Source organism: Microbacterium sp. MMO-20 (assembly GCF_037147735.1).
In the GTDB taxonomy this organism is placed as follows: Bacteria; Actinomycetota; Actinomycetes; order Actinomycetales; family Microbacteriaceae; genus Microbacterium.
This window is the reverse complement of sequence record NZ_JBBCUU010000013.1, coordinates 1-48,559: the sequence shown is the minus strand read 5'-3', so window position 1 is coordinate 48,559 and position 48,559 is coordinate 1. Positions and strand designations below refer to the sequence as shown.

The 48,559-nt window shown below is 65.2% G+C and carries 36 protein-coding genes; 22 read left to right on the top strand and 14 right to left on the bottom strand.

Going from position 1 to position 48,559, the window contains the following annotated elements; all coding sequences use genetic code 11:
* Window positions 1-699 (top strand): hypothetical protein (locus tag WFI52_RS13575; protein ID WP_336627461.1); only part of this gene is annotated, 699 nt, incomplete at its 5' end.
* Window positions 699-1,352: an MAE_28990/MAE_18760 family HEPN-like nuclease gene (locus WFI52_RS13570; protein WP_336627462.1), complete on the top strand. Its 654-nt coding sequence runs from the start codon at window positions 699-701 to the stop codon at window positions 1,350-1,352. The genes WFI52_RS13575 and WFI52_RS13570, both read left to right, overlap by 1 nt.
* Here the strand turns inward: WFI52_RS13570 and WFI52_RS13565 are convergent.
* From WFI52_RS13565 to pglX, 5 genes are read right to left on the bottom strand one after another with little or no spacing between them, the layout of a single operon-like run.
* The gene (locus tag WFI52_RS13565) at window positions 1,335-3,416 is read right to left on the bottom strand and encodes a DEAD/DEAH box helicase (protein WP_336627463.1); all 2,082 of its coding nucleotides are present in this window, start codon (window positions 3,414-3,416) and stop codon (window positions 1,335-1,337) included. The two genes, WFI52_RS13570 and WFI52_RS13565, sit on opposite strands and share 18 nt — an antisense overlap.
* The gene (brxD, locus tag WFI52_RS13560) at window positions 3,409-4,710 is read right to left on the bottom strand and encodes a BREX system ATP-binding protein BrxD (protein WP_336637423.1); all 1,302 of its coding nucleotides are present in this window, start codon (window positions 4,708-4,710) and stop codon (window positions 3,409-3,411) included. Before brxD ends, WFI52_RS13565 begins: the two co-directional genes overlap by 8 nt.
* A gap of 5 nt (window positions 4,711-4,715) precedes the next feature.
* Entirely contained in the window at window positions 4,716-7,376 is a 2,661-nt protein-coding gene (gene pglZ / locus WFI52_RS13555) for a BREX-2 system phosphatase PglZ (RefSeq protein WP_336637421.1), read from the bottom strand.
* 3 nt (window positions 7,377-7,379) lie between these two features.
* Complete coding sequence (locus WFI52_RS13550; RefSeq protein WP_336627466.1) at window positions 7,380-11,021, bottom strand: hypothetical protein; 3,642 nt, start codon at window positions 11,019-11,021, stop codon at window positions 7,380-7,382.
* On the bottom strand, window positions 11,018-13,888 hold the full coding sequence (pglX, locus tag WFI52_RS13545) for a BREX-2 system adenine-specific DNA-methyltransferase PglX (protein ID WP_336637422.1): 2,871 nt from the start codon (window positions 13,886-13,888) through the stop codon (window positions 11,018-11,020). Before pglX ends, WFI52_RS13550 begins: the two co-directional genes overlap by 4 nt.
* Before the next feature lie 13 nt (window positions 13,889-13,901).
* Here pglX and WFI52_RS13540 point away from each other — a divergent pair, with 13 nt between their 5' ends.
* From WFI52_RS13540 to WFI52_RS13525, 4 genes are read left to right on the top strand one after another with little or no spacing between them, the layout of a single operon-like run.
* Window positions 13,902-15,311, top strand: a complete 1,410-nt coding sequence (locus tag WFI52_RS13540) for a tyrosine-type recombinase/integrase (RefSeq protein WP_336627468.1) — start codon at window positions 13,902-13,904, stop codon at window positions 15,309-15,311.
* The gene (locus WFI52_RS13535; protein WP_336627469.1) at window positions 15,308-17,122 is read left to right on the top strand and encodes a hypothetical protein; all 1,815 of its coding nucleotides are present in this window, start codon (window positions 15,308-15,310) and stop codon (window positions 17,120-17,122) included. The genes WFI52_RS13540 and WFI52_RS13535 overlap by 4 nt, the downstream gene beginning before the upstream one ends.
* Complete coding sequence (locus tag WFI52_RS13530) at window positions 17,119-19,224, top strand: hypothetical protein (protein WP_336627470.1); 2,106 nt, start codon at window positions 17,119-17,121, stop codon at window positions 19,222-19,224. Before WFI52_RS13535 ends, WFI52_RS13530 begins: the two co-directional genes overlap by 4 nt.
* On the top strand, window positions 19,217-19,630 hold the full coding sequence (locus WFI52_RS13525; RefSeq protein WP_336627471.1) for a hypothetical protein: 414 nt from the start codon (window positions 19,217-19,219) through the stop codon (window positions 19,628-19,630). The genes WFI52_RS13530 and WFI52_RS13525 overlap by 8 nt, the downstream gene beginning before the upstream one ends.
* 78 nt (window positions 19,631-19,708) lie before the next feature.
* Here WFI52_RS13525 and WFI52_RS13520 read toward each other — a convergent pair whose 3' ends face one another.
* Together WFI52_RS13520 and WFI52_RS13515 are read right to left on the bottom strand one after the other, a co-directional pair.
* Window positions 19,709-19,834 carry a hypothetical protein gene (locus tag WFI52_RS13520; protein ID WP_336627472.1) on the bottom strand — a complete coding sequence of 42 codons (126 nt, stop codon included), beginning with the start codon at window positions 19,832-19,834 and terminating at the stop codon, window positions 19,709-19,711.
* A gap of 154 nt (window positions 19,835-19,988) precedes the next feature.
* On the bottom strand, window positions 19,989-20,498 hold the full coding sequence (locus WFI52_RS13515; RefSeq protein ID WP_336627473.1) for a hypothetical protein: 510 nt from the start codon (window positions 20,496-20,498) through the stop codon (window positions 19,989-19,991).
* Between the two features lie 212 nt (window positions 20,499-20,710).
* Here WFI52_RS13515 and WFI52_RS13510 point away from each other — a divergent pair, with 212 nt between their 5' ends.
* The 9 genes from WFI52_RS13510 to WFI52_RS13470 all read left to right on the top strand — a co-directional run bounded on the left by WFI52_RS13510 (window position 20,711) and on the right by WFI52_RS13470 (window position 33,314).
* Entirely contained in the window at window positions 20,711-20,995 is a 285-nt protein-coding gene (locus WFI52_RS13510) for a helix-turn-helix domain-containing protein (RefSeq protein ID WP_336627474.1), read from the top strand.
* Window positions 20,996-21,072: 77 nt separating this feature from the next.
* Window positions 21,073-21,468 (top strand): hypothetical protein, encoded by a 396-nt coding sequence (locus tag WFI52_RS13505; protein ID WP_336627475.1) that lies wholly within the window; start codon window positions 21,073-21,075, stop codon window positions 21,466-21,468.
* Window positions 21,469-21,500: 32 nt separating this feature from the next.
* Entirely contained in the window at window positions 21,501-21,932 is a 432-nt protein-coding gene (locus tag WFI52_RS13500) for a hypothetical protein (protein ID WP_336627476.1), read from the top strand.
* Window positions 21,933-21,980: 48 nt separating this feature from the next.
* Window positions 21,981-22,163 carry a helix-turn-helix domain-containing protein gene (locus WFI52_RS13495; protein WP_336627477.1) on the top strand — a complete coding sequence of 61 codons (183 nt, stop codon included), beginning with the start codon at window positions 21,981-21,983 and terminating at the stop codon, window positions 22,161-22,163.
* Between the two features lie 70 nt (window positions 22,164-22,233).
* The gene (locus WFI52_RS13490; RefSeq protein ID WP_336627478.1) at window positions 22,234-25,833 is read left to right on the top strand and encodes a helicase-related protein; all 3,600 of its coding nucleotides are present in this window, start codon (window positions 22,234-22,236) and stop codon (window positions 25,831-25,833) included.
* Window positions 25,830-28,661: a DUF1156 domain-containing protein gene (locus WFI52_RS13485; protein WP_336627479.1), complete on the top strand. Its 2,832-nt coding sequence runs from the start codon at window positions 25,830-25,832 to the stop codon at window positions 28,659-28,661. Before WFI52_RS13490 ends, WFI52_RS13485 begins: the two co-directional genes overlap by 4 nt.
* A 5-nt stretch (window positions 28,662-28,666) precedes the next feature.
* The gene (locus tag WFI52_RS13480) at window positions 28,667-32,059 is read left to right on the top strand and encodes a DUF499 domain-containing protein (RefSeq protein WP_336627480.1); all 3,393 of its coding nucleotides are present in this window, start codon (window positions 28,667-28,669) and stop codon (window positions 32,057-32,059) included.
* 190 nt (window positions 32,060-32,249) lie between these two features.
* The gene (locus tag WFI52_RS13475) at window positions 32,250-32,582 is read left to right on the top strand and encodes a Pycsar system effector family protein (RefSeq protein ID WP_336627481.1); all 333 of its coding nucleotides are present in this window, start codon (window positions 32,250-32,252) and stop codon (window positions 32,580-32,582) included.
* Window positions 32,583-32,615: 33 nt separating this feature from the next.
* Window positions 32,616-33,314 carry a hypothetical protein gene (locus WFI52_RS13470; RefSeq protein ID WP_336627482.1) on the top strand — a complete coding sequence of 233 codons (699 nt, stop codon included), beginning with the start codon at window positions 32,616-32,618 and terminating at the stop codon, window positions 33,312-33,314.
* A gap of 590 nt (window positions 33,315-33,904) precedes the next feature.
* On the opposite strand, the gene WFI52_RS13465 is transcribed toward WFI52_RS13470, so the two are convergent.
* Window positions 33,905-35,055, bottom strand: a protein-coding gene (locus WFI52_RS13465) for an IS3-like element ISAar43 family transposase (RefSeq protein WP_336627483.1) whose coding sequence is annotated in 2 segments (ribosomal slippage) — window positions 33,905-34,785 and window positions 34,785-35,055 — 1,152 coding nt in all. Because the reading frame shifts where the segments join, the coding sequence is not laid out codon by codon here.
* A 278-nt stretch (window positions 35,056-35,333) separates the two neighbouring features.
* Window positions 35,334-39,362 carry a protein kinase domain-containing protein gene (locus WFI52_RS13460; RefSeq protein ID WP_336627484.1) on the bottom strand — a complete coding sequence of 1,343 codons (4,029 nt, stop codon included), beginning with the start codon at window positions 39,360-39,362 and terminating at the stop codon, window positions 35,334-35,336.
* A gap of 199 nt (window positions 39,363-39,561) precedes the next feature.
* Here WFI52_RS13460 and istA point away from each other — a divergent pair, with 199 nt between their 5' ends.
* From istA to WFI52_RS13440, 4 genes are all read left to right on the top strand, one after another.
* Window positions 39,562-40,941, top strand: coding sequence for an IS21 family transposase (gene istA / locus WFI52_RS13455; protein ID WP_442927773.1), 1,380 nt, complete (start codon window positions 39,562-39,564; stop codon window positions 40,939-40,941).
* Window positions 40,938-41,741, top strand: a complete 804-nt coding sequence (gene istB, locus WFI52_RS13450; RefSeq protein WP_336627486.1) for an IS21-like element helper ATPase IstB — start codon at window positions 40,938-40,940, stop codon at window positions 41,739-41,741. Before istA ends, istB begins: the two co-directional genes overlap by 4 nt.
* Window positions 41,742-41,858: 117 nt before the next feature.
* Window positions 41,859-42,104, top strand: coding sequence for a hypothetical protein (locus WFI52_RS13445; RefSeq protein ID WP_336627487.1), 246 nt, complete (start codon window positions 41,859-41,861; stop codon window positions 42,102-42,104).
* A complete protein-coding gene (locus tag WFI52_RS13440; protein ID WP_336637420.1) occupies window positions 42,101-43,117 on the top strand; it encodes a zeta toxin family protein in 1,017 nt (338 codons plus the stop codon). Before WFI52_RS13445 ends, WFI52_RS13440 begins: the two co-directional genes overlap by 4 nt.
* A 187-nt stretch (window positions 43,118-43,304) precedes the next feature.
* Here WFI52_RS13440 and WFI52_RS13435 read toward each other — a convergent pair whose 3' ends face one another.
* From WFI52_RS13435 to WFI52_RS13415, 5 genes are read right to left on the bottom strand one after another with little or no spacing between them, the layout of a single operon-like run.
* On the bottom strand, window positions 43,305-43,568 hold the full coding sequence (locus WFI52_RS13435) for a hypothetical protein (RefSeq protein WP_336627488.1): 264 nt from the start codon (window positions 43,566-43,568) through the stop codon (window positions 43,305-43,307).
* Window positions 43,565-44,458, bottom strand: coding sequence for a hypothetical protein (locus WFI52_RS13430; protein ID WP_336627489.1), 894 nt, complete (start codon window positions 44,456-44,458; stop codon window positions 43,565-43,567). The genes WFI52_RS13435 and WFI52_RS13430 overlap by 4 nt, the downstream gene beginning before the upstream one ends.
* A gap of 5 nt (window positions 44,459-44,463) precedes the next feature.
* On the bottom strand, window positions 44,464-44,934 hold the full coding sequence (locus WFI52_RS13425) for a hypothetical protein (protein ID WP_336627490.1): 471 nt from the start codon (window positions 44,932-44,934) through the stop codon (window positions 44,464-44,466).
* The gene (locus WFI52_RS13420) at window positions 44,931-45,221 is read right to left on the bottom strand and encodes a glutaredoxin domain-containing protein (protein ID WP_336627491.1); all 291 of its coding nucleotides are present in this window, start codon (window positions 45,219-45,221) and stop codon (window positions 44,931-44,933) included. Before WFI52_RS13420 ends, WFI52_RS13425 begins: the two co-directional genes overlap by 4 nt.
* Window positions 45,211-45,441 carry a helix-turn-helix transcriptional regulator gene (locus WFI52_RS13415; RefSeq protein WP_210007852.1) on the bottom strand — a complete coding sequence of 77 codons (231 nt, stop codon included), beginning with the start codon at window positions 45,439-45,441 and terminating at the stop codon, window positions 45,211-45,213. Before WFI52_RS13415 ends, WFI52_RS13420 begins: the two co-directional genes overlap by 11 nt.
* A gap of 124 nt (window positions 45,442-45,565) precedes the next feature.
* On the opposite strand from WFI52_RS13415, the gene WFI52_RS13410 reads away from it, so the two are divergent.
* From WFI52_RS13410 to WFI52_RS13400, 3 genes are all read left to right on the top strand, one after another.
* Complete coding sequence (locus tag WFI52_RS13410; RefSeq protein WP_336627492.1) at window positions 45,566-46,153, top strand: hypothetical protein; 588 nt, start codon at window positions 45,566-45,568, stop codon at window positions 46,151-46,153.
* Entirely contained in the window at window positions 46,146-47,255 is a 1,110-nt protein-coding gene (locus WFI52_RS13405; protein ID WP_336627493.1) for a tyrosine-type recombinase/integrase, read from the top strand. The genes WFI52_RS13410 and WFI52_RS13405 overlap by 8 nt, the downstream gene beginning before the upstream one ends.
* Before the next feature lie 215 nt (window positions 47,256-47,470).
* On the top strand, window positions 47,471-48,559 hold a 1,089-nt coding region (locus tag WFI52_RS13400; RefSeq protein ID WP_336637419.1), incomplete at its 3' end, for a pentapeptide repeat-containing protein.

Below are 48,559 nucleotides of genomic sequence, written 5' to 3'. Positions count from 1 at the left end.
GACGTGGATAAGCCAGAGCCCCGGCTGGCAGAACACGCACGCCCGCCCGCCGAAACAACTCAACGAAAAGCGAAACGCGGCTCAACCGAATCGCGACGGTGGATCAGGGCTCAGCTCTCGAATCAGGAGATGAGAAACGCTCAGCTCGTGGGCGTCAACCCGGAGTTCGTTGAATGGCTTCGCGACCTCGCAGACCGCGAGTCTTTTGTCTCATTGCTGCGTCTCCCGGAACGGGACAAGGAGCGTATGTACGACGAAGAGCTCGTCCTCCGCTTCCTCTTTATTCATGCGAAGCATGACGACGAGATTTCGCGCATCCGCAACTTCCAAGACGAGCTCGAGGATTTCGCCCTGACGCTTGCACTCGAGTTCCGTGACGATCAGAGGGCGGAACTCACGCGGGTGTTTGAAACCACGTTTGACCTGCTCCAGCAAGCAGACGAGGATGTGCTTCGGCGCTGGGACTCGAGCAAACAAATGTTCGTGGGCGGGTTTCTCAACACCTCCTTCGAGGCGATCGGCATGGGACTTGGGTTCCACATCGCCAACGGCAACAAGTACCGGACCGACATCAAGGAAGCCGCGAGCGAACTCTGGGCGCAACCTGACATGACGCGAAAGTTCGCTACCGGAAAGTCGACAGAAGCGAGGCTTCGGTTGATGGTCCCCAAGGGACGCGCCATCTTGCTGCAGCACTGATGACGAAGCTCAGATCGCTCACCGAGTTCGATGACGCCGTGTCGGACGAGACAGCGTGGCGAAAGCAGGAGCTCAGCATGGCGCGCAAGTCGGTTAGCGCCTCGTCAGGTGTAGCTCTGCAATCCAGCCTCCGCGCTGGCGTCCTCCTTCTCTACGCGCATTGGGAGGGCTGGATCAAGAACACCTCGCGCCTCTACCTTCGCTTCGTCAACACCAAGAAACTTCGGTATGACGAGCTCAGTGTGGCGTTTCTCGGGAATGCGCTGAAGACGCGATTGTCGGGCATGGAAGTTGCGCACTCGGCGACGACACACAACGAGTTCGCTTTGTTCCTTAGGGAAGGTATGGGGGATCGCGCCCGGGTCTCGGAGGATCTCGTTCGAACTGAGAGCAATCTATCGTCAAGGGTGTTGGCTGACATTGTCCACCGACTCGGCTTACCGCTCGAAGTTGAGTTCTCAACGCGGTTCAACATGATCGACACAGAACTGGTCGATCGCCGGAACACCATTGCGCATGGTCAATACCTCGACATCACAACAGGTGACTTTCTGCAGCTCCACTCCGACGTGATTGCGATGCTCGAGAGATTTACGGATGAACTGCTCAACGCCGCGGCAACCGGCGCCTACCGATCAGTTCGGACTGAGTAGCTCGACGCGAGCCGAAGCGGTCGCTTTGGCCCCAACATGGTCGGCGAATCGCTCGGCGAGCGTGGCCACTGCGAGCGGCGCCGGCAGTGAAACCGAGAATTTCAATCCATCGACTGCCTGGGGCGCGATCTCGGGCAACGCATCTCCCACGCTCACGCACTCGAGCACGTCGTCGTCTACGGCCGCCCCGAACCTGATGGTCTCGTTGTCCGCCGTCGCGGACTCCGCCACCTCATTCGGCAACGCCGCGAGCAGCGTCGCATGTGCCTTCATTCCACCGAACGCCCAGAGCACCGAGGACTTCTCGCCGCGTTCCAGCACCAAGCCATCGTCGACGACCTGATCATGTCGAAGCGTCCGGACCTCTGAGAGCCGTGCTATCGCACGCTGCGACAAACTGACCGGGGGATTAGCCCCCAGCAGTACGTCGCGCCGCGCGCGAACCATCTCAAACGACTCGGGCAGAGGTTCAGATCCCCACCGCACCCGACCCTTCGTGAGGTCCTCCCGCACAACGACCACATGACGATCCCAGTCGATGGATTCGACGATCCACGCTCGACCAGCGAGCAGCAGCGGCTTCCTGCCTTCGATCACCTGCGTGGTGAGAGACAGCGGCGCGATCGATCCGATCTCGCGGCATCCTTCGATCACTTTCATCTCAAGGTCTGCGATGAACGTCGACAGGAGTTCGAGGAAGTGTCGTCGCCCGAACTCCTTCTCGGCACGCGGACCGATGAATAGCCACGGTCCATCTGCCGCGAGAAACTCTTGCTCGATGAGGTAGTCGAGCACTTCGTCGGCGCCGTCCATGACGCGCGACCCTGCCCACCACTCATGCCACGATGCCCGCGCAAACCGTCCCTCTTGTAGTGCGAGCGCCAAGAGTTGCTGAGCGGCGATGTGCCGAGGGGACGGCGGAGGCACGACCGGCTCGACGAACCCAGTCCCCCACAGGTGCAGCATCCCGGCCGCGCGGAGCAGCGTGTCGTTGTCGGTCGCGAGGAAGAGCGCGTTTCTCACGGATCCGGCACGCCGCCCGGTGCGTCCAAGCCTCTGCAGGAAGGACGAGACAGAACGCGGCGAGTCGAGCTGGATCATCCGGTCGAGGTCCCCGATGTCGATACCGAGTTCCAGGGTGGAGGTCGCGACGATCACACAGTCTCGACCTTCAGCAAACGCACGCTCGCTGCGCCGGCGCTCGTCGACAGACAGCGACGAGTGTGACACGTACGTCTCCACTCGATTGCTCCGCAAGGCGAAGGCGAGTTCTTCAGCCTGCGATCGCGACTCACAGAACACCAGCCGCTTCTCGCCGAGGAACATCTGCGACAGCACAACTGCAGCGTTGTCCACCGAGCCCACAAAGTCGAGCATCACATCGGGCTCGACCGCTACGCCGCCTTCACCGATGACCACTCGTGCCGGGGCGCCCGCATCCGCGTTCGATCCCTGCAGCCACCGAAGCACGTCATCCGGATTTCCGAGGGTGGCCGAGAGGCCGATCCGCTGAATGCGCTGTCCGCACAGTCGTTGCAGTCGCTCGAACACCGCGACGAGGTGCCAACCGCGGTCGGATGCTGCGAATGCATGCACCTCGTCGGCGATCAGTGCACGCACGGAGCGGAAAAGCAGGTGGTGCTCCACGCGCCGTGAGACGAGCATCGCCTCAAGCGACTCGGGTGTCGTCAGCAGGATGTCGGGTGGATCGCTCAGAATTCGACGACGCTCGCCGTCACTCACGTCTCCGTGCCAGAGCGCGACTCGTCGCCCGAGCCACGCGGTGTACTCCTCAAGCCGAGGCAGCAGGTTGTTCAGCAGGGCCTTGAGCGGCGCGACGTAGATGACGCTGAGCCCCTGCCATTCCTCGTCAGCCATTCTCGACAACACGGGGAATGTGGCCGCCTCGGTCTTGCCACCCGCAGTCGGCGCGATGAGTAGGCAATCGGCGCCGGATCGCACTGGCTCGATCGATGCTTTCTGGAGCGGTCGAAGGTCGTACCATCCGAGCGTGTTAGCCACGTGGTACTCGAGCGCTCCCGTGAGTTCGGCGTTCTCAGACATCGAGGTGGATGCTGTCGATACCACCGACCGCGGCCCGCTCGTCGGCGTTGAGCTCACTGTCTGCAAAGACGACCCCCGACGCCGCGGGCGGCACGAAGTCGGGGAACTGCTCGACTTTGTCGAGGGTGTCCACAAGCTTGCGCAGATAGAGCCGTGGCGCGACGCCGACCTTTCCGCCGAGACGCCCGGCGATGGTGTCCGCGAGCCCTGCGAGATACTTGTCGGTCACCAGGTCATCGATCCGATCGATGGCCGGGCTGCCGCTCGCATAGATGTCTCGAACCCGGTCTCCAAGCTCCACGAGGCTCTCGCGCCGGAATCCGAGCAACCGCACCTGGGGCGCCCGGGGATTGTCCCATCGAGGGTCCCCGCTGAAGTCGACACCGATCCGAGCCGCCAGAGGAGGTAGCCGCTGCACTCCCTGCGTGCCGTCGAAGAACGCCGGCGTTCCAGTGATCAGAACGTAGAGACCCGGGAATCGGCCGGCGTCCACCTCGTCGAGGAGTTGCCGCAGCGCATTGAGCGACTTCTCTCGCACGTCACTGCGCACGCGCTGCAGCGTCTCGACTTCGTCGAGGACGAGAACGAGCCCTCGATAGTCGGCGTCGCGCAGCACGGCCAGCAGGCCTTGCATGAAGCCGAACGCACCGAAGTGGTCGAGGTCTCCGCGGATGCCGGCTCCGCGACGGATGGTGGCCGACACGTGGGGCTGTCCACCGAGCCACGCGATCAGTCCGTCAGCCGTCTCGATATCCCCTCGAACAGTAGCCGCGTGATAGGCGCGTAGGGCCGCAGCGAAAGCCGGCGCCGTCCGCGAGACGACAGCCAGGCGCTGTTCCAGCAACTGCTGAGTCCGCTCGGCGAGCGCATCGCGATCGGCGGCGTTCGCTCCGGCGTCGACGGCGTCCTCTTCGAGAACGCGCAACCACTCGTCGATCACCTCGCGGAATGCGCTCGGCGCTGTCGACTCCGTCGCGAGGTTCTCTGTGACCCGTCGAAAGATGGTCTCGAGCTTGTGCAGGGGCGTCTCGGTCTCCGAGATCTGCACTTCGGCCGTGGCGAACCCTCGCTGCTTGGCGGTCTCGATCAACCATCGGGCGAAGAACGTCTTTCCGGCGCCGTATTCACCGCGAACAGCCTTGAAGACAGCACCGCCTTCGGAGACCCCATCCAGCTCGTCGACAAGAGCGGATTCGAATCGATCAAGCCCTACAGCCATCACGTCCAGACCTCGCTGAGGCACCGTCCCACGCCGGAGTGCATCGATGATCTCGCGCCTTCGCCGCGCGCTCACCGCGCTCACGGCCGAGCTCCGAGCTCGAACTGCTCACGGAGCAAGCTCTCGTCGAGCGTCACCGTGACCTGGTCTGGGTCGAGATCTACGACCGCATACCCATCAACGTTCAGTAGCCGTCGCAGCGAGGCGAGCACGCCCGGCAGCGACGACGCCGCGACGCCGGCTGCGACCGCAACGGTGTCGCGGTGTGCGCGCCCTGCGCCCGCCACGAGGGATGCCACGATCGCGCGAACCGTCTGGTCGTCGATCGGATGGCGACTCGCGCGCGCCTGCCGTTCGCGGTACGTTTCGCTCCGCACGAGTTGCTCTTCGACCGGCACGGCCGGCGCGGCGAGCGGCGTCTCGGCCGGGATGTCCTCGAACAGAGCTGGCGTGTCTGCTGCAACTGCGCGAATCCGCCGCTTTGTCGGCGCCGAGGTCATAACCGGCATGACGGGGTCGGCGCGCACGGGCTCGTTCCACCACACGGGTTCCTGCGGGGGTGCCTCCACCCAGCCATCCGGCGCGGTAGCTCCCTTGGGCTGAGCGACGATGACCGGGATGGCGATCTCTGCGAGTGCCGCCCCCCCGTGATACCCCGCGCGCTTTGCTGCGAATCGCACACCTTCGGACACCGCGAGGATGCTTGCGCCTCCCGGCGCAAGTACGCGAGGACCGCTCACGAGCACCTCGTCGGACTGCGCCGGGCCCGTCGAAGGATCACGGAAGCGGGCTGCGGCTCCGGGTGCGCTGCGCAGTTCGCTCCCGCGCTCGACCACGTGTCCATGGTCGGAGGTGAGGATGATGACCCGGCCCGACTCGCGTGCCGCGTCAAGCAGCGCCGGCAAGTTCGAGATCTGGTTCACGTGCCACCGCAGTGCGTCGACCTCGGCGGTCGCGAGTGCGTCGTCGATGGTGTTGAGGACGACACCGACGATCCTGCGGTCGAGATCCGCGATCGCGGTCGTGACTGCGGATGGGAGCGCGTGACCTGCGTCAGACCGAAGGTCGTCCTTGTGGAACGCGACTCCGCCGACTGTAGCCGCGAATCGGGCCTTCTCGGTCTGCTGGTTTCCTGCGAGCAGCTCCCCCGCGAACAACGACGTGCGGGAGTACTCGGTGATCGTCGGCAACACCGCAACCGCCGATCCGCGTCGCAGAGTGTCGCGTCGGACGAGTTCCGTCCAGCCACGATCGGCGAACTCGTCTGCCAGCTCGGTCGCGGTCGCGAAACTCATCCCGTCGAGCACGATCAGGAGCACCGGAGCCTGTCCGCTCAGCGGCACGACCGTATGCGTGAGAGGCGACTCCGCACCGGGCACGGACGAATCTACGGCGATGCCTCCCGTAAGCAACCTGGCTGCATCCTGGTCCTGCGCTTGTCGCGCACTCTGCACCGCATCCGCGAGCCGCCCATACGCGTGCGCCAGCCTCGCATCGTTGTCACCATCCCAGATGTCGCCCAGTGCGCGCTCGACCCATGCACCGTCCGACGAGTATCGAAGCAGAGCATCAACGAAGTTCGCGGGAGCCGTACGCTGCGTGCTCAGCCACCTCACGAGGCGCACCGCCATCGCCGACGTCTGCAGCGGACGTGAGATGGTCGAAGCGGCGTGGTGCCTCTTGAGAGCTGCGAACGCATGCTCGACGCTCGCCGCTTCGCCCGTCCCTTGGACGTCCACGGCCATCTCGATCGCCTCCCCGAGGGCGACGACACGAGCGCGCAGTCCCGAGAGAAGGTAATCGGATGCCGCGGCTCCATCGGCCCAGGCGATCTCGGCACACAGGGCTTCCGCCTGATCGAGGATCTCGCGCCCATGAACATCGTCGATAAGCCGGCGCATCAGCCTGCGCGACGCGTCGCCGAACCGCTGCGCCGCGTCGGGCGAGGCCCCGGTTCCGATGTAGGACTCGATTCGCGCGCGCGCCGCAATCGTCGATGGATCCCGCGTCTTAGTGCCAGACGCCCACAACTCACCGCAGACCAGCCCGACAGCTGCGACCGACACGTGCCCCCCGGCGAGAGCAGAGCGAAGAGCCAGTGCGAAGTCCGGGCCCATGTGCGTGAACACCGCGCGTACGAGCGAGGCCCTCACTTCCGGATCGAGGACCCGGAGGCGTGCACGCACGCCGAGATCGTCGAGCGGAGCCAGACAGGTGACGAGGTCGAGGTCGTCGAGACGCCCGAGTCCGAGGATCGCCATGATGAGGGACTTCACCGCGTGGTCTGGCGTCAGCGTCGCCCCGGGAGCGGGAGGGTACCCGCGTTCGGGACGAACAGACAGCAGCAGGCTCGGCATCCATGGTCCGAGCTCGCTCACATGGCGGGGCACCACCTGATCGCGCACACCGAAGAGCCCGGGAACCATGCTCCATTCGTCGAGCTCGCTCACTCGTTGACGATGCGCGTCGAGCATCACTGCAGACCCGAGCTCACGCTCGGTAAGCGAGGTCAGAATAACGACGACCTCGTCCGGAGCTGCGCCGCGCATCGAGTCCAGAGCCGCAAGACCCGAGACGCCTTCAACGACTTTGACCGACGTGTCGCGCACTGTCATCTGGGGCGGCCCCGACCAGGTCGGTTGGGCACGCACGAGAAGTGTCCGTGCTTGGCGGCGTGCGGACGACAGCCAAGCGTCCACGTGCTGACGAAGGGCGGCTTCAGAGACAGTTGGAGCGCCCATGGGTCACTCGATTCGCCAGGTAATGGTCACTTCGGCCCCGGGCCCCGCCTTGTCGCCGATCTCCGCTCGGAGCTCAGCCAAGACCTTATCGAGGTCTGTCAGCGGCGCGTGGCGCGTCCCCGATGTCTCGCTCGCAGCGGAGACGCCAGGGCCCGTGTCGACAGGCGCCGGCTCAACCGACGTCGGCGTGACCACCGAGGACGTAGTGGGACCCGGCATCGGCTGCACCACAAGGGCCCGCGCGCGCGTCGCGACGTCCTTCAGGCGTGGCTCGAGTGGCACTACCGATTCGTCGACGGCCGCTGCGCCGCGCAGCTCCACAATCGCCGCATCGAATGAGGTGTCGGCGCGTGTCTGCGCGGCGGCGATGATCCCCCAATCGAGCGTGCGAAGCTCGCGCGCCAGCCGCTCCGCCGTTGCGTACGTGCGCCCGAAGGCGCTGAGCTCGATTGGTAGGTCAAATGTGGCGAGGGCCTCGATGCGAGACTTATCGTTGCCTGCTTGCCGTATGGTGGCTACCAGATCATTGAGACGTCGGGCGGTCGCTGCGCGGCCGATCTCTGCAGACGACTCAATGCCCAGTATCTCGCCATGCTCATCGAGCTGGGCGAGGAGATCGGCGACCGCACTCGTCTCGAGCGTCGTCTTGATGGCATTGCCGAATCGGGCGACAGCGCGCGGCGTCAGGTTTGTCTCCGGAGCTACGCCGAAGATTCGACCGGCTCGAGTCTTCGCGATTTCCCAGTCATCGATGTCGGGCAGGTTCGCCTTGCGTACGGCCGCACCGTCAGGCAAGGACTGCAACGACGGCTGTCCTACACCAACAAAATCCCAGTTCCCCAGTGCAGCCCAGGTGAGCAGTACGGCGTTCTCCATCGCCGCGGTCATTCCCCAGTAGCTGAGCTTTGCGCGCAGCGATCCAACGGTGATCCCTGCCCCCAGCTCGCCCTCCCAACGGGCGAAGTCCGAATTCCACCCGAAGTGCGCGGCATCGACCACGACGACGTTCTCGTTCAACGCGCCAAGGCGCAGCGGCGCGACGATATCGCGCGCGAGCTTCTGCTCAGCGGCGCCGAGGCCCTGTCGGCGACCGCCTGCTTCGATCGTTCCCGCCACGAGATCCATCGCGTCGCTCAGGCGGCGAAGCGTGACCTCCTCGACGCCGAGGTCGGGGTGGTTCGGAAACTCATGCTTCCAGGCTGTGTCGAGCGCATGCTTCAGCCCGGTGAGGAGCGTGCCCGTGGGCGGCGGTGCGATGGTGAGTCCCTCGACAAGCGGCGAGAAGATCTGGTTGCCGGCGAGTTCGGCGTCGACATTGCCCTCGTCGGGCGCATTGACCCCATATGCCTGACGTAAAGCTGTCGTCAGCCCATCACGAAGGGTGCGCTGCCTCGTCTCAAGTGTCTGTTTCGCCGGCCCGCGGTCGGCAAGCGGGAGGTGGTCAGAGTTGGCATCGAACCTGGTGCCGGTGAGCAGGTAGTCGAGGAGCACGAGCTTGCCCAGGTCGTCCTGGCGTACTTCGGAGAGGAAGTTCGGAATCCACGCGATCGTGTTCGCAGTCCGCCCCTGATCGCGCAGTTTCTGCAGTCGGACGACGTCGTACGCAGGCGAGTAGCTTCCGCTGTCGTAGGGGAAGTCGATGATCACTCGCCACTGATCGTCGCTGTGGATCAAATCGCTATCGAGCACCTCGGCTTCGTCACGGACGTTGCCGAACTTGACCGTCACGGAGCGCTTCTGTCCACGCCAGACGTGGTTGAGTGGCAGCCCGACGAGGCTGACGGATGCCGCGGGCAGCCCCAACTCGTCGGTAATGAGCCGCCGCACCAACTCTCGCCTCGTCTGCAGGTTGTCTTCCGTGCTGACGCGTTCCAGGATCGAGTCGTAGTCAACGCCACTCAGCGTGGCGGTGATGATGGGGTCGTGGCCGTCACCGATGCTGATCTCACCGAACTCGGTCGCCCACTGTCGCACGGTCGCCAGCACCTGGCCCGCCTCGTCGCCGGGGATGAAGGCTGAGATCGTGCCCCAGTTGAGCGCCGCCAACTTCGCGGCCGTGAGGTTCGACAGAGACTTCGCTTGCGGTGCGAGAGCAGCGATGAGCACGGTCTTCGCCAACCTGTCCTCGGTGGCAAACGGGTGGTCGCGATCGAGATCTGTCGCCTGCGCTTCGCTGAGGGAATGCTTGCGCAAGAGGTACGGCCGCATCTTCTCTCGATAGAACTTCGCGGAGACCGCGAAATGGCGCTTCATCTCCTCGCTGAGAGGCTGTGACCCGCCCAGCACGATGGGCGCATACAGGTCGCCGACCGGAATCACATCACGCACCCGGAGAGCATCACGACCGTCGGCGAGCAACTCGGCCATCAGCTTCAGCGCGGTGCGCTCGCGCTGCATCAGCGTCGACAGCGCAACCATCGTGTCGACGAGCGCGGGGCTGAAGGGATAGACGTCAGCGAAGTCCTTCTCGTCGGAGTTCGCGTCGTCGGAGAGCAGGTATCCCCAGGCCGCGTAGTCCTGTCGGACCTCGGCGAGAGCTGTGCCGAGAGTGAGCTCAGCCTCGCGATCGACAGGTCGAAGCAGACGCTGCTTCACGATCTTAGGGAGGTCGGCCGCCTGCAGTCGAATCTTGTCGAAGCGGTCTTCCCAGTAGGCGAAAAGCTGCCCTTGAGCGACGCGCTGAGCACCCGCGACGTGCGTTCCGAGGAAGTCACGCAGGTCGCGCTGCCGCGCGAGGAAGGAGGTGATCGGAATCGGCAGATTTGCGGCGGCGTTCTCAGCGAGCTGGACGACCTTTTCGATCTCGTTCTGCACCCACGCTTGATCGGCGAGGTGCTGACCGAGCCAGAGCACGATCTCGTCGATGAGGAAGACGAGTCCCTGATATCCGAGACTCTTGGCGTGCGCGGTCAGGGCCCGCAGCCCGTCCGACATCGGAAGCCACTCACCGGAACGGACTGATGCGGAGAAGTAGGCCGAGACGAGATCGCCAACGAGGCGGTCGCGGTCGTCGTTGCCTGGTCCGGCGTTGGCTGCAGCATCGAAGCTCTCCGCATCCCACGCGGTGCCGAGGTCACCCCATGCCGCATCACCACCGCCGAGTCCGTCGAAGAACGCGTCGTCCCCCATGCGTTCGCGCAGGGTGTGCGCATCGGCGAGCAGTCCGTCGCTCACGTGCAGGATCGGAGCGGCCGCTTCGGGGTGCTTCGATGCGATCGCCGCAAGGTACCCACCGAACAGAGCGTCTTCGAAGGACTTTGCTCCGAGAAGGTTGTAATCCACAACGAGCAGGCGCCGCTCAAGGATGTCCTGCCGCGCCGCAACAACAGCCTCTAGCCCCGGGATCTGCCGCGCCGGAATGTGCCCCGACAACAGCAGATGCAGAACCGCCATGTAGTGCGACTTACCCGCACCGAACGATCCATCTAGGAACGCCCCCCGCGACGACTGTCGGCTGAGTGAGCCAGCGACGAGGTCGAGCCCTTCACCGACGGCTTCAGCGATCGCGTTGGTCACGACGTAGTCACGAATCGTTTGCTCGTGCCGTGCAACGCCTTCGTCCAGCTTGATGACGAAGTCCGCCGCCTCGACTCGTTCTGGCAGGTCGATGAGGTCACGGAGCGGCGAGTTGAGGGTGAAGGTCATGACTTCTTCCTTCCACGAGTCGCGGGCGCCGGGCGCCAGGCGAGAACGGTGTCGGCCCCCATATCGAGGCGGCCGAGCAGAGCGGTGGTGGCAGCCGACACGGCGGATGCCGGGCTCACGCCCGACCGCGCGTCGATGTCGCCATACCACTGGTCGAGCCACGGTTGCAGTTCGATCAGCGCGCCGACAAGCGGAACGACCTGCTCGTCCGGAGCGCCCGCACGCGACAACTCACCGGCGAGGCGCGCGATGGCCTGCCCCCGCTGTGAGTGGTCCCAACCCGCCCATCCGTAAAGCTCGGTTGCGTCATCGGGAAGCCGAGCCCCAGGGAACGAGAGGAACCGTTCCTTCGGCACATCGAGCTTTGCCCGCGCGGTCCAGTAGGTCGGCTTCAGAAAGTCACCTTGGGCGTACTTGGGCGGTACCGGGACGTCGACTCGCTCACCCCGGTCTTCGGCGCGCTGCAGATCCCATGTGCGCTCCCACGCTCGGAACTTCTCAATCCCCGCGGGCTTGTAGCGCAGGGGCGCAAACGGCGGCACCGCCTCCGGCGAGAGAAGCTTGCCGATCTCCGTCGTCAGATCGAAGTCTTGTGACCCGGCGTGGATCGTCATCAACTCCCGGACTCGCTCGTCGCGACGGAGTTCGTCGGCGACCTGAGCCGCGGACCGCACGAGCGGCCGCCCCGAGCCGTCAACCCAGATCTCCGCGGACTCTAGGCGGCCCAGCAGCTCAGCGCGAACCGCATCCGCCACCATTCGATCCCACCCGGGGGTCTCCCACTTCCGCTTGAAGTCAGGGGTCTCCAACAATCGGATGGCCGGATCCTTCTCAATTTCGGCGAGCCGCGCCTCAATGAGCTCTACGTATGCAGTGTCTTCAAGTTGGGGCACATCCGTCGTCGTCACCTCTGCGAACTCGTCGAACCAACGAGTGACCAATTCTCCGGACGCCACCTTCCGGGCGAGTGCGATCTCAACCGGTCGCTGGCCAACGACGACACCGCGCGTGACGGCGCCGGCCCTCCTCGGCGCGAGCTCGGTCAGTCCATATGCCGCGTAAGCCGCCCAATCCAGCTCCTCCTGCAGGGCGATCATCAGGCCGCGGTTGGCTGACCACTTTTCATGGGCGTCGCGGAGAGCAGCTGAGACATCTGGCATTGTCATCGCGCTCGGAATAAGCGCCGCCGACTCCCGTGCGAGCTCGTCGATTCGCAAGGCGTAAGGACGCAGGCTGACCTCGGGGAGAGGGAACTCCTGCAGCTTGGTGGCGGTGAACTCGTAGAAGTCACGCCACTTCTCATCCTTGCTACTGCCCCCACCAGGGCCGCCCTTATTGTGGCTGACCTGCTTGAGCCAGAAGCAAGCGGTGGAGGAATTGAGCACGCCGAGCAGGTCGAAGTGATCGTCCTCGGTGGCGTCCGCCGGGAGCTTGATCACCGGCGCCGTTCTTCCAAACACATGGAGGCCACGGTCCAGCGCAAAGTGATTATGAGTGGCGACAAAAGCAAAGGCAATCGTCAGCGGGGATCGAAGCTTTGACTTTGCGAGCATTCCGTACTCAAACCACTCGAGCCCGCGTTGTACACGTGTCTTTCCGAACATCACGTACCCGGACACGATCTGCTTGAACGGCCACATCCAGCGCGACTCACGCGCTTCGGTTGTTACGTGCAGTGCCTCGTCATATGGCCAGAAGCGCCTTGTCCCATGCAGTGAATAGTCGCGCACCGCTTCGCCAGCCACGATCGGCATAGTCGCATCGGCGTACCACGAGGGAACTTCGAATGCCTCTTCCTCGCCGACGACGGCCATGATGCCCACCTCGGAAGCGGCTTCGCTAAGCCGCCGACTCGAGGCAGCGTCGATGCGATCCTTAAGTTCGCCGGCGCCACCCCCCGACAGAGACCAGGGAGAGACGGCATAAGTCTCCCGCGGAACGTCCGTAACGGTCACGTAGTTTCCGTCGTATCCCGGCTCATCAACATGCTCGGCGATATCCGTCCATACCAAGCCCCGGGCTGGCACGGCAGGCTGGCCCGGCTCCCCGCGCACACCGAGAACTGCGCGAACCCCGTCCGACATAGGCTTCCGGGGCCGTCCGACGAGGATGACCGTCGGCGTCCCGTGGCCCGGAATGTAGGCACCTGACGTATCAATGATGTGGCTGAGGTCCACATAGGACGGGCGAGTGCTACCGGTGTATTTGCCCGACAGGAACTGCTCGATGAGCTTCTTGCCGAACTCTCGCTTCATGAACGAATTCGAAGTGATCTGCCCGACGTGGCCGGCGCCGCCAGCGGCATCTGGTTGCTTCGCGAGGCGGAAAAGCAGCTCCATGAACGGAACTGAGAGCGCGTACTTGCCGTGGCAGGTGCTGTACAGCGCACGGTAGGTGTCGCGCAGACGTGCGTCCGGTGGCTGAATGTAAGGCGGGTTCGCGACAACGACGTGATACTGACCCGGCGCGAGGATGTTCGCGTGTTCCTGGAGGTCTTCGGTCTGGTACGCGAAGTACTCGCCGTCGCCCATATCGAGTTTCGCCTCGGGGCTTTGTCCACCCAGCAGAGAGTCACCGATTGCAAGGTGATAGCGGAAGGCGGGCGCCGCGACCAGAGTGGTGATCCCCGCCGCCTTGATCGCGGCGACAGTGAGACGGAAGCGCGCGATCGCGATGGCAAACGGGTTGAGGTCGACGCCGTGGATCGAGTCAAGCGCGCGCTGCGCGCGGTCCCCTTTGTCGAGACCTGGTGCGGACATGCTCCATTCGGACATCAGCCGCTCGAACGCACCGAGCAAGAAGTGCCCTGAGCCGCACGCGGTTATGTGTAGGTTCGGGCAGTGTCTCAACCACCCGCCCGACCGCACCCCCCGGAGCACGATGTACCTGCGTTTCGTCGACCACCAGCTCACCGCCACACCCGACCTCGACGAGCGCACCAGAGAGGCGTACTCGCGCGGTCGGTCACTTCCCGAAGGGATGCCGGTTCTGCTCGATGAGCATTGGCGCCCGGTCGAACCCTGGCTGACGTACTTTCGCCTCATCGCGTCGTCCGCAGACCAAGCCACTCTTCGCGCCTACGCCTACGACGCGCGGCGATTCGCCTCGTTCCTCGACGGGCGGCGGACCGACGTCATCCACGCATCAAGTGACGACATCGTCGCCTACCGCGATTGGCGCTTGAGCGGCTCCGAACGACCCGTTGCGCCGGCGACCTGGCAACGCGAGGTGGTCGTCATCCGCGGGATCTACCAGCTGCTCTCGCAGACCGGGCAGATTCGGCGCGAGCCGTGGATCACGATCGGACGATCGTCGCCTCTCCGGACAAACTGGCGGAGCGAGCCCGACATTCGCCCACTGACGCAGTCGCAGTGGCTCACCTTCCGCGACATCGGCCTCGGCGGCCGGACTGCCGCCGGGGAACTCGATCCGAGCTGGCGAGGTAGCACGAGCTTGCGTTCGCAGGCAGGCGCCCAGCTGGCCCTCACTACCGGAATGCGGCTCGGCGAGTTCTCGACACTGCTGAATACAGAGGTGCCGAAGTCCAGCACAGGCATCTCGGTTCTTCTCGAAGCGTGCGCGAAGTACCAGAAGCGCCGGCGCGTCCACGTTCCTCTCATGACGCTCAAGGCGGTGGACCTTTATCGCCAGACGGAGCGCCGAGCGATCGTCCGCGCGTCAGCCGCATCCCTCTGGCGCCGCCGTTCGGAGCTCTTCGTCGTCGACGAACTCGACGCCTCGGCAGGAATCGTTCGAGGGCGCGTCGATGGACGGAGATCGAGGTGGAGGCTGCATCAGTTCCCGCCACACTTGCGACGGATCGCCGTCGTCGAGCGGGATCAGGGGCTTGAGGCTCTCGGCTTGTTCGTTGGCCGGGGCGGGTTGCCGATCAGCCGACGGGCGTGGCACGCGACGTTCGAGGCAGCGAGCCATCGAACGCTGCACCTCGCGCAGGATCAGATGGGCGGTCGGCGTGCGCGGATCACTCCGCATGATCTCCGCCACACGTTCGCGGTTGTGCTCCTCAAATCACTGACCGATGTCGCCCTCGCCCGCGAGGCGGAGCGACGGGCGGGCAACGTTGGCCCGGCCACGCTGTCCGAGCACATCTCCATCAATCCGCGCCTCACGGTGCAACGTCTGCTCGGCCACTCGAACCCCGCAACGACCATGGTGTACCTGCGCTACATCGAGGACACCGACGCGCTCATCCAGGACGTGTTCGAGAGCTGGAGCGACGAGGCCGTGACCTTCGCAGATGCAGTCCTCGGTGATCGGAATGCCGCGTGACCACGGTTGACCTTTCCCCACGCCAGATTTCACTCCTGGTTTCGTCTGGGAATCTGAATGGCGCCCTCGCCCCGCTCGATTTCGAGCACGCAATCCTCGCAGCAGAGTTCGCTGACGCTCTGATCAGCCTGCGGCGAACCGGCGGCCTATCCGACGGCACGGCCTACCAGTACCGCCGCGCCCTCATCAATCTGCTGCGTGGCCTGTCCGATCGGCTCCCGCGAACCGCGAGCCTTGCCACACCCGGCGCCAGCGTCGTCGACGCATTCCATATGTGGGAATCCGCGTTGGCGGGCGCCTATCCACCCGAGAGCGGGATCCCATACAAGTACGGCACGCAGATCCGCGCACTTGTCCGCATGCACGCCGCCAGCGGCCGCGACGTCAGCGAACATACGCTGCGGTGGGCTCAGGCACGAGGCTTGCACCAGGTCGCAGACTCCACACCGTTGGATGAGTTTTCGAACGCGGAACGCCTCGCGATCCGGGACGCCTGCCGCGCTCGAATCCGCGACCTCGAGACTCGCGTCGCGGTAAGCCGGCGGCTACTCGCCATCGGCGAGGATCCTCGCGTCAACGGCTGGCGCCGCACCGCCGACGTCTTGTGGGGTGTTCGTCACCTCGGACGCCGATCCGGGGCCTCGATCGAGGGCGACATCCTGGAGGCATGCGCGGCGGGAGTGCTCGACGATCTGGACGCTGACTTCGCGCACGAGCGGGCGGTCAACCAGGTCGACGCCGGTCGAATCACACGGCGACTTCTGCACTTCCTCTATCCGACCAGCGAAGACCTCGTCGCATTCCGCTCGCTGCTGCAACTTGAGACCGGCGCGGCGCCAGAAGAATGGTCAGGCGTGCTCCTGCCGGACATCGAACACTCCACCGGCGCCCTTCACGTGAAGCTCCACAAGGCGCGGGCACATCGGACCCGGACGGTGCGCTGCACAGTCACGAGGTCGGGCGACGGCAAGGGTTGGCGCGCAGGAGATCTCGTCCTCCGCCTCATCGCTGCCACCGAACTCGCTCGAGCCGAAGCAATGGAGGCCGGTGCGCCCGACGCGCAGGCCTTGTTCCTCACCGTGCATCGCACAACGTCAAGGCACCTCGTCGTACGCCGCGAGTCATTCTCGCGTCTGCCGTTTACGTCACTGCTGACGTCGATCTCGCCGGAGATCTCGCAGCCCTACGACTCCCGCCGACTGCGCAAGACAGTGAAGAGCGTTCGCGCGGCGGTACTCCGCAGCGCGAATGCTGCGGCCGGTGACGACCACAGCGTCGCCGTCTATCAACGCCACTACGCACAGTCCACGACGGTGCATGTTCTCGCCGGTAGCGCCGTCAACGCGGCCCAGCATCAAGTGTTCGACCGGCTTCGTGGGCCTGTCTTCGTCCACGCCGAGGCCAGCACAATCGACCAGGCTGCAGGAGACCTGGCCGTGGCCGCCGCCGCGGAACTGACCTCCACCAGCACCGACCGCGCAATCGGCGTGACCGGATGCACGTCACCCTACGGATCGCCTTTCACACCTGCCGGGCGTCTCTGCGAGCATCGACCATCCATGTGCTTCGCGTGCCCGAACGCCATTGTGTTCGCCGACCACCTGCCGCGTATCCTCGCGTACCGCGAGATTCTCCGTGGCCACGAGGGCGAGATGACCCCGGCACAGTTCGCCGCGACGCATGGCCAGCAACTCGTCAACATCGAACGCATCCTCAGCGAGTTCTCCCCGGCAGAGATCGAGAATGCGCAGCTCGCACATCAGGCTGCGTCGGTCCACGTGCCGCTCACCCAGAGAGGAATCCACCTGTGAGCGTGGACCGCATACATCCCGCCGAGCCCGCCGCCACCCTCGCCAGCGCCCACTGGTCCGCCGACACCCCCGTCATCTCCCATCATCGACTCGAGCACGACTACGCCATCCCGATCTTCGGGGATGAGCGCCGCTGGGACCTCGGCGCCTTGGGTTGGAATCCCGCCGCCGGCCGACACAGCGTGGTCCTGACGTTCGACTCGTTCAGCGGCGCGTGGAACCTCCGCGCTCGGGAACTCGCAATGGCGCTTCTCAACCCTGTGCATCCGGTCCTACGCGATCAGATGCTCTACCTTCAGGCCACGCACGCGCATCCCAAGACGATCCGGTCGAAGCTCGAAGGCTTGAAGCACTTCGCCACGTGGCACGCCGCGAACCTTCCCGACCTTCCGATCACCGACCTCCACCAGGCACACCTCGATCACTTCCTCACAGACAGCAAAGCGGTCGGGATCCACTTCAGAACGCGGCAGACAATCGATGCGATCCGTGAACTTCACACCTATGAAGCCGTGCTCACCGGCGGCGGCATTCCGTTCCGTCCATGGGGTGACGCGACAACGATCGCCCTCAGCGGGCGAAAGTCGAGCACCGAGCTGAGTACACCTGTGATCCCACCGCAGGTCTGGTGGCCGCTGCTGCGCGCGTGTTGGCAGTACATCGACGTGTTCTCGCACGACATCTTCGACGCCGCAGCCGAGTGGGCAGCTCTTGACCGCCCCCAGGATCAACGCGTGAAAGTCGAGCAGCCGGAGCAAGCTATCGCGGCATGGATGACCACGGATGGGAACGCGGTACCACTGCACCGCATGACCTATGGACGGTTCCGCGAAGGGGAGATCCACTGGACGCTCCTGTCGCTGCTCGCGTCCGACGGGCACAGCAAGCAACTGTTCGCTGAACTCACTCGACCCGATGTCGTCCACCGACGCCAGCGCGTCGTCGACGCGATCGCTGCTGGAACGCTGGTGACCGCGCGCGGGGGTCTCCAGACCCGCGCGACCGCGGTGGAACGCGCCGATGGATCGATCGGACCGTGGATCGACGGATTCGACCCGGCAACAATCCGTGCGCAGCTGAAGATCCTCCGCAACTCCTGCTACGTCTTCTGCGCAGCACTCACCATGATGCGCGACTCCGAACTGATGAGCATTAAGAAGGGCGCCCTCACAACCTCATATGGGGCACCCGCCGTCAGATCCCAGCTTCGGAAGGGCAGGCGCGGAACACACCACCGCAACTGGTGGATCATCGAGCCCGTCGCGCAGGCGATCGCGGTCGCCGAGCGGCTCGCGCTCGGCGACGACCTCTTCAGCTCGGTGCGCCGCGAACATCGAGCACATGACGGTGCCGGTCGATTCGACCGTCACAGCGAGTTGAAGCAGTTCATCTCCCAGCTCAACGCTCAGAGCGCAGACGCCGGCCTCGAACCGATCCCCGAGTTCCATCTCGCTCCGCACATGTTCCGGCGCACCATGGCCGTGATCACCGCGCAGCAGCCGGACGGCGAGATCGCGCTCGGCATCCAGCTCAAACACGCGGCGCGCCGAGCCATCGCGAACGGCACCACCTCCGGATACGCCAGCGAAACCCCGGAATGGGCGGCGGAGTTCGAGCACGAACTGCAAGAAGCAGTCGCATCCCGACTAATCGGGGCCTGGTCGTCCCACCAGGAGCAAGAGATACGCCTCGCCGGCGCCGGCGCCCAGCGGTTCCGAAGCGAGCTCGCCAAGGTGGAGGTCGAAGCGGACAGCGAGGTCAAAGTCGGTGACGCGCGCACGCTGCGCACGCTCCTGCGCGATCGCTTCAGCACCCTACGGTGGGGCACCGTCAACCACTGTCTCGGCATCCCCGAGCAAGCCGCATGCCTGAAAGGTCTGCCGGAAGGGGCCTCCGCCGACGGTGTCATGCCCAATCGTTGTCAACCCACGACGTGCGGCAACTCCGTCGTCACCGACGAACACGCACCCGTCTGGATTGCGGAAGAACGCGACCTCGTCGCCAAGCTTCGCGACCGCACGATGGCGCCACACAACCGTGAGCAACTCGAGACCGAGCTCGAAGAAGTTCGCCGAATCACCAGAAAGTTCACCGATGCCTGAGATCACCCCAGCCACGGAGCGAAAGCTACGCGACGCGATGGAGCGGCTCCTCACCGGGGCAGCCGTCCTTACCGACGGCCGAATCATCAAGGAGAACCTCTATCGCGAAGCCGGCGTCAGTCGCGCGACCATGAACCGCGCCACTGCGTTGATGGACGAGTGGTCGCAGCGCGTCGACGCCACTCAGCCCAGAGACCGCGAGATCGAGGCGCTGAAGCAATCACTTGCAGAGCGTTCGGCACAGCTCAAGGAGATCCGCGCGCGGGTGCACGAACTGGAGGGTCAACTCACGATCGCAACCACTGTCATCGCCGAGCTCCACGCGGAGAACCAGCTGCTCCGAGGCGAGGATCCGACGCGAAACGTCACGCCGATGAGACGGTCTCCGGGCACTGGTGCCCTGTGAGCGTTGGGCGTCGGTATCGAAAGTCCACATACCGGTGATGGGATCTCTAGCGCAAGATCCTGCTCATACCAGGCTGGCTCACCCTCGGAACTCGACGCCGTCCTGATCCTCGCCGTGTTGCAGCCACCCGGTCGTATCGCCCTGGGCGATCGAGTGCTCGTCGCTGCCACCAGCAGTGGCGTCGTCGTAATTAGGGCGTCCCATTGTCGCTCTCCTGGAGAGTGCCGAGCACCTTGCTCAGGTTGCCGTCGCCGCTTGCAGTGAGCGATCCGGTGGAGTCACCGATGAGGAAGACATAGTCGTCTGCGCCGTCGGACCCGCCAGCGACACTGTCATCGTAATTCGGACGTCCCAATCTTTACCCTCCCAGCACTTCGACCGCGAAGACCACGGTCAGGGCGGCGGCAGCGAATGCCAGCGCCGCAAAACCTGCCCACACCCATACCGCACGGTTCCGAAGATCCGCCTCACGGTGCGTGAGCACTTTCGCCTTGTCCTCGACGAGCTGCGTCTCGACCTGCAGCGCGTTCATCGCGCTGTCCGCATACCTGTCGACGAGACGACGAGCCTCAATGCCCATCCGCTTGCCGGGGCGCACGGCGACTGCTGCGCAGAACAAGGCAATGCAGGCAAGTGCGAGGGCAACCACGCCGAACGTGGGGGCCTTGGTCCAGAGCTGAACCGTCGATGCCGCCACCAGCACGCCAGCGGAGACTGCAAGAAATGAGGCCTTGCTAGTGACACTCGCCGTTCTCTCCGCAGCATCCGTCACGAGCCTGTCGAGCTCTTCGTTGAGCAGCCGAACACGGGCGGCACGAGCGCGACGAACCGATTCGTCGACGTCGTTGCTGCTCGTCTTCTTGCGCACGGTCTCATTCTAGGAGCGGCATCCGACACCAACCCCGGGTTGGCGGCAGCAGCGCGCGACACCGGATGATTCCAATGCTCCGGCTGGCTCTTGAGTTCCGCACGTGGCGTGGGGACTTGATCTTGTGCGGACGGTCATCCTCGAGCACGAGTTTCGCAGATTGCCATACGGATTAGGCCTAGTGGCAAAGGCCTAATCGCAACCCTGAACAGGTGCCCTCCCGCTCCAGCGCAGCAGATGAAGCATGGGAACGCTATGCCCGCGAACTCGGCCAGAACATCCAAAGAGAGCGAGCGCGTGTGGGCTACAGCCAAGATCGCGTCGCGTACGAGTCAAATCTGAGCCGATACACGTACCAGAAGCTCGAGAAGGGCGAGTCGAGACCGGGTTCGCCCGCGAACCCGACGGTCAAGACACTCCTGGCAGTCGCCCAGGTGCTCGACGTGCAGATCAGCGACCTGTTGCCACCCTCGACGCCTGATCTCACGATCCGCTGACGCCCGCTCGCTTCGCACGGAATGAGCAGGACGCGATCTACCCGGTCAGGCCTAATCGGTATGGCATTCTGCACTGTATGGGCGCTAGCGAACTGGACCAAGAGTCGTTCGTTCTGGCCGCCGAGGATCCCTATCTCAGCGCTCTCATCGGGACGATCGAGGAACCCGCCGGCTCCACCAACGCCGCCCAAGCGCGCAGGCTGACCATCGCCTGGTGGGAGCGGCACGGGACTGGCCCGTCTTGCACGGAACTGCTGCAGGCCATGTTCGCCGGCATCGTCTGGGACGAAGCCATCGAAGATCCCGGACGCACACTCCCGGAGCGCCACGAGCAGGTCGAACTGCTCCAGCGCTGGCTAATCAGCTACTGGACGCGTCTTGGCGCGATCGCCTTCACCCCGGGCCGCGACGACGTCGTTCGGCCCGGGCATCGCCATCCCGATTCGAACGACGAGCGAACGAAGCCTGCTTGATACGTTGAGCGGTTCGAGCCCGAGGAGGACGCATGCAAACAATCGCCATCGCGAACCGCACGATCACCGTCTCGCACGTCGGCACAACTAGCAGCGAATACGGCGACATCCAGCGCTACCGCGTCTCCGTGTCTGGATCCGCCGCCTCAACCGAGTTCTCGTCGCTCCGACCCAGCCGCCTCGTCGACGCGCGAGTCCTGGCCTCGGTGATCGACACCGAACTCCTGCTTGACTATGAGGGCAGCCGCGAGAGCGGGCTGCTTCGTGACGCCGGGACCGTCGCCTGGCGCGATCAGAGTCGTCCGGCGATCGAAGCCGCTCTGCGGACGCTCCGTGAGGTGGTTGCGGACATGCCGCCCGAGCCGATAAGCGACATCGAGAGCTCACTCCTTCGAGAGATCGGCAGGGCCGGCGAGGCGCCAGGTCACACAGCGAGTGGACAGGACAGCGATCCCGCCCGATAGGCTCGGGCATACCCGGAATAACCCGGTTGAATCCGCATGGGGGCGTGAATGTCCGAGCCGTGGCTCTCTGCCGACGACATTGCTGAGCACTTGGGCGTGACCAAAGACACGGTCTACGCGTGGATCTCCGATAAGGGGATGCCAGCGCACAAAGTCGGGCGTTTGTGGAAGTTCCAGGCGAGCGAGGTTGACGACTGGGTACGCACGGGGGATGCCGGATCGCCGGATTGACCCCGTCGGCCGCGATGTCGGCGGCCCGACGTATCCTGATCGACTTGCCATTTTCCAGGGGAGGAACCACGTGGACGCACCTGCGGTGACGCTCACCTCGCTGCGCGCTGGGCAACGCCTGCGTGGCGTCCTGCCTGGGCAGCCGGTGACGCTCGTCGGAGTAACACCGCTGGACGATGCGCTCGTCGAGATCTTCTTCCGTGACGACTCCGGCCGCACCGGCGAACGCATGATCACCGACGCGGATGCCGGCAAGCTCGAGCTGATCACCGATCTGGGCAACGCACCCGCCTTCGACGGCGACCCTGACGAGTTCCGACTGGCGGCCGAGGCGCTGCGCATCAAGTACGCCGCGCTCTACGACCCGATGGCGGCGGTGAACAGCTCGGACGTCGATCCGTTGCCGCATCAGATCCGCGCGGTGTACGAGGAACTCCTCCCGCGAATCCCTCTGCGGTTCCTGCTCGCCGACGACCCCGGCGCGGGCAAGACGATCATGGCCGGCCTCTACCTCAAGGAGCTCATCCTCCGCGCCGACTGCGAACGAGCGCTGATCGTCGCCCCGGGCGGCCTCGTGGAGCAGTGGCGGGAAGAGCTGTCGCAGAAGTTCGACCTCTCGTTCGAGATCTTCAACCGTCAGATGGTCGACGACGCGCAGGGTCGCAATGTGTTCGCTGAGCACCCGTTCCTCATCGCACGGATGGACCAGCTCTCCCGCAGTGACGACCTGATCGAGCAGCTCTCCGACGTCGCCTGGGACGCGGTCGTCGTCGACGAGGCGCACCGCATGTCTGCGCACTACTCGTCGTGGGCCGGTCAGGTCGACGAGACGAAGAGGTTCCGCCTCGGGCGGCTGCTCGCCGAGACCGCACACAACTTCCTCCTCATGACCGCTACCCCCCACGCAGGCAAGGAAGAGGACTTCCAGCTGTTCATGTCGCTGCTGGACCGAGACCGGTTCGAGGGCCAGTTCCGCGCCGGCGTACACCGCACTGACACTCGCGGCCTGATGCGTCGCATGGTGAAGGAAGAGCTGCTCACCTTCGAGGGGAAGCCTCTGTTCCCCGAGCGTCGCGCGTACACCGTCGAGTACGAGCTGAGCGATCCCGAGCGTGAGCTGTACGAGCTGGTGACCGGCTACGTCCGCACGGAGATGGGCCGCGCGGAACGCCTCGCGCAAGCTGGTGATAAGAAGCGCGGCAACAATGTGGGATTCGCGCTCACCGTGCTGCAGCGACGCCTCGCGTCGAGTCCGGAAGCGATCCTCCGATCGCTCGAGCGACGCCAGGTGCGACTCGAGACGCGTCTGCGGGAGTGGCAGCGCGCGACCGACGAGGCCCGCTACAGCACCTCCATGACGGCAACGATCGACGAGTGGTCGACCGGCCGTGTCGCACTGGACTTCGAAGACGCCTCCGCCGCGGCGCCGAGCTTCGACCCCGACGAGTTCGACGACCTCGATGAAGAGGTCTCCGAGGAAGAACGAGCACAGTTCGAGGCGCGTGTCGACCAGGTCGTCGACCTCGCCACCGCCGCCGAGTCGATCGGCGAACTCCGCGCGGAGATCGCGATTCTCGAAGACCTCATCCGCGTCGCGCGCCGTGTAAGGCTGCTCGATGATGACAAGAAGTGGGTGCAGCTCCGCACCATCCTCGACAACCAGCTCCTCGTCCACGACGACTCGGGCGAACCGCGCAAGATCATCATCTTCACCGAGCACAAAGACACCCTGGACTACCTGCGTCAGAAGATCACGACGCAGCTGGGTCGCCCCGAGTCGGTCATCACGATTCACGGCGGCACCCGCCGCGAAGACCGCAAGGCGGCACGCGAGCAGTTCACCTACGACCGCAACACGGTCGTGCTCCTGGCGACGGATGCCGCGGGTGAAGGCCTCAACCTGCAGCGCGCGCACCTCATGGTCAACTACGACCTGCCGTGGAACCCGAACCGCATCGAGCAGCGCTTCGGACGCATCCATCGCATCGGCCAGCGCGAGGTTTGCCACCTGTGGAACATGGTCGCGAAGGACACCCGCGAGGGGGACGTGTTCACCCGGTTGCTGTCGAAGATCGACCAGATGTCGATCGCGTACAACGGCAACCTGTTCAACGTCCTCGGCGACGCGGATGCCTTCCAGGAGAAGTCGCTCCGCGAACTGCTGATCGAGGCGATCCGGTACGGCGACGAGCCCGAACGCAAGGCCGAGCTCGACCGCGTCATCGACGCGAGCGTCGCCCACGGGCTGGACACCGTGGTCGCCGAGCGCGCACTGCACCCCGAGATGTACTCCTCTCTCAACCTCGAAGAGATCCGCGGACGGATGGAGAAGGCCCGCGAGCGACGCCTGCAGCCCGGATACATCGCGGCGTTCTTCCTCCCCGCCTTCGAACGCCTCGGCGGTCGCATCCGCCGGCGCGAGAAAGGCCGATACGAGATCACGCGGGTACCACAGCGCGTTATCGACATGGCCCGCAGGCTCAACAGGTGGGCGCCCGTGCCGGAGCGGTACGAACGAACCACGTTCGAGACCGCACTCGTTCGTCCCGAGAATCAGGCGCAGGCTGCACTCCTCGCCCCCGGCCACCCGCTGCTGCAAGCCGTCATCGAACTCACCATCGAAGATCTGGGGGCGGTGCTCAAGCGTGGAACGGTGTTCGTCGACCGTCGCGAACAGCAGTCCGAGCACGCTGCGCTGCTGTACGCGGTCGAGCAACGCATCCAGAACGCCACGCCCGACGCCGACACCGTCTCACACCACTTCGACTACCCCGTCCTCGACACCGCGGGCACAGTCACCCTCGCCGCGGCCCCTCCCTACCTCGACTATGACGCGCCACACGCCGGCGAGGCCGCGGCAATCGCCGAGATCCTCGCGGACGAATGGGCGAAGAGGGACCACGAACGCTCCGTCCGCGCATGGGCGTACCGTGACGGACTCGCACCCCGCATGGACGAACTCGCCGCGCGGATAGCCGTGGACGTCGACCGCACCCGCGTGCAGGTCAAGGAACGCCTGCTCGCCGAGATCAATCACTGGGACCGCGAACACAACCGCCTCGAAGCGCTCGAACGCGCCGGCACAATCGGCCGCATCCGCGCCGACGCCGCACTCCAGCGGGCACACCAACTCGACGAACGACTCGACACGCGGCTCCGCGCACTCGACGAAAGCACGCAACTTGTCGCCCTTCCCGCGGTCGTCCGCGGATCAGCACTCGTCGTGCCGAGCCACCAACTGTCGACTGGCGACGAGGATGCCGCGCCCCAGACCTTCGCGCGCAACACCGAGCTCGTCGAACGCCGAGCCGTCGAGGCCGTCCTCGCCACCGAACGCGCACTCGGCCGCACTCCCCACGAGATGCCCCGGAACAACCCCGGATACGACATCCAATCCTTCGATCCCGACGGGCGCATTCACTACATCGAGGTGAAGGGTCGAATCGAAGGGTCCGACACCTTCACCATCACGACGAACGAGGTCACCTTCGCCCAGACCCAGGGCGACCGCCACCGACTCGCCCTCGTCCTCGTGTCACCGGACGGCGAGAAGCGGGACCGACTCCGCTACGTGCTCGACGCGTTCACGCACATCGAGCCGTCCGCGACGACACGCTCCTACAACGAAGAGTGGCGCGACTACTGGGATCGCGGAGGTCCACCGCGATGAATGACCCGATCGAGACGACCAACCAGCCCACGAGAGACGTACAAGTGAACGCGACACCCAAGAAGAAGCTCATCGAGACCTCTCTTCCGCTCGAAGCCATCAACTTCGCCGCAGCACGCGAGAAGAAGTCGATCCGTAAGGGCCTACCCCTTATGGTGCACCTGTATTGGGCGCGCCGTCCCATCGCGGTGGCGCGGGGAGTGCTTTTCGCTCAATTGGTGGACGACCCTGCCTCGCGGCCTGAAGAGTTTCCGACAATCGCGGAACAAGATGCAGAACGCGCACGACTGCATCATCTGCTAGAGCAGCTGATTGTCTGGGAGAACAGCAATGACGAAACCCTGCTGCTTCAGGCGCGTACGGAGATCCAAAAGAGCAACAACGGTGTCCTCCCGACCATCCTGGACCCCTTTGCCGGCGGCGGCGCGATCCCTCTGGAAGCACAGCGGTTGGGTCTTGAGGCTCACGCGAGCGACCTCAACCCCCTCGCCGTTCTTATCAACAAGGCGCTGGTCGAGATTCCACCAAAGTTTGCTGGTGTTCCGCCTGTTCATCCGGGGCGAGCAGGAGCTCGAAATGGGTGGAGCCGAGCGGAGGGTCTCGCTGAAGACGTTCGCGCTTACGGCGAGTGGATGCGCAACGAAGCTGAGCGACGCATCGGAGGCCTCTACCCGAAGGTCATCGGGCCCGACGGTAGCCAACACGCTGTAATCGCCTGGATCTGGGCGCGCACCGTCACGAGCCCCAACCCTGCCAACCCGATAGAGGTGCCGCTCGTCCGCTCATGGTGGCTGAGCAAGAAAAAGGGTGCTGAGGCCTGGATCGAAGCGGAGGTAGTTGGCGGGCGAGTGCAGTACCAGATTCGCCGGGACGCCGACGGTCCGTCCGGTGATGACGACGGCACGATCGGCAGGAAGGGCGGCTACGCAGTTGGCGATCGAACACCGTTGACGCTCAACTACGTCCGAGAACAAGGCCGGGCAGGACGCATGGGAAGCCAGCTGATTGCCATCGTCGCCGAGGGTGAACGGGGGCGACTGTACCTCCCGCCGACTGCCGCGCACGCGGACATTGCCCAAGTAGCGCGTCCCAGCCATGTCCCTGAGGGCGACCTTCCAAAGAACCCTCGAGACTTCAAGACGCCGAATTATGGGCTGACGACGTGGGCAGATCTGTTCACGAACCGGCAGTTGGTTGCCCTGACGACGTTGAGTGACCTTGTCAGCGAAGCTCGAGAGAAAGTGCTGCAAGATGCAGCTGCTGCGGGCTTCGCGCCCGGTGCGCGTCTGGAGGACGGGGGGTCAGATGCCGCGGCGTACGCGGACGCTGTCGCGACCTATCTTGCGCTCGCGGTGAGTCGTGAGACGAACGCATCATCGTCTATCTGCGGCTGGGACAGCAGTTTGCAGAAGATTCGCAACGTGTTTTCTCGGCAAGCCGTCCCTATGGTTTGGGACTACGCCGAAGTCAACGTCTTCTCGCGGTGGTCCGGCGGGTTCATCACACAGATCGAGGGGATGGCTGACGCGATCGATCGCCTGCCTGCTCAACGCGCGAGCATTGCGCTTCAGGCCGACGCAGCCACACGCGACTACTCGGATGTAGCGATCTCGACCGACCCCCCGTACTACGACAACATCGGCTATTCGGATCTGTCCGACTTCTTCTACGTGTGGCTGAGGCGGTCGCTCGGCACAATTCATTCGAAACTGGTGGGCACGATGCTCACTCCGAAGGCAGAAGAACTCGTCGCGGACGCCTACCGGCATAAGGGCAAAGCTGGTGCAGAACGATTCTTCGTTGATGGGTTCAACTCCGTTTTCGCGAGCGTACGGGCGGGCGCCAGTCTGGGCGTTCCCTTGACTGTTTACTACGCATACAAACAGCAGGATTCGAGCTCCGAGGGTTCGTCGTCGACCGGCTGGCATACGCTGCTCGACGGCCTCATCGAAACTGGTTGGGAGATCACGGCCACCTGGCCCATGCGGACCGAAATGAGCGGAAGGCTGATCGGTGCGAACGCTAACGCCCTCGCATCGTCCATCGTCTTGGCCTGTCGTCCGCGCCCGTCGGATGCTCCGACTACAACTCGGCGCGCGTTTGTGGCAGCGCTGAAGTCCGAACTGCCTCAAGCGCTCCACACACTCATGCAGGGAACGATCGCACCCGTCGACCTGGCTCAAGCCGCGATCGGTCCGGGCATATCCGTGTTCTCTCGATACTCCCGCGTACGCGAGGCAGATGGATCCGACATGAGCGTGAAAGATGCACTCCTGCTGGTGAACGCGACGCTCGATGAGGTGATTGGTGAGCAGGAATCCGATTTCGATCCGGATACCCGATTCGCAGTCAAGTGGTACCGCCAGTACGGCTGGATGCAGGAGAACTCGGGCATCGCCGATCAACTCGCGCGCTCTTCCGATACGTCGATCGGAGCGCTCGAGCGCGGGGGGATCTTCGAGGCAAAGGGCGGGAAGGCGCGACTTCTCTCGCCGACCCAGCTCGAAGGCGCATGGGACGTGAGCACCGACGAGCGCGTCAGCGTGTGGGAGGCGACGGTCCGCCTCGCGGCGGTGATGGCGAAGCACGGAGCCGATCAAGTCGCTTCGATGCTCCCCTCAGTTCAGACGCGGGTGAATCTCGACGCGGTCAAGGAGTTGGGATTCCTGCTCTTCCACGAGGCAGAGAAGAAGCGCGACACCAAGGACGCGATTCTCTTCAACGGCTTGGTGAGTGCATGGGGTGACGTGAACGAGCAGGCGCGAAAGCATGCCGGTGCGCCGCGGGCCGTTCAACAGGCGTTCGACTTCGATGAGGATGGGGACTGAGTTCGATGGCGATGAACAACCGTGATCGCGTGGGCAAGGCCTTCGACCTGTTGTCGGAGGGTCTGCTGGACTCTGTCGACGAGGTGATGACCGCCGCCTACGGGACGTCGGACTGGCCCGCCGCGTGGGCGCGAGAAGACGCGCAGCGCCGGGGTGGGCCTGCACGAACGTTGACGAAGCATGACGTCCAGGTGCAGCTTCGCGCGATCACCGAGCAGGGCTACCGATTCAAGGACGTGCTGTCGCGGGCGCAACAGGGGTTCGGCTCAGAACTGCGCGAAACACGAAATCTATGGGCGCACAACGAGCCGTTCAGTTCTGATGACGCGGCGCGCGCGCTGGACACGATCGAGCGACTGCTTCATGCCGTCGGAGCGGTGGACTCTGCCGAGGACGTCCGCAAGCTCCGGGTCGACCTGCAGCGCACGGTCTTCGAGGATCAGACGCGCAAGCAGGTCAAGCGGACGACGGTGACCCTCGACCCGGGTTCGGGTCTGCGGCCCTGGCGCGAGGTGATCCGCCCGCATGATGATGTGGCACGGGGCGAGTTCACGGCATCCGAGTTCGCCGCCGACCTGCATCTCGTACGGACAGGCCAGGCGACGAGCCCCGAGTACGGCGACCCGGTCGAGTTCTTCACTCGCACCTACCTCACGGAAGGTCTGCGGGATTTGCTATCCCGCGCCCTCCGACGCGTGGGGGGCGGGGACGGCAACGCCAGCCCCGTCGTCAACCTCCAGACCAACTTCGGTGGTGGCAAGACGCACTCGATGCTCGCTCTCTACCACCTGTTCAGCGGCACGCCCGCGAAGGACTTTCCTCAGGAGCTGCAGGAACTCATCGCTGAGACCGGGAACCCGGACCTTGCGAGTCTGGGCGTGAAGCGTGTCGCGCTCGTCGGCACGTACCTCAAAGCAGGATCGCCGCTCATCAAGGACGACGGAACAGAGGTCCGCACGCTCTGGGGCGAGCTTGCATGGCAGCTCGGCGGCCGCGAAGCATACGACCTGATCGCAGAGGACGACCGCGCCGGGACGAACCCGGGCGAGGCCTTGAGGACGCTCATCGCGAAGTACTCGCCGGCGCTGATCTTGATCGATGAGTGGGTCGCGTATGCGCGGCAGTTGGTCACGGACAAGGAGCTTCCATCGGGCTCGTTCGAGACGCAGTTCACGTTCGCACAGTCGCTAACCGAAGTCGTTCGGTCGGTACCCGGTGCGATGCTCGTGGTCTCGATCCCGGCATCCGACACGGGCGATGCGGGTAGCGGAAGCGACATCGAGATCGGTGGTGCGAACGGTCAGCTCGCGCTGGAACGGCTGCAGAATGTGATCCGTCGTGTCGCGGATCAGTGGCGGCCGTCGAGCAAGGACGAGTCTTTCGAGATCGTGCGCCGCCGTCTCTTCCAGGCGCCGAACGCGGAGGGCCTCACCACGATCGCCGCCGTGGCGCGCAGCTTTGTCACCCTGTATCGGAGCAACACTGCTCTGTTTCCGCGCGATGCCGCGGTCCCGAGCGACGACTACGAGCAGCGCATCCGGGCGTCGTACCCGCTGCACCCCGAATTGCTGGACCGTCTGTACGAGGATTGGTCCACGTTGGAGCGGTTCCAGCGCACCCGCGGCGTGCTCAAGCTCGTGTCGTCCATCGTGCACGAGCTGTGGGCATCCAACGACACGTCCCCGCTGATCCTCCCCGGCAACGTGCCGCTGGAGGCAACGACGGTCAACACGGACCTCACCCAGTACCTCGAGGACCAGTGGAAGCCGATCATCGACTCGGACATCGACGGTCCGGGGTCTATGGCGCAGCAGATCGACCTGGACCGCCCCAACCTGGGGCAGCGGTTCGTGACGCAGCGGATCGCGCGAACGATCTTCATGGGAGCTGCCCCGAGGATCAAGTCGTCGCGGAAGGGCTTGGACAAGCAGTACGTGTGGCTCGGAACAGCGGCTCCCGGTGACACGCTCGGCAACTTCGGCAGTGCGATCGAGCTGCTCGCGCAAAGGTCGACGTACTTCTACGAGGAGCAGGGCCACTACTGGTTCGACACTCAGCCGTCGGTGACGAAGACCGCGAACGACTACGCCGAGCGACTCCGTGAGGACGTCGAAACTGTGTGGAACGAGATCACCGAACGACTGCGCAGCGAGGAACGCGCGCGCGGCATCTTCGACCGGGTGCACGTCGCCCCTGCATCCAGCGCCGACATCCCGGACCTCGAGGACGCGCGCCTGGTGATCGTTCACCCGCGCCACTCGCGGCGTAAGTCGGACGGCGCCGACTCCTCAGCCCACCAGTGGGTGCGCGACGCGATCGAGACCAAGGGCGCCAGCCAGCGCGTGCACCGCAATACCCTCGTGTTCCTTGTCGCAGACAAGAGCGAGCTGGAGAGCCTGGAGGCCGCCGCGCGCAGCTACCTCGCGTGGAAGCGCGTGCAGGCGACCAGCGAGAGCCTCAACCTGTCGGTGCAGCAGAGAAAGCAGACCGACGACTGGGTCACACGCCTGGATCGGACCGTCTCGGACCGGATCCGCGACACCTTCGTGTGGGCGGTCTACCCCGAACAGTTCGACGCCACCAAACCGTTCGAGCTGATCACCGACAAGGTGCCGGACTCAAGCGGCCGATCCCTCGCCGAGCGAGTGGCCGCGAAGCTCTCCCGCGATGACCAGCTCGTCACCGAACTCGGCGCGCCGATCCTCGGCGCGACACTGCATCAGGAGCTCGGACAGCTGTGGCGCGACAAGGGCGAGATCAGCGTCGGCGAACTGTGGGGATACTTCACCCGCTACGTCTACCTGCCGCGCCTCGTTCGGCGAGAGACCCTCGACTCCGCCATCGAACGGTCGCTGAACTCCGTCCTCGTCGATGGCGAGAAGTTCGCAATCGCGACGGGGAAGGACACCGAGGCGGGTCGCTACCGGGGGCTGATCGTGCCCCCAGCTCACAACGCCGTTATCCAGATCACCGACAGCACTCTGCTGGTGGACTGGAACACGGCCGATGAGCAAGCATCTGCAGACCGAGCCTCCGCCGCTCGGGAGGCCGCCCGGCGCGCCGCCGAGGAAGGGGCCGCAGAGCTAGGTCCGATCGACATCGTGCTGGTCGATGACGATGCAGACGACTCCGCCACAACGACCGAAGACATCGTCGCACCGCGACGCCCGAGCCGCTACTTCGGCTCCGTGAAGGTCGACCCCGATCGCTACTCAAGGGATATCGGAAACGTGACTCGCGAAATCATCGACCGCCTCGCCGGCGCCGGCGCCAAGCTCGAGATCACCATAGACATCCAGGCGAGCAAGGGCGACGGCTTCGATGAGGGCGAGGTGCGCACGATCTCCGAGAACGCCCGCGTGCTCAAGTTCGACGCGAGTTCCGGGTTCGAGAGCTGACCGCATGATGCCCTGGCGGAGAGTGAAGTCCACGCCCAGCTCCCCAACGCACGCCGACTTGTGGAGCCAGCTCGAGAATGTGAATGGTTGGATCCGACACGCGGACGCGAAACTGGCCACGCTCATCGCGTTCGTCGGTGTGGCTGGCGGCGGTCTATACGTTACGGCGCAGGGCAGGTCGCCACTTTGGGTGCTCCTGATCGCCGCGGCAGCCGGCTGCAGTCTTGTGGTTGCAGGCATGCTCGCCTTTGTCGGCCTGCTCCCACGACGTAGGTATACGCCGAGCGCAACGCAGGAACGTATCTACTACCGCGCCATCGCCAATGACTACGAGGGCCCTGACGCATACGCTCGCGCGATTCTCACCATCGGCGACGAACTCGCTCCGAATCTGGCACGTCAGATTCATGCCAACTCGTGCGTGGCCGACCGCAAGTTCGTGCTCGCAACCGGGGCCACGGTCGCATTGCTAGTGGCGCTGGCGATGCTTGTTGTGGTCGCCGCCTTCCGTGTCCTCAGCTAGCGAAATCGACCTGGACCACTGAGAGGAGCACCGATGGGACTTGCGGATGAGCTTCGCGATTATGCGAAGGCGACGCACTCAACGACATGGAAGCGACGCGACGGTCAGAAGGTACCTGAGACAGGCGACTTGGCCCTCGGAAACGAGGCCGTTGACCTCGATGCAGTTGTCCTCTACGCGGATCTGAAGGATTCGACGGGCCTCGTCAAGGGGTGGAAAGACTGGTTCGCGGCTGAGGTCTACAAGAACTACCTGTACGCGGTGTCTCGCATCATCCGCGCGCACGGCGGTACCATCACCGCTTTCGATGGGGACCGTGTCATGGGCGTCTACATCGGAGGTTCGAAGAACAGCAATGCGGCGAAGACCGCGCTCAAGATCAACTGGGCTGTGCAGAAGATCCTGCAGCCTGCCATCGACGCTCAGTACCCATCGAACACGTACATGCTCAAGCAGAAGGTCGGGATCGCCACCTCCAAGACGATGGTGGCACGAACGGGGATCCGCGGTAGCAACGACCTCGTTTGGGTTGGAAATGCAGCCAACATCGCCGCGAAGCTGGCAGCGCTAGATGCCGGATACAAGTCCTACATCACGCAGGAAGTGTTCGGGATGCTCTCCGACGAGACGAAGTATGGCGGCAACGACAAGCGCCTGATGTGGACAGATCTGGGAACGGCGCACGGATACGGGCGAATCTACGGCTCAAACTTCTGGTGGTCGATCGCATAGACCTCGTGTCTCGTGAGACATTCGACTTGCGCATAAATGTCGGGTCGATCACCTTGAGACCCGTGAGACCGAACTCCTCAATCGCAGGCGTGAGAGTGAGATCGAGGATGAACTCCTCGACGAAGTCTGGAGTCTGCAGGAGGGCGAACGTCTTCTTGGCGTAGTCGGAGAGATCCTGATAGAGGTCGCCTAGGAAACGTGTGCCCAGCTGGGGGTCGCTGAAGTCGTGCACCAGCTCGCCACCGGGCGTCGTACGGCGGAAGAAGTCGCGCAGCCCGTCTGCTGCGGTCGCCGAGATCTCCGCGTGCCAGACGGCCGAGTGATTCCGGTCCACAAGCGGGGCGCCTGCCGGCAGTTCGGCGAGCGTGCCGAACGCTTGCTGGAGCCAATCTCGCGAGGTCATCGTCGGCGCCGCGGCGTAGAACGCGGCCTCGTTCTCCACCGCACGCTCCAGCCCATCACCAGGCCCAGCGATCCACGGCTGAGCCACCGAGCGCCCGTCACGCGCCGCACCGGCAAGCAGTCCGTTGTCCTCGCAGAAGCGGATGAACACTGTCGCGATGATCCACGCAACCCCTGGGCCGCCCCCTTCATTCGGTCCGGTCGCTGTGCGAGTCGTCGGTTTCCGATTGATGGGTGCATTGCCGAGCGTAGTCGACGGGTGCGAGGTAGCCGAGCGATGAATGCCGGCGGTCGTGGTTGTATTCGGTCTTCCAGTCGCCGATCACGACCTGGGCGTGGAGCAGCGAGTAGAAGCTGTTGATGTTCAGGCACTCGTCGCGGAGCCTGCTGTTGAACGACTCGACGTACCCGTTGTGCCAGGGCGAGCCGGGCGGGATGTAGAACAGGCCGGTGCGGGTGCCGGCCCAGTGGGCCATCGCGTCGCTGATGAACTCGGGGCCGTTGTCGGATCGGAGCACCGCGGGGGCGCCGCGGACTGCGACGAGGTCCTCGAGGTGGGCGGTGAGCCGGTCCGCGGTGATCGACCGTTCGACGAGCCCGCCGATGCACTCGCGGGTGTGCTCGTCGACGATGGAGCAGATCTTGATCGGACGGCCCTGCTCGTCCGCGTCGAACTGGAAGTCCACCGCCCACACGAGGTTGGGTGCGACCGCTGCCGGGGCGTCGACGGTCGAAGACCCAACGCGTTTGCGGCGACGCCGCTGCGGGACGCGCAGCCCTTCCTCGCGCCAGAGCCGTTGGATCTTCTTGTGGTTCACGACCCACCCCTCGCCGCGGGCATCGTGGTAGGCCCTGCGGTATCCCCACCGCGGGTGCTTCTTCGCATACGCCCGCAGCCAGTCCCGCAACGCCAGGTCCGGGTCGGCTGTCGTCTCGCCCTGGAGCGGGCGACGGTATGCGGACCTGCTCAGCCCGGCCAGACGGCACGCCATTCGTTCGCTCACCCGCAGCTTGCGCTTGAGGTGGTCGACGGCGGCGCGGCGCCTGCCCGGGCCTAGAAGTTTCCCTCAGCCAGCTCCTTGAGCGCGGCCTTCTCGAGCTCTGCCTCGGCGAGCAGCCGCTTGAGCGTGGCGTTCTGCTTCTCGAGCTCCTTCAGCCGCTTCGCGTCGTCGGCCTTCAATCCGCCGTACTGGTTCCGCCACCGGTAGTACGTCTGCTCGGACACTCCGAGCTCTCGACACACCCCGGCGATGTCGCTCCCGCCCGCGAGCATCCTGTCGGCCTGCCCGAGCTTACGGACGACCTGCTCCGGAGTGTGACGCTTCCTGCTGTTCGTCATGATCTGACCAGTCTCCCTGCCCGGACCCCCGGGCAACAGGACGACTCACACAACCACCGGACCTACCGAACGGGGTCAGCCCACCCCGGCCTGCGCAACTTGCCCGTCACGCCAATCGATCCATGCGAGCCCCGTACGTTCCCGTGCCTGAGCACGCCCGTATTCCTTCCTGAGCCGCGAACCCCAAGGGGACTCAGGGTCTTCTGCGCGCACCCGCAGGTCCGCCTCCAGAGTCTTGAGCTCGCGCTTGAGGTCAGCGAGAAGTGCAGCGGAATCGATCACGAAACGCTGGCCTTTCTGGTGAGAGAGGGGGTCGCGGCTGAGAGGACGGTATGTGACTCGCCATCCCCTAGCTGGAAGGAATCGATGCCCAACTCCAGCCAACCATCCGCACCGAACGGCATCGGCACGCCGTCCAGATCGGGGGTGCTGCCCGTGAGCGGACGCGGCAGGACGAACCAGCGCGCCGCGGCGCGCGAGGTCGACATGTCCATCACCGACGCGATCAGGTCAACGAGGCCAAGCCGAGCGAGCACCGCCGCGTTGGTGAGCATGAGCGGCTGTGGCGATTCCATCAGCTCATTCCATCGAGGAACGATCGCGAGGCGAGCCAGCTGCTGCAGGTTCCGCTGGGCGGTGCCGCCGGCATCCGCCCGATCTGCAGCAAGAACGACACCCCATTGGATGTTCTTGTCGGCGGCGGTCTCACGCAGTGCATCCAGCGCAAGGTCTGCAAGGTCGATGACACGCGTGTCGTAGGCGTGGGCGAGCGCTGTCGTGACGAGCGGCGTGGGTCTACGCCGAGTCACGACAAGAGCCAGTGCGCTTCTCTCTCGGAGCGACGCCTGCAGTCGAGCCACGACGGTGTCGTCTCCGGTGGCGCGTCCCCACGTCGTCGAAGATGCGGTCGCGGTCGCCGAAGTCGCGTCCGCGGCGCGCATGGCGTACTTGCGGAGGTCGCTCCGCCATTCGAGATACGGCATCGCGGCTCTCACCGCGACGTCAAGCGCGGGCCGCGAGGGGATGCTGTCAACGGCGGGGAACCGCGCACGCACTCGCTGTTCGATGGTGACTTCTGCGACCTCGCGCGTCGCGGCCGAGCGGAGGGCATGCTCCACCGCCCTCGCGGGCGACAAGTCCACTCGGTATGCCTCACCCATCGACGACTGCCGACCGCGTGCGGAGAGACCGATCGCGAGTTGCGCGATGCGGGCGTCGCTCAACCTCAGTGGCTTCTCTTCGTCGGCCCGCAGCGCCTCGCGGACGCGTGCAGCGGGCACGACGTCGTCCGCATCGAGGAGGTCGTCGATGATGGATGCCCGGTGAAGAATTGCCTCTAGGTGCGATTCTGCGTCGTCGAAGGACATGCCCGAGCCGTCTTCGGGCGCGTAGGCGACGATGATTCGGGTGCGGTCAGCCGCCCGCTGGAAGACGAACTTCGGGTCCCGGTACCGAGCATCGAGTTCGAGGATCGCCTGCACGACGGCGGTCGCGACCTTCGTTCGCTGCTGTTCATCGTCGATGGACGACCCATATTCACGTAGGAGCTTGGCCGCGAGCTCGTCGACAGTCGCGATGCTCTCGAAGTCCCGCAGCCATCGGGAAACATCGTCGGCCGCCGTCTTGAGCGTTCCACCCTTGCGCAACCGCTTGAAGCGGTCCTCTGGCGACTCGCCGGGCTTGGGCGAGATGCCACTGAGGAAGTTCTCCACGGCCCGACGCCCGCCTGCCGCAGGAACCTCGGTCGTCGTGGTCGTATGCGCGAGACGCTCGCGCCACTGTCGGATGCGCGAGCTGATCTCGCGGCGCACCTGCTCGCCACTCCCGCGGATCTGGTTGATGACCATCGGAGGCACGCCGAGTAGCTCGCCGACGGTCGTCGCATTGACCCGCGCCACGACCGAGAGCGCGCGAGCGCTGAGGCCGGCTTCGGTCAGCGGTGTGTCGACGGACGCGGTATCCGCCTTCGCATCGTTCGCCTCTGCGGTGTCGTCGTCAATGGTCGCACCGGCGAGAGCGGCTGCCCACGCAACGCGCATGGCGTCGAGCGATGGATGCCGCTCGGTAGCGTCCGGCGCAAGCGCAACGCGGAAGAACGCGACGAGGCCTTCAGCGACACCCGTGTCGAACATGCTCGGCTGCACCACCGGCGCATCCGTCGCGCTCGCGGGCGCATCCCCGGACGGCCACCAAACCGGGTCTCCGGTGGCGAGTTCGAAGAGCGTCGCCGCAACCGCGAAGCGTTCAGCGGCCGAGTCGAACTGCCGCCGCGCACTCACGCCGAGGTAAGGATCGAGGTAAGGCCGCGATCCCGACTTGATGTTCGCGAGCGGCTCTTCCGCGAGGGAGAAATCGAACAGGGTCAGGCGCGGCTTGCGGGTGCCGGGGTCGGGCTTAACGGCGAGGTTCGACGGCTTGATATCGCGATGGAACACCCCTCGCTGCTCGAGATGCGCCACGGACTCGAACAGGTCCGCGCCATAGCGCTCGAGCTGCTCGATCGTGGCGCGACCCTCGAGACGGATGCGGTCCGACAGCGTCTCGGTGCCGGCATCCGTCATCAGGAGTCCCTGGCGCGTGCCGACGGGCAGAGGCCCATCCAAGCGCTTCACAATGCGAGGGTGGTCCAGCCGATCCAGCACCGATGCTTCGATCTGCAGGCGTGCGGCAGCTGCGTCGTCTTTCGCGAGCTTGAGGATGTCGCCCTCACGACCAGCCTCGTAATCGAGCACTTCGAGCGCTACACCCGTTGACCCCGAACCGCGGCGGCGTGCGATTTCGAAGCGGCCACCGATGATCTCCCCCACCGATGCGTCGAGTGGATCCGTCTGCGCGACGACCGGCTCATCGTCGTGCGTCTCGCGACGGGCGTCCTCGAATGCCACCTGGAAATCGGCGATGTCCAGGGTGCGTTCCATCTCGTCGAACGCCGTGGCTTGTGCAATGACGCCGGCGAGACGATCCGAGATCTCCGGCATCACTGACCGTGGATCGAGCCCCGTCGCGTCCGAAGCCACGAGCGATTCGAGAGCGGGCAGGTTCACTGCGGGGGGCTTTCCGGTCAGAACCGTGAAGGCAACCGCCCCCGTGCCGTACACGTCGAGCGTCTGCGCCGACGCAGGAGTCGCGTTCCGGAGCGTTTCGGGCGCGAGGTAGAGGAGCGCCTCGGAATCAACGACGCCGACGAGATCGGTGATACCCCTCGACACAACTGTCGCTGTGGAGGTCTCGGTGTCTCGTCGCCGCGCGAGATCCCAATCTCGGATCCGTACAGTGACCGAGTCGTCACCCGTGTCGGTAACCCGCACGCTCACGGGCGACAGGGCCCGATGAGTGAGCCGCTGGCCGTGCGCGAAACGGACGAGTTCGGTCAGGTCTTGCACGATGCGCTCGCGCGCCTCGAAGGTGAGGTCATCGACGTGCTGCGAGAGGTAGTCCTCGAGGCTCAGTTCGTCGGGATCGTAGGGAAAGAGGAGCGCCGGTCCATCTTCAGGAGTGAGGAGGTCAAGCGGGGCGATAATCCCGGGATGCATGATGCCGTCGGTGAGACGGAACTCGCGGCGTGCCCGCAGATCGACGGCAGCGCGGGTCTCGCGATCCGCGCCCTTCGGGTACGGAAACAGACGGATACGGCGCTTCGTCACACCGTCGGGGTGTTTGACGAGGAAGTCCTGCCAGCCGGGCCCCTCACCGAGCGGCTGGCTCGAGTCGAGAGGGTAATGGCCGATCATGCGCTGGCGGGGACGCGGCATCAGGCCCGCAGCATCCATCAGCGCGTCGATCTGCCTGGCGCGTGGGAGATCGATTGGTTCGCGGGTGGGCTGTTGCGCGAGCAACGTCGAGAATGCGCGGTCGGGAGCAAGTCCCTGGACTTCGAATCCGTCCAATGCCCAGACCGATTCAGCGCCGAACCGGTCGAGCCGGAGCTTTGATCGACGCCCGTGCATCACGACCGCCTCGTCGACGTACGGCACTACGTTGCTGGGGAGGTTTGCGGTGCGAGCCAGGTCGGAGAGGACAGAGCGGAGGCGCTTCGCCTTGTCGTTAGCCAGCAGCCGAGGGTTCTTCTCGGTGCGGTTCCCGAGGCGCCACATGCGCTGATCGCCGGTGATCTCGCCGCGCCACCCCTTGAGTTCAACGACGAAGAGACCGTTGCGAGTCAGCAGGAGCGCATCGACCTCGTTGAGCCGCCCGTGGTTGTCGGTGAAGGTGATGTTCGCCCATCCGCGGGCGATTCCATCGTCGGGCAGAAGCTGGCGGATTTTGTCGAGTGCCTCGGCTTCCTGCGCCTGGGCAGCGTCGCCCATGACACGCCACAGTGGCGAATCAGTCCGCATCTCCGCAGTACCCTCCAGAACCCAGTGACTCCACCATATCCGCGCAGCCCGACGCGGCTACGCCGTGGAGGCCGGCGGAATCCTGACGGCGCTCACTGAAATTCCCCACTTCTGCTCACTGAAATTCCCCACCCTGGGTCGCTCCGTCGCATGAGGCGGGCCTCCCTCGATGCTGGTGGTCTTCGACCACACACCAGCTTCCGAGGGAGGCCCTCTTCTCATGCTTTCAGAGAGGAGCAGCGTGGACATCCACGCTCTACACAGGCAGGGGATGACGATCAGTGAGATCGCCCGCCGCACCCACCATGACCGCAAGACGATCCGCGCATACCTGAACGGGGAACGCACGCCAGGCCAGCGCGAACGCGCGGCCCCGGACCCGTTCGATCCGTTCGTCGACTACGTCACCGCCCGCCTGGCGGAGGACCCGCACCTCTGGGCGGCGACGCTGCTGGACGAGCTCGTGCCGCTGGGCTATCCGGGGTCGTATCCGACGTTGACGCGGCAGATCCGGGCCCGCGGGCTGCGGCCGGCATGCACCGCCTGCGCGCACGTCACCCAGCGACCCAACGCGATCATCGCCCACCCGCCGGGCGAGGAGACCCAGTTCGACTGGCTCGAGCTCCCCAACCCACCCGCGCACTGGGGGTTCCCGCACAAGAACGCGTATCTGCTTGTCGGGTCGCTCGCTCACTCCGGGGTCTGGCGGGGCGTGCTGTCTCCGTCGATGGATGTCCCGCATCTGCTGGCCGCGATGACGACCGTGCTGGCTCTGTTGGGCGGGGTGACGAGGGTCTGGCGGTTCGACCGGATGGCGACGGTGTTGAACCCCGTGACCCGTGACCTGATGCCGATGTTCGCGGGGTTCGCGAAGCATCACGGCGTCGTGCCGGTGGTCTGCCGGCCGAGGTCGGGGAACCGGAAGGGCGTGGTCGAGAAGAACAACCACACAGCCGCGCAACGCTGGTGGCGCACCCTCCCGGACGGGCTGACCCTCGAGCAGGCGCAAGCCTCCGTCGAGGCGTTCGCCCGCCGGCAGGATGAGCGGCCGCGGCGCACCGAGACGGGCAAGACCACCGCGAAGATGATGTTCGCCGCGGAGCGGCTGCGGCCGCTACCGCCGGTCGTGTTCCCCGTCGTGATCACCGAGGAGCGCACCGCCACACGGCAGGCGCTGATCGACTGGCGCGGGAACCGCTACTCCGTCCCACCCGAGTTGGCTGCCGCGAAAGTCGTGATCCAGCAGCGGCTCGGCGCCGACACCATCGACATCGCCACCGCCTCCGGGACAGTCGTCGCCCGGCACCGGGTCGCGCAGCCCGGCCTCGGGGTCACGGTCCGCGACACCGGCCACGTCACCGCGCTCGAGGCCATCGCGATGGCGTCGGCGCCGCCGGGACGCCCGCACCGCCGGAAGGAACGCATCCCACCCGGGCCAGCGGCTCTCCGCGCCGCGCAGGTGCTCACCGGCACCGGGCAGCCCACCTCGACCGTGATCGATCTGGCCGCCTACGAGCAGGCCGCGAAGAACAGGAACACCCTCCGATGACCCCCACGACCACTCCGGCCAGCACTTACCAGCAGCTGCGGGGCCACCTCACCGACCTGAAACTCGCTGACGCCGCCGAAGCGCTCCCGAAGGTTCTCGATCAGGCGCAGGCCGAGGGCTGGACGCTCACCCACGCGCTCGAACGACTCCTGCAGATCGAGGTCACCGCGACCGACGCGAGACGCCTCGCCGGCAGGTTCCGGTTCGCGAACCTCCCCACCGGGACCACCCTGGACGACTTCGACCTCGACGCTGCCAGCGGCATCGACCGGTCGCTGCTCACCGAACTGAGCAGCTGCCGGTTCCTCGAAACGGCCACCAACGTGCTGCTGATCGGCCCACCAGGAGTCGGGAAAACACACATCGCGACCGGGCTCGGGCACGCCGCCGTGAGGGCCGGCTACCGGGTCTACTTCACCTCCGCCGCCGATCTCGCCGCGCGCTGCCACCGCGCCGCGATCGAAGGGAAATGGTCGACGATGATGCGGTTCTTCGCCGGCCCGACGCTGCTGATCATCGACGAGCTCGGCTACCTCCCGCTGCCCGGTGAGGCCGCCTCGGCGCTATTCCAAGTCATCAACCAGCGCTACCTGAAAACCTCGATCGTGCTCACCACGAACCGGCCCGTCGGAGCCTGGGGCGAGATCCTCGGCGACACCACCGTCGCCGCCGCGATGCTCGACCGGCTCCTGCACCGATCCGTGGTCGTCACCCTCGACGGAGCCTCCTACCGACTCCGCAACCACGCCGCTGCCGCGGACGAGCTACGCCGCGTCACCACCGGCACCAACCTGCGCTAACCTGACCCGGCGACCTGAGGACTTTCAGTGATCAACTCTGAGGAAGTTTGCTGAGCGCCGTCAATCCGCACTCCTCTGCGCTGCAACCTCGCCGGTACGATGAGTAAGGGAGGCCGCGTGGCTGGGATATCGGCATGGCGCGTCAATGACGCCGTCGCATACGAGGCGATGCGCGAGTCCGCAACGGTGCTGACGAGCCTGCTTCTGCAGTCCTCCATCGAACGCACGGGACCCTCCGCACCTGCGTTGTCTGAGCTTCAGCAGCTCCAACGAGACATTGTCGATGTGGACGGACACGACCGCGCGGCCGTGAACGCGCTCGCCGATCGAATCGCCGTCCGTATTGCGGAGCTGACGCCTTGAGCGGCTGGGAACTCGAAGCGAGTGAGCGTGACGCGATACTGGAGCGCGACGTCCTTCCTTTGGTCTTTCAGGACTCGACTCACCGTGAGGACTCGCCGTCTCTGACCCTGCTCGCCGGCCAACCCGGGGCTCCGCGTCCGAGAGCGGCTCGGGCGCTGGTCGTGGATCACGGTCAGGTGCCAGCGGTCGTGGGCGCCGAAAAGCTTCGCGCCTTCCATCCGCGCTTCGCCGAACTCTCCACCGGCAGCACAGCAGAGGCGCTCGACGGCGTTACCCGAGCCACAGCGGCATGGATGCGCGACTGCATCCGTTACGCCCGTGAGAAGAGGCGCTCGCTGGTGCTCGAGGGAGCGTTTCAGGACCCGGCAGTCGCGATCGAAACAACCGAGCGCTTCGCGGCGGCGGGGTTTCAGACGCGGGTCGTGGTCGTCGCATCGCGGAGAGCTGAGAGCCTTCTTTCCGTGGCATCCCTCTACCTGAGCAACGTTCACGCCGGCAAGCTTGCACGGCTCGTCAGTCGAGAAGCCCACGACCGCGCATTCGAGGCGACCCGCGCTCTCGCCGAGGCAACCGTGAACTCCGCTTCCGTCAGCCGGCTGACGGTTATCGGCCGCGACGGCAACTCCGTGTTCGACGCGCACCGCGCTGACGGTGACGCGGCGTTCGTGGGCGGCGTTGAAGCACTCGAAGCACAGCAGTCCGCGCGTCTGAGTCGACTCGATGCCACGCAATGGCTCAGCGAGCTTCACCACATGACCGACTTCGCAATGACGCGCCGAGACCTCCCCCGCGAGGCCATCCAGCATTTAGTCGAGCTGCACGAAGTCGCCTTGCGCGAGGTTATCCCCGAGCTGCACGTGCCCAGCGACGGCAAGTTCATCAGCGCGATCGAGCAGAAGACGGTAACAAAACTGGGCGACCTGCAGCGTTCGCTACCCCGCGAGGAGGTCATCGATCTCGCCGCACCCGTCGTCACTCCTGTCGGCCCCGAGCGGGGCGGAATCTCGCGCTAACTCACGCGATCGCGCATCGCCCGCTCCTCTCGGATCGCCCTGGTAGTGGCTCACAGCGCGATCGGAGGCGTGCGCAGTGCCGAGTCCGAGGATTACCGGACTGAGCGCAGCGAGGGAGGATATGCCGCAGGGCCGGAACGGAGCGCGCCGGAGGTCGCTACGATCGGCCGCCAGGAGGGATCCGCCGCTACTCCACCGAGAGCTCAGCGAGCTTCTGGATCAAGGGTCGCCGGTCCGCGAGCGGTTCAGTGATGAGCATCCGGATGACTCCGCGGAACATCTCGACATCCGGCATCGGCATCTGTCGATCAAGGGGCGCAACACACCACGCCACGTCCTCTTCGACGTCGTACCCCGGCTCGCTGTCGGGCTTCTCGGGGTAGTACATGAACGCGCTGATGGCGGTGCGGTAGAGCACCTTCTCGGCGCGACCTCGGTCGATGGCGCTCATCGGTTCAGTCCTGTCGTGTTGGGGTGATGCAGTATCGGATGCGGGGCAGCGGGGTCCAGATGATGAACGCGCCGCGGTTCCTCGTGGTGGCGGAGGCGATCGTTGACTTGCTTCGCGATGGCATCCATCCGTGCCTCCTCGATCTGCTGCGGCGTCAGGCTCGGCATCGGCTTGGGGCCTGGAGCCACACGGTTGAGTTCCTTCTGCAGGCGCGCGAGCTCCTCCTGCTGCTCAGCCAGCATGTACGTCGCGCGCGCCTTGAGGCAGTCTCGCTTCCACGCCGCCAGTAGTTCCGGCGGCGTGGCGAAGATCTCCATCATGGTCATGAGCTCCTCTTCGGTCCAGGTTCGTGAGAAGAAGGCGTCGGCCGCGACGCGGTTGGCTTTGCGCTCGTCGCGAGGTACGCGATGGAGACGCTGCGTCGGCAGGCCGGCCGCTCGGCGCCGCTGTTCGCGGTCGCGCCACGCGCGGTGGGAGGCCTTCTGCTTCTCCTTGTTGCGGGCGTAGTACTCGCGGCGGCGCGCACGCTGCTCCTCGGCATGGTCCGCGTAGTACTCGCGTCGGCGCTCGCGGTGCTTCTCGGCGTTGTCGCGATACTTGTCGCGCAGCCGCGCATTGACCTGATCCTTGTGCGAATCGCGCCAGCGCTGGTTGCGCTCGCGCTTGCCCGCCCGATACGCCTCGGGGTCTTTCTCGCGCTGCTCGGCCCGGTACTGGCGCTGAAAGTCGAGGTACTCGTCGCGATGTGCCGCGTAGTACGCGCGCGCATACTCGCGGCGCCGCTCCTTCCGCTGCTTCTCCCTCTCGTACAGGGCAGCGCGAGCATGCGCGATCTGAAGGCGAAGATCTTCGTTCGCTCGCTCGAGCCGTTCAGCATCGTCGTCGACCACAGTGATCACCTCGCGAGCGACGTGGTGGATGCCGGCGGCAACCAGATGCCGTCGAGCAGCGAGTCAGCGGGGGCGAAGCGGTCACGCAACGCACGCGGAGGCGCGAGCGGGAAGCATCGAGCGGCCTCTGCCGCCGACCGCTTGCCCTTCGGGAAGTACTCGTGGAAGAGCAGGCACTGCGGGTCGGCGGTGACCCAATGGCATAGGACGCCCCACCAGACCGTGAGATCGAGTTCAGCTTCCTCGACTGAGTTCGCCCAGACGCCGGCGACATGTCCGTCGACGAGTTGGGCGGTGCGCCACTCGTGCGCACCGGGATGGATGCCGCGGACTGCCAGTGCTTCGTCGATCAGCGCACGTCGGATGCGGCATTCCTCGTCGGTTGCGCGCCCTCCGAGGATGGGCGCTATGCGGCGAATCCGCTCCCCCGCTTCCGCGAGACTTTCGCCCGCGGCCGGGGTGCTTCGCTCGTTCATGATCCGCTCCCGAACCGGCGGGCGATCCGCTTCAGCTCATCCGGTTGGAAGCCCGACCAGTGGTCGTGCTCGTCGACGACCACGACCGGCGCGCGGGTGTACCCGAGGTCGCCGACGACATAGTCGCGGGCGGCGCTGTTTTCGCTGCGCGTGATGTCGCACTCGACGAACGGGATGTCGAGGTCGGCGAGGAGGCTCTCCGTGAGCATGCACTGAACGCACGCGGGGCCGGTCGTGTACACGGTGACGGCCGCCGGCGCGGCATCCTGCATTAGATCAGTAGCCATCGATCGTGCCTTCCCGCATGGCTGCCTCGACCCACTCGTCGACCTCGTCGACCGCGTAGAGCACGATGCGGCCGAGCTTGCGATAGCGCGGGCCCTTGCCCTCATGTCGCCACATCGCGAGCGTGCCGGTCGAGATGCCCGGCAGCTGGTCGGCCAGCATCTGTGGGCTCAGGTACTTGTGTTTCAGGTCGACAGGAGTCGTCTCGATCTTCATTGCCACGGTGCACCTCCGCTGCGTTGTTAGAACCGTGTTTGACATGAGTACACAACTAAGGAGTATGCTCTGTCAAGAGGTTCTGCGATGTTCGTTCGCGGTAATGCAAAATGAGGAGGTGAGAATCGACGTGACCACTCTCGATGGCACACCCATGTCAGCGGATGCCGCGACGGAACCCGTCGGGTCGGCGCTGCGCATTGCGCGGGCGTTCGTCGCAACCACGACGAACGACGAGACCGGGATCGAAACGACCCTCGAGGCGCACTACTCCCCCGACGAAGGTCAATACGTCGTCATGACGCTCGTCAGCCGCGCGATACGGCCCGACTTCGACCGGCGCGCGCTGCGTCACATCGCTGCACAGGCGATCGTGCAAGCCGCCGTCCCTCACTGCATCGCGGTGCGCATGGATGCCTCGGACGGCGGCGAATGGACGACGGTCGCAGACCTCACCGCCGGCGAGGGTCGCATCATCCCGCAGTGGATGGCATCCGCCGTCGTGAAGCGTGGGATGAAGGACGAGCGCATGGAGGTGATCGAGATCCTCTACGGCGCCGCCGCGCTCGCAGACCTACCGCCAACGAAGGCGGTGCAGGTGGAACTCGATGTGCCGCACCGCACGGCATCCGACTGGATCGCGAAGGCGCGCGCCGCCGGACGCCTCAAGGGCATGAACTACACGCAGGGTCGCCCACGTCGAACGGACGATGCCTAAGCGCACGACCCGAAACGTCTACTCCTACGACTCGGTCAAGCACGGCACGCTCTGGCGTGCCCGGTACGTCTCGCCCAGCAATCGCATCGTCGAGAAGCGCGGCTTCCTCACGAAGGCCGAGGCCGAAGCGTGGCTGACAACGGAGAAGTCGAAGCTGATCACCGGCGACTGGACCGACCCTCGCAAATCGACGGTCACCGTCGGCTCGTTGGCGCCGGCGTGGCTCGACATCAAGAAGCGCACACTGAAACCGTCTGCATACAAGCCGCTCGAGACGAGCTGGCGTCTCTACGTCGCGCCGCGCTGGGAGCGGGTGCCCCTGCGCCGTGTCGTCAACGGCGACATCGCGGCGTGGCTGAGCGAGATCGACCGCTCACCGTCGATCGTGCACCGCGCGTACGGGGTGCTGAACGGCATTCTGAAGCAGGCCGTCAAGGACGGCCGATTGGGACGGAACCCGGCCACGGGTGTCGACTCGCTGCCTCGCCGCCGGACCCGGCGCATCCGCCGATACCTGACGCAGGAGGAACTGCGTCGCGTTGCGGATGCGAGCGGCGCGCATCGGGCGCTCGTCCTGACGCTCGGGTACTGCGGTCTGCGCTGGGGCGAGGCGGCCGCACTCAAGGTCGCGGACGTCGATCTCGATAAGCGGCGGATCACCGTGCACCGGTCGGCCGTCGAGGTGCACGGCGAGATCCACCTGAGCACGCCGAAGACGGATGCCAGCACCCGGCTCGTCCCGCTACCCGCGATCGTGGTCGAGGCGCTCCGCGCGGAGATCACCGGACGCCGCAAGAGCGATCTCGTGTTCCCGGGACCGACCGGCGACTACATGCGTCGCGTGCGTTCCTCTGCGGGATCGAAGTCGTGGTGGAAGACGGCTCTCAAGACCGCGGGCATCGAGACGATGGTGCTGCACGACCTGCGCCACACCGCCGCGTCTATCGCGGTGAACGCCGGCGGCAACGTGAAGTCGGTGCAGCGGATGCTCGGTCATGCGTCGGCGGCGATGACTCTCGACCGTTACGCGGACCTCTTCGACGACGGGCTGGATAGGTTGCTCGATCAGATCGATGGAGCCGACGCCCGCGATTCTCACTGACGCTTGGCACCAGAGCCAGAGTGGCCAGTGGGCGCCCGCTGGAATCCGTTGGTTGACGATTGCACTCCGGCCGGTCTCGTGTATCCTGCAATGTTCGCTGGGGTCGAAGTGAGAGGCTCGACTAGGCGGCACTGAACCGCTGGCCAGCGGCTCCGGCGCTGCAGGAAACCGCGCGTTGCGGCGCCTCAAGGTCTGACAGAGAAGAGTGAACCCGAGTGATCGAGAACGACGCGCCCACGAAGCCCACCGCCGCGCCCTCCCCGAACGCGTTCGCCCGCGCGCGCGAACGCGTTCGCGGTACGAGCGCGACAGCCGACGCCGCGGCGTTCACTCCGAACGAGGAGCTCGTGGCAGCCGGCCTCCGGACTTTGCGGGCACCCCTGGCACTGTTCGTCTGCCAAGGCATTGCCGACAAGTACGGCGACGATTGGTGGACAGATGGCGTGCTTCAGATGTTCGTCTACAGCGCGACGCCAACGGTCGAGGATGTCATCCGGCGTCGCAAACTGCCCGCCTCCGGAGACATGGCGGAACTCTCAGACAGCCTGGACATCAGCGCCTGTTTGATTCTCCTCACCAAGCAGTGGAGTCGGATATTTGGCGCGGTGCTGGGTCAGGATCACCGGGGTTGGGCGTATGAACTGATTGGGGTCCGGAACGAGAACAAGCATCTTCGAGGGAGCGACCACGAAAGCGACTATGCGTGGCGAGCGCTGGACACCATGTACCGTCTCGGGCTGACGATCTCACCCGAGACTGCCGAGGAACTGCTGCTGCTTCGTTCCTCTGTAGACCTCTCGAAGTACCGGCTATCAGTAGCACCGAGCACCGACCAAGGCTCGCAAGCACCTTCAGAGAGCGTCGCAATCAACGGAGTCGATTCCGCGCCCGTGGTCCAGCTGGCAGACGATACTGAGCAGCGGTTTGCTCAATCGGAAGACTCCGATGAGAACGCACCGATAATCGCGGTCGACTTTTCGGGGGCGGACTTGCGGCGCATGAATTTTGCGAACGCTGACCTTTCCGGCGCTAACTTCAGCGACGCCAACCTCGAAGATGCCAACTTCAAAGGCGCCTGCCTCATCGGCGCGGACTTCACCAAGGCGCGACTCGGAGGGGCCAACCTCGAGGGCGCAAACTTGAGCGGAGCGCACTTCGAAGGCACGTCACTCTCGCGAGAGCAGTCTCACAGTTTCTACGGCGCCCGACTCACCAAGGCAGTGCTCGACGGGGCAACCCTCAACTTCGCTGGCTGCGACCTTCGCGACGCAGACCTTAGTCACACCAACCTCCAGGGCGCAGAC

Bases quoted from the DNA above. Each gene is read 5' to 3' on its own strand.
- WFI52_RS13485 (WP_336627479.1), top strand. From the start codon at position 25,830: ATGAATGACCCGATCGAGACGACCAACCAGCCCACGAGAGACGTACAA.
- WFI52_RS13500 (WP_336627476.1), top strand. From the start codon at position 21,501: ATGCAAACAATCGCCATCGCGAACCGCACGATCACCGTCTCGCACGTC.
- WFI52_RS13495 (WP_336627477.1), top strand. From the start codon at position 21,981: ATGTCCGAGCCGTGGCTCTCTGCCGACGACATTGCTGAGCACTTGGGC.
- WFI52_RS13505 (WP_336627475.1), top strand. From the start codon at position 21,073: ATGGGCGCTAGCGAACTGGACCAAGAGTCGTTCGTTCTGGCCGCCGAG.
- WFI52_RS13570 (WP_336627462.1), top strand. From the start codon at position 699: ATGACGAAGCTCAGATCGCTCACCGAGTTCGATGACGCCGTGTCGGAC.
- WFI52_RS13460 (WP_336627484.1), bottom strand. From the start codon at position 39,362: ATGGGCGACGCTGCCCAGGCGCAGGAAGCCGAGGCACTCGACAAAATC.
- WFI52_RS13420 (WP_336627491.1), bottom strand. From the start codon at position 45,221: ATGGCTACTGATCTAATGCAGGATGCCGCGCCGGCGGCCGTCACCGTG.
- WFI52_RS13480 (WP_336627480.1), top strand. From the start codon at position 28,667: ATGGCGATGAACAACCGTGATCGCGTGGGCAAGGCCTTCGACCTGTTG.
- WFI52_RS13550 (WP_336627466.1), bottom strand. From the start codon at position 11,021: ATGACCTTCACCCTCAACTCGCCGCTCCGTGACCTCATCGACCTGCCA.
- pglZ (WP_336637421.1), bottom strand. From the start codon at position 7,376: ATGGGCGCTCCAACTGTCTCTGAAGCCGCCCTTCGTCAGCACGTGGAC.
- WFI52_RS13435 (WP_336627488.1), bottom strand. From the start codon at position 43,568: ATGAGCGCCATCGACCGAGGTCGCGCCGAGAAGGTGCTCTACCGCACC.
- WFI52_RS13520 (WP_336627472.1), bottom strand. From the start codon at position 19,834: ATGGGACGCCCTAATTACGACGACGCCACTGCTGGTGGCAGCGACGAG.
- WFI52_RS13540 (WP_336627468.1), top strand. From the start codon at position 13,902: ATGTACCTGCGTTTCGTCGACCACCAGCTCACCGCCACACCCGACCTC.
- WFI52_RS13425 (WP_336627490.1), bottom strand. From the start codon at position 44,934: ATGAACGAGCGAAGCACCCCGGCCGCGGGCGAAAGTCTCGCGGAAGCG.
- WFI52_RS13405 (WP_336627493.1), top strand. From the start codon at position 46,146: ATGCCTAAGCGCACGACCCGAAACGTCTACTCCTACGACTCGGTCAAG.
- istB (WP_336627486.1), top strand. From the start codon at position 40,938: ATGACCCCCACGACCACTCCGGCCAGCACTTACCAGCAGCTGCGGGGC.
- WFI52_RS13470 (WP_336627482.1), top strand. From the start codon at position 32,616: ATGGGACTTGCGGATGAGCTTCGCGATTATGCGAAGGCGACGCACTCA.
- WFI52_RS13565 (WP_336627463.1), bottom strand. From the start codon at position 3,416: ATGTCTGAGAACGCCGAACTCACGGGAGCGCTCGAGTACCACGTGGCT.
- istA (WP_442927773.1), top strand. From the start codon at position 39,562: ATGCTGGTGGTCTTCGACCACACACCAGCTTCCGAGGGAGGCCCTCTT.
- WFI52_RS13525 (WP_336627471.1), top strand. From the start codon at position 19,217: ATGCCTGAGATCACCCCAGCCACGGAGCGAAAGCTACGCGACGCGATG.